This is a genomic window from Paenibacillus lignilyticus (assembly GCF_017942085.1).
Taxonomy (GTDB): domain Bacteria; phylum Bacillota; class Bacilli; order Paenibacillales; family Paenibacillaceae; genus Paenibacillus_Z; species Paenibacillus_Z lignilyticus.
The window spans coordinates 115,343-173,013 of the sequence record NZ_JAGKSP010000004.1 but is presented as its reverse complement, the minus strand read 5'-3'; the positions used below and the strand labels follow the sequence as shown (position 1 = coordinate 173,013).

General features: G+C 51.7%; 50 protein-coding genes, 1 pseudogene and 4 riboswitches (1 of these 55 cut by a window edge). Of the genes and pseudogenes, 10 read left to right on the top strand and 41 right to left on the bottom strand.

The genetic code is table 11. The annotated features are described in order from the left end of the window. The 13 genes from I8J30_RS12840 to I8J30_RS12780 form a co-directional block, all read right to left on the bottom strand. Positions 1-134 carry the start of an extracellular solute-binding protein gene (locus I8J30_RS12840; RefSeq protein ID WP_210655351.1) on the bottom strand. The gene continues 1,309 nt to the left of window position 1, outside the view, so only the first 134 of its 1,443 coding nucleotides appear in the window; it begins with the start codon at positions 132-134; its stop codon lies off the left edge, out of view. Positions 135-230: 96 nt separating this feature from the next. Continuing rightward, positions 231-1,277 carry a LacI family DNA-binding transcriptional regulator gene (locus tag I8J30_RS12835; protein ID WP_240547758.1) on the bottom strand — a complete coding sequence of 349 codons (1,047 nt, stop codon included), beginning with the start codon at positions 1,275-1,277 and terminating at the stop codon, positions 231-233. Positions 1,278-1,625: 348 nt separating this feature from the next. Next, a complete protein-coding gene (gene bglX, locus I8J30_RS12830) occupies positions 1,626-3,767 on the bottom strand; it encodes a beta-glucosidase BglX (protein WP_240547759.1) in 2,142 nt (713 codons plus the stop codon). A 14-nt stretch (positions 3,768-3,781) separates the two neighbouring features. Beyond that, complete coding sequence (locus tag I8J30_RS12825; RefSeq protein WP_210655353.1) at positions 3,782-4,591, bottom strand: sugar phosphate isomerase/epimerase family protein; 810 nt, start codon at positions 4,589-4,591, stop codon at positions 3,782-3,784. A gap of 2 nt (positions 4,592-4,593) precedes the next feature. Next, positions 4,594-5,670 (bottom strand): Gfo/Idh/MocA family protein, encoded by a 1,077-nt coding sequence (locus I8J30_RS12820; protein ID WP_210655355.1) that lies wholly within the window; start codon positions 5,668-5,670, stop codon positions 4,594-4,596. Between the two features lie 19 nt (positions 5,671-5,689). Continuing rightward, the gene (locus I8J30_RS12815) at positions 5,690-6,523 is read right to left on the bottom strand and encodes a phytanoyl-CoA dioxygenase family protein (protein WP_210655357.1); all 834 of its coding nucleotides are present in this window, start codon (positions 6,521-6,523) and stop codon (positions 5,690-5,692) included. 1,099 nt (positions 6,524-7,622) lie between these two features. Beyond that, positions 7,623-8,387, bottom strand: coding sequence for an SDR family NAD(P)-dependent oxidoreductase (locus I8J30_RS12810; protein WP_240547760.1), 765 nt, complete (start codon positions 8,385-8,387; stop codon positions 7,623-7,625). Beyond that, entirely contained in the window at positions 8,384-8,677 is a 294-nt protein-coding gene (locus tag I8J30_RS12805; RefSeq protein ID WP_210655359.1) for a hypothetical protein, read from the bottom strand. The genes I8J30_RS12810 and I8J30_RS12805 overlap by 4 nt, the downstream gene beginning before the upstream one ends. Positions 8,678-8,841: 164 nt before the next feature. Further along, positions 8,842-10,785 carry a DUF8034 domain-containing protein gene (locus tag I8J30_RS12800; RefSeq protein ID WP_210655361.1) on the bottom strand — a complete coding sequence of 648 codons (1,944 nt, stop codon included), beginning with the start codon at positions 10,783-10,785 and terminating at the stop codon, positions 8,842-8,844. A 55-nt stretch (positions 10,786-10,840) separates the two neighbouring features. Next, on the bottom strand, positions 10,841-11,617 hold the full coding sequence (locus tag I8J30_RS12795) for an SDR family NAD(P)-dependent oxidoreductase (protein WP_210655363.1): 777 nt from the start codon (positions 11,615-11,617) through the stop codon (positions 10,841-10,843). A 29-nt stretch (positions 11,618-11,646) separates the two neighbouring features. Then, positions 11,647-12,360 (bottom strand): GntR family transcriptional regulator, encoded by a 714-nt coding sequence (locus I8J30_RS12790; RefSeq protein WP_210655365.1) that lies wholly within the window; start codon positions 12,358-12,360, stop codon positions 11,647-11,649. A 262-nt stretch (positions 12,361-12,622) separates the two neighbouring features. Beyond that, on the bottom strand, positions 12,623-13,663 hold the full coding sequence (locus I8J30_RS12785) for a Gfo/Idh/MocA family protein (protein WP_210655367.1): 1,041 nt from the start codon (positions 13,661-13,663) through the stop codon (positions 12,623-12,625). A gap of 29 nt (positions 13,664-13,692) precedes the next feature. Beyond that, positions 13,693-14,559, bottom strand: a complete 867-nt coding sequence (locus tag I8J30_RS12780; RefSeq protein WP_210655369.1) for a phosphogluconate dehydrogenase C-terminal domain-containing protein — start codon at positions 14,557-14,559, stop codon at positions 13,693-13,695. 159 nt (positions 14,560-14,718) lie between these two features. On the opposite strand from I8J30_RS12780, the gene I8J30_RS12775 reads away from it, so the two are divergent. From I8J30_RS12775 to I8J30_RS12765, 3 genes are all read left to right on the top strand, one after another. Continuing rightward, positions 14,719-15,576, top strand: a complete 858-nt coding sequence (locus tag I8J30_RS12775; protein ID WP_210655370.1) for a sugar phosphate isomerase/epimerase family protein — start codon at positions 14,719-14,721, stop codon at positions 15,574-15,576. Then, positions 15,542-16,177, top strand: a complete 636-nt coding sequence (locus I8J30_RS12770; RefSeq protein WP_210655372.1) for a GntR family transcriptional regulator — start codon at positions 15,542-15,544, stop codon at positions 16,175-16,177. The genes I8J30_RS12775 and I8J30_RS12770 overlap by 35 nt, the downstream gene beginning before the upstream one ends. Before the next feature lie 706 nt (positions 16,178-16,883). Continuing rightward, entirely contained in the window at positions 16,884-17,120 is a 237-nt protein-coding gene (locus I8J30_RS12765; RefSeq protein ID WP_210655374.1) for a hypothetical protein, read from the top strand. A gap of 173 nt (positions 17,121-17,293) precedes the next feature. Here the strand turns inward: I8J30_RS12765 and I8J30_RS12760 are convergent, their stop codons facing one another. The 3 genes from I8J30_RS12760 to I8J30_RS12750 form a co-directional block, all read right to left on the bottom strand. After that, positions 17,294-18,295 (bottom strand): zinc-dependent alcohol dehydrogenase, encoded by a 1,002-nt coding sequence (locus I8J30_RS12760; protein ID WP_210655375.1) that lies wholly within the window; start codon positions 18,293-18,295, stop codon positions 17,294-17,296. After that, on the bottom strand, positions 18,292-19,104 hold the full coding sequence (locus tag I8J30_RS12755; RefSeq protein WP_240547761.1) for a sugar phosphate isomerase/epimerase family protein: 813 nt from the start codon (positions 19,102-19,104) through the stop codon (positions 18,292-18,294). Before I8J30_RS12755 ends, I8J30_RS12760 begins: the two co-directional genes overlap by 4 nt. A 167-nt stretch (positions 19,105-19,271) precedes the next feature. Beyond that, the gene (locus I8J30_RS12750) at positions 19,272-21,260 is read right to left on the bottom strand and encodes a beta-galactosidase trimerization domain-containing protein (protein ID WP_210655379.1); all 1,989 of its coding nucleotides are present in this window, start codon (positions 21,258-21,260) and stop codon (positions 19,272-19,274) included. Positions 21,261-21,384: 124 nt separating this feature from the next. On the opposite strand from I8J30_RS12750, the gene I8J30_RS12745 reads away from it, so the two are divergent. From I8J30_RS12745 to I8J30_RS12735, 3 genes are all read left to right on the top strand, one after another. After that, positions 21,385-22,257, top strand: coding sequence for a helix-turn-helix domain-containing protein (locus I8J30_RS12745; RefSeq protein ID WP_210655381.1), 873 nt, complete (start codon positions 21,385-21,387; stop codon positions 22,255-22,257). A gap of 67 nt (positions 22,258-22,324) precedes the next feature. Further along, the gene (locus tag I8J30_RS12740) at positions 22,325-22,906 is read left to right on the top strand and encodes a DUF1349 domain-containing protein (protein WP_210656073.1); all 582 of its coding nucleotides are present in this window, start codon (positions 22,325-22,327) and stop codon (positions 22,904-22,906) included. A gap of 114 nt (positions 22,907-23,020) precedes the next feature. Further along, positions 23,021-24,154, top strand: a complete 1,134-nt coding sequence (locus I8J30_RS12735) for a sensor histidine kinase (protein ID WP_210655383.1) — start codon at positions 23,021-23,023, stop codon at positions 24,152-24,154. An 85-nt stretch (positions 24,155-24,239) separates the two neighbouring features. On the opposite strand, the gene I8J30_RS12730 is transcribed toward I8J30_RS12735, so the two are convergent. Together I8J30_RS12730 and I8J30_RS12725 are read right to left on the bottom strand one after the other, a co-directional pair. Then, a complete protein-coding gene (locus tag I8J30_RS12730; protein WP_210655385.1) occupies positions 24,240-24,791 on the bottom strand; it encodes a GNAT family N-acetyltransferase in 552 nt (183 codons plus the stop codon). Between the two features lie 127 nt (positions 24,792-24,918). Beyond that, entirely contained in the window at positions 24,919-27,339 is a 2,421-nt protein-coding gene (locus tag I8J30_RS12725) for an alpha-L-rhamnosidase-related protein (RefSeq protein WP_210655387.1), read from the bottom strand. A gap of 311 nt (positions 27,340-27,650) precedes the next feature. Between I8J30_RS12725 and I8J30_RS12720 the strand changes: the two genes are divergently transcribed. Next, the gene (locus I8J30_RS12720; protein ID WP_210655389.1) at positions 27,651-28,706 is read left to right on the top strand and encodes a LacI family DNA-binding transcriptional regulator; all 1,056 of its coding nucleotides are present in this window, start codon (positions 27,651-27,653) and stop codon (positions 28,704-28,706) included. 155 nt (positions 28,707-28,861) lie between these two features. On the opposite strand, the gene I8J30_RS12715 is transcribed toward I8J30_RS12720, so the two are convergent. The 6 genes from I8J30_RS12715 to I8J30_RS33650 all read right to left on the bottom strand — a co-directional run bounded on the left by I8J30_RS12715 (position 28,862) and on the right by I8J30_RS33650 (position 33,298). Then, positions 28,862-29,311 (bottom strand): hypothetical protein, encoded by a 450-nt coding sequence (locus I8J30_RS12715; protein ID WP_210655391.1) that lies wholly within the window; start codon positions 29,309-29,311, stop codon positions 28,862-28,864. Positions 29,312-29,469: 158 nt separating this feature from the next. Continuing rightward, positions 29,470-30,336, bottom strand: a complete 867-nt coding sequence (locus I8J30_RS12710) for a lipoate--protein ligase family protein (RefSeq protein ID WP_210656075.1) — start codon at positions 30,334-30,336, stop codon at positions 29,470-29,472. After that, positions 30,336-31,763: a dihydrolipoyl dehydrogenase gene (gene lpdA, locus I8J30_RS12705; RefSeq protein WP_210655393.1), complete on the bottom strand. Its 1,428-nt coding sequence runs from the start codon at positions 31,761-31,763 to the stop codon at positions 30,336-30,338. The genes I8J30_RS12710 and lpdA overlap by 1 nt, the downstream gene beginning before the upstream one ends. Next, a complete protein-coding gene (gene lipA, locus I8J30_RS12700) occupies positions 31,760-32,665 on the bottom strand; it encodes a lipoyl synthase (RefSeq protein WP_338044812.1) in 906 nt (301 codons plus the stop codon). Before lipA ends, lpdA begins: the two co-directional genes overlap by 4 nt. A gap of 4 nt (positions 32,666-32,669) precedes the next feature. Beyond that, complete coding sequence (gene gcvH / locus I8J30_RS12695; RefSeq protein ID WP_210655397.1) at positions 32,670-33,062, bottom strand: glycine cleavage system protein GcvH; 393 nt, start codon at positions 33,060-33,062, stop codon at positions 32,670-32,672. A gap of 80 nt (positions 33,063-33,142) precedes the next feature. After that, positions 33,143-33,298, bottom strand: a complete 156-nt coding sequence (locus I8J30_RS33650; protein ID WP_420831224.1) for a hypothetical protein — start codon at positions 33,296-33,298, stop codon at positions 33,143-33,145. 3 nt (positions 33,299-33,301) lie between these two features. Further along, positions 33,302-33,380, bottom strand: a riboswitch (glycine riboswitch). Positions 33,381-33,383: 3 nt separating this feature from the next. Continuing rightward, positions 33,384-33,495, bottom strand: a riboswitch (glycine riboswitch). A gap of 147 nt (positions 33,496-33,642) precedes the next feature. Continuing rightward, a riboswitch (glycine riboswitch) is annotated at positions 33,643-33,746 on the top strand. Between the two features lie 3 nt (positions 33,747-33,749). After that, a riboswitch (glycine riboswitch) is annotated at positions 33,750-33,848 on the top strand. 99 nt (positions 33,849-33,947) lie between these two features. Here I8J30_RS33650 and gcvT point away from each other — a divergent pair. Genes gcvT through gcvPB form a run of 3 tightly spaced genes read left to right on the top strand, consistent with a single transcriptional unit; the run spans position 33,948 to position 37,938 of the window. Then, complete coding sequence (gcvT, locus tag I8J30_RS12685; RefSeq protein ID WP_210655399.1) at positions 33,948-35,057, top strand: glycine cleavage system aminomethyltransferase GcvT; 1,110 nt, start codon at positions 33,948-33,950, stop codon at positions 35,055-35,057. Positions 35,058-35,062: 5 nt separating this feature from the next. Further along, positions 35,063-36,418 carry an aminomethyl-transferring glycine dehydrogenase subunit GcvPA gene (gene gcvPA, locus I8J30_RS12680; protein ID WP_210655401.1) on the top strand — a complete coding sequence of 452 codons (1,356 nt, stop codon included), beginning with the start codon at positions 35,063-35,065 and terminating at the stop codon, positions 36,416-36,418. 56 nt (positions 36,419-36,474) lie between these two features. After that, positions 36,475-37,938 carry an aminomethyl-transferring glycine dehydrogenase subunit GcvPB gene (gene gcvPB, locus I8J30_RS12675; protein WP_210656077.1) on the top strand — a complete coding sequence of 488 codons (1,464 nt, stop codon included), beginning with the start codon at positions 36,475-36,477 and terminating at the stop codon, positions 37,936-37,938. A gap of 101 nt (positions 37,939-38,039) precedes the next feature. Here the strand turns inward: gcvPB and I8J30_RS12670 are convergent, their stop codons facing one another. The 17 genes and pseudogenes from I8J30_RS12670 to hutU form a co-directional block, all read right to left on the bottom strand. After that, positions 38,040-38,591, bottom strand: coding sequence for an FTR1 family protein (locus tag I8J30_RS12670; protein WP_338044793.1), 552 nt, complete (start codon positions 38,589-38,591; stop codon positions 38,040-38,042). Continuing rightward, positions 38,548-38,739 (bottom strand): annotated as a pseudogene (locus tag I8J30_RS12665) (iron uptake transporter deferrochelatase/peroxidase subunit); the annotation flags it as partial. The gene I8J30_RS12670 and the pseudogene I8J30_RS12665, both read right to left, overlap by 44 nt. Next, entirely contained in the window at positions 38,675-38,944 is a 270-nt protein-coding gene (locus tag I8J30_RS34210) for an imelysin family protein (protein ID WP_210655409.1), read from the bottom strand. The gene I8J30_RS34210 and the pseudogene I8J30_RS12665, both read right to left, overlap by 65 nt. A 45-nt stretch (positions 38,945-38,989) precedes the next feature. Beyond that, entirely contained in the window at positions 38,990-40,096 is a 1,107-nt protein-coding gene (locus I8J30_RS12655; protein WP_210655411.1) for a Ger(x)C family spore germination protein, read from the bottom strand. Further along, a complete protein-coding gene (locus tag I8J30_RS12650; RefSeq protein WP_210655412.1) occupies positions 40,093-41,178 on the bottom strand; it encodes a GerAB/ArcD/ProY family transporter in 1,086 nt (361 codons plus the stop codon). Before I8J30_RS12650 ends, I8J30_RS12655 begins: the two co-directional genes overlap by 4 nt. After that, on the bottom strand, positions 41,175-42,674 hold the full coding sequence (locus tag I8J30_RS12645; RefSeq protein WP_210655414.1) for a spore germination protein: 1,500 nt from the start codon (positions 42,672-42,674) through the stop codon (positions 41,175-41,177). The genes I8J30_RS12650 and I8J30_RS12645 overlap by 4 nt, the downstream gene beginning before the upstream one ends. Before the next feature lie 128 nt (positions 42,675-42,802). Next, positions 42,803-43,387 carry a TMEM175 family protein gene (locus I8J30_RS12640; protein WP_210655416.1) on the bottom strand — a complete coding sequence of 195 codons (585 nt, stop codon included), beginning with the start codon at positions 43,385-43,387 and terminating at the stop codon, positions 42,803-42,805. 116 nt (positions 43,388-43,503) lie between these two features. Continuing rightward, positions 43,504-44,058, bottom strand: coding sequence for an Hcp family type VI secretion system effector (locus I8J30_RS12635; protein ID WP_210655418.1), 555 nt, complete (start codon positions 44,056-44,058; stop codon positions 43,504-43,506). A gap of 142 nt (positions 44,059-44,200) precedes the next feature. Continuing rightward, positions 44,201-44,635, bottom strand: a complete 435-nt coding sequence (locus I8J30_RS12630) for a protein-tyrosine phosphatase family protein (RefSeq protein ID WP_210655420.1) — start codon at positions 44,633-44,635, stop codon at positions 44,201-44,203. A 486-nt stretch (positions 44,636-45,121) separates the two neighbouring features. After that, on the bottom strand, positions 45,122-47,032 hold the full coding sequence (locus I8J30_RS12625) for an ADP-ribosylglycohydrolase family protein (protein WP_210655422.1): 1,911 nt from the start codon (positions 47,030-47,032) through the stop codon (positions 45,122-45,124). A gap of 11 nt (positions 47,033-47,043) precedes the next feature. After that, complete coding sequence (locus I8J30_RS12620) at positions 47,044-49,785, bottom strand: alpha-mannosidase (protein WP_210655424.1); 2,742 nt, start codon at positions 49,783-49,785, stop codon at positions 47,044-47,046. Positions 49,786-49,849: 64 nt separating this feature from the next. Beyond that, entirely contained in the window at positions 49,850-51,466 is a 1,617-nt protein-coding gene (locus I8J30_RS12615; protein WP_210655426.1) for an ABC transporter substrate-binding protein, read from the bottom strand. Between the two features lie 70 nt (positions 51,467-51,536). Next, positions 51,537-52,424 carry a carbohydrate ABC transporter permease gene (locus tag I8J30_RS12610; RefSeq protein WP_210655428.1) on the bottom strand — a complete coding sequence of 296 codons (888 nt, stop codon included), beginning with the start codon at positions 52,422-52,424 and terminating at the stop codon, positions 51,537-51,539. Between the two features lie 37 nt (positions 52,425-52,461). Continuing rightward, positions 52,462-53,394, bottom strand: coding sequence for an ABC transporter permease (locus I8J30_RS12605; RefSeq protein WP_210655430.1), 933 nt, complete (start codon positions 53,392-53,394; stop codon positions 52,462-52,464). Positions 53,395-53,680: 286 nt separating this feature from the next. Further along, a complete protein-coding gene (hutG, locus tag I8J30_RS12600; RefSeq protein ID WP_210655432.1) occupies positions 53,681-54,649 on the bottom strand; it encodes a formimidoylglutamase in 969 nt (322 codons plus the stop codon). Then, positions 54,646-55,950, bottom strand: coding sequence for an imidazolonepropionase (gene hutI, locus I8J30_RS12595; RefSeq protein WP_338044813.1), 1,305 nt, complete (start codon positions 55,948-55,950; stop codon positions 54,646-54,648). Before hutI ends, hutG begins: the two co-directional genes overlap by 4 nt. 34 nt (positions 55,951-55,984) lie before the next feature. Beyond that, positions 55,985-57,658 carry a urocanate hydratase gene (gene hutU / locus I8J30_RS12590; protein ID WP_210655434.1) on the bottom strand — a complete coding sequence of 558 codons (1,674 nt, stop codon included), beginning with the start codon at positions 57,656-57,658 and terminating at the stop codon, positions 55,985-55,987. Between the last annotated feature and the right edge of the window lie 13 nt (positions 57,659-57,671).

Here is a 57,671-nt window from a genome sequence, read left to right as displayed (position 1 = left end):
TTGGTCTCTGTTGTGTTGCCCGTATTCGTGTTCGTTGCTGTGTTGTTCGCATTGTTGCTGCTGCTGCCGCAGCCGGCAAGTACAAACGATACAGCCAGTACCATTAGAAGCAACATGCTAATTGACTTTTTCATTCCAATTCTCCCCCAGCTCGTGAATGTAGATTTGGTGATTCTTAGTCGACTTCCCCATAAACACAATCAAGCTTGACTTGCTCCTTTACTGCCCGGTTAACCCTGGTTTCGCCTCCCTTCATGGAATATATAGCTTTCTTCGTTCTCATTGTGAGTGCCTTTGAATCCACAGGATTGACGAATGACCAGCTGTGTAGGAAGCAAGATGGAGTTCTCTTCCTTCTGCACATTGAACACGAGCTGTGTGGCAATCGCTCCCATTTCATATTTAGAATGGCCGATTGTCGTTAACGAAGGTCGAACGAACGGTCCAAAACTAATGTTGTCAAAACCTACGACGGCAACATCCTCCGGCACTCGAATGCCTCCTTCGCGAAGCGCTCGCATAGCGCCTATCGCCATTTCATCATTCGCTGCGAAGATGGCGTCCGGCAGTCGTTTGCATGCCATCATGACCTTCACCGTCTGATAGCCGCCGGCTTCCAAGTAACGCCCTTGCAGGCTGATCTTCGGCGGGACATGCAAGCTATGTTCCGTTAGTGCGCGCTTGTAGCCGTCATAGCGTTTGGAATTGTCGTACGCTGCGAGCGGCCCGCTAAGGAATTCAATTCTTCGGCGCCCCAATTTAATGAGATGCGTAACCGCATCATAAGCGCCTTGTTCGTTCGTGATTAGCACGCTGTGTACGTAATCGCTCTTAAGCTCTCGGTCGAGTACGACGATCGGGAATGACTCAGCCGCTACCTGAAGAATTAAACTGTCCGGAATCGCTGTACCCATAATAATGGCGCCATCCACGAACTTTTCTCTCAGAAACCGATTGGCCGAGCTGTTCTCACCGCCATATGTACTGCAAACAATGAGATTGTAATCATGCGAGGCAACAACTTCCTGTACCCCTTCGATGACTTGACTATAGAAAGGTCCGCCCAAATCATTCAGGAACAGTCCGATCGTTTCACTCTTGCGCTTCTTCAAATTTCGTGCCGCGCCGCTTGGCCGATAGCTTAACTCTTCTGCGGCTCGAATGACTTTCTTTCGCGTTTCCTCACTTATCTTCGGTGAGTTATTCAGTGCGTAAGAAACAGTTGATACGGCAACTCCGGCCATTTTTGCAACATCTTTGATCGTAGCAGCCATCATCAATTCCACCTCTGGTTCAGCCTGTTGAAACGTTTCGAAAGAATAAAGTAAAATTCCCCCATATGAAACGCTTACATTACTCATCAGCGCTCAAACTTAAATTCACAGTCATAGAGGGGATATTTATTTAAAGAACTACCCTTTTCACTCGTAGAAACGTTTCACAAACACATAATAGCACAGATTTTTGGAAGTGAAAAGGCTTTCAACAGATAAAATTGATCTTTTTTTTGTTAGGAATTTGTTAGTTCTTGGGTTGGATTCCCAAATTAATATCTAACAGAGTCGAAACGATTCGATAGAAAATGGAAAAACCCCCGAAATATCGGGGGTTTTCCGAAAGATGAATTAAATGACTTCGAATTGCCCTTCCAAACCTTCCGCACTGCTTGGGCCGATCCAGAGCTTAAACTTCCCTGGCTCTACCACGAATTGATGCTCTTGATTAATAAAACCGAGCTCTTCTTTCGCCAGCTGGAACGAAACGGTCGTGCTTTCGCCGGCTTGCAGCGTAATTCTGCGGAAGCCCTTTAGCTCTTTCACAGGTCTAGTCACGCTTGCTGCCTCATCGCATATATACAGCTGTACGATTTCGACACCTTCGCGAGTTCCCGTATTTTGCACCTTAGCAGATACGTTCAGCGTTTGGCCAAGCGGAAGCTCGGCTTGCTCGATCTGCAGCTCTTCATAGCTGAAGCTTGTGTACGTCAGACCATGACCGAACGGGTACAACGGTGTGATATCGGCATCGACATAACGTCTCATATGCGGTCTGCCGGTTTTCTTCGCGTTATAGTAGATTGGCACTTGGCCGGCATGTCTCGGGAACGTGACAGGCAGCTTGCCGCTTGGGCTTGCTGCGCCAAACAGAATGTCGGCGATCGCCGGGCCTGCTTGCACGCCGAGCTGCCAAGCTTCAACGATAGCCGGAATATTCGCATCCGCCCACTCCAGCGTAAGCGGACGTCCGTTAGCAAGAACTACGACAACCGGAACGCCGGTCGCATGAATGGCTTCAAGCAGCTTCTGCTGGCATGCCGGGATATCTAGCGATACGCGGCTGTTGTTCTCGCCGCTCATATCCGCATTCTCGCCTACTACAAGTATGGCGATATCACTGCTGACCGCAGCCGATACCGCTTGCTCGAGCTCTTCAGCGGTGCCGTCCAGCACGCCTGAGCCCCGTGCATACACAACTTCGGTTTGATGCTGATGAGCAAGTGCCCGTATGCCTGCCAATACGGTGATGACATCTTCAGGTCTTCCTTGTCCGCGCCAGCAGCCCAGCTGTGCCTCGCGATCATCGGCAAACGGACCGATAACCGCCAGCTTGCGGACAGACGGCTTGAGCGGAAGCGTGTCGTTCTCGTTCTTAAGCAGCACGATCGATTGACGCGCCATTTCACGCGCGGTTTCCATGTGCTCGGCATGCAGCATAAAGGTGCCTGCCAATTTATTGTCTACATAAGGATGCGTGAACAGGCCAAGCTGATGCTTCACACGCAGAATACGGCGAACGGCATCATCAATCTCGCTCTCGTTAACCTCGCCTTTCTCAATCAACGCAGCCAGATGCTCATGATAGATAAGGGAGTGCATGTCCATGTGCATGCCTGCTTTGATCGCTTGCAGGCCGGCTTGCTCACGGGTTGCGGCATAGCCATGCTGGACAAGCTCATCTACGGATTCCCAGTCGCTGACGACGAAACCTTTAAAGCCCCACTCATCCTGCAGCACGTCCTTGAGCAACCAGCGGTTGCCGGAAGCCGGCACCCCGTTTATTTCATTGAATGCCGCCATAATCGTGCCTGCGCCGGCATCGAGCGCCGCTTGAAACGGCGGGAAATACGTTTCGCGCATCCGCGTCTCCGACACGTCGACCGTGTTGTAGTCGCGGCCGCCTTCCGCAAGTCCGTATGCGGCGAAATGCTTCGGACAAGCCATTACATGCGGCCGATCCGTCCAATCATTTCGCTGAATCCCTCTAACGCGAGCTCTGGCAACGGAAGAAGCCAGGTAGGTATCTTCCCCTGCTCCTTCCGCGATTCTTCCCCATCTTGCGTCGCGGGCGATATCCACCATCGGCGCAAGAATCCAGTTGATGCCGTCCGATGAAGCTTCACGTGCCGCAATCGCTGCCGTTTCTTCCAGCAGCTCCGGATTCCAGCTGGAAACCTCTGCAAGCGGAATCGGGAAAGTCGACCGATAGCCGTGAATGACGTCATCCGCGAACAGCAGCGGAATACCCAGTCTGGACTCTTCAATCGCAATACGCTGCAGCTCATTGACCGTGTCCGCTCCGCGAACGCCAAGAATGGAGCCCACCATGCCTTCTTCAATCAGCTCGCCATCGGACTCTTCGTCAAATGTACCCAGCTGCGTCAGTTGGCCGATTTTCTCCTGCAGCGTCATCTGCTCAAGCAGCGACTCGATAGCGGCTTCCTTCTCCGCATCCAGCCGGAATGGGGTTTTCTTTACGTTGCTATCCATAGTAAGCCGCCTTTCTATTCGATATCCGCGATGCAAGACTTCAGATAGGCAATCGACTTGGCAGTCGCTTCCGCGAGAGTACTCTTCGCGCCCGTGCCTTCCTCATGCACCAGCTCGAATGTCAGCCAGCCTTTATAATCGATGTCGGATACCGCTTGCAGCACCCGTTTCATATCGATGTCACCAACAGTCAAATCCTCGCTGTAGATGCGTCCGTTCTGATTGCGGAAGTGGAAGGCGTAAATCCGATCCGAATACGTCCGAATCATTTCCACAGGGTTCAAACCTGCAACGTGCGCCCAGCCCGTATCAACGCACAGACCTACTTCTTGGCTTGCGTACTCGATAACGGCACGCAGATCGCCTTCCGCATTGTGTTTGTCCGAAGCATGGTTGTGCAAGCTGACTTTAAGACCAAGACCGCTGACAGCTGCCGCGATGCGGGACAAATTGTCGCCGATTTGCTTGAATTCTTCTTCCGTCTTCGCCTGCGGAGCATCCCAGCCGCCCTTCGGATCGGCATTAATGACGAGATCCGTTCCGCCTGCTTCCACTACACGCTTAGCGACAGGTATAACCGTTTCTTCAATGTTCAACGTTTCGAACGGTTCATGCAGCTGCAAACCAACGTATGCACCGGAAATCGCTAAACCGAATTGTTTTGCCAATGCTGCCAGCTCCGGAGTTGGATCCAGCTCAAGCGCATTCATGCCTGCTTCCGCGCAGTTGCGGAAAATTTCTTCCATGGACGGATCTTTGCCATCCTTCCAATATTCACACTGGTAGCCATAGAGCCCCGTGGAGAAGCCTTTATTCGTAATCATGCTTATTTCCTCCTCAGAACAACTGCCTGTTGACTTGCAGCAGCATCATAGATCGATTGTAAACACAAGAAATTGAAGACAGCCTGCTCGTTCACTACCGCTGGCGACTGCTGGCCTTTCACTTTCTGGTAGAAGAAGTGAATCGGGTGGTCCATGTAACCGATCTGACCTTCGTACGGAATCGTATTTTCGTTAGTTATAACTTCACCATTCTTGTCCGATTTAACCAGAACTTGGTCGGTCTCGAAGTACGGCGACCATTTGACTGCGCCATTCGTGCCTTCGATTTCGACCGTGTAATACGGTTCGCCATGCGTACAGGAAGCACGCTCGTATTGGACCCAGACCGATTTGCCGCTGGCTTGCTGGAATTTCAGCATAGCGCCTACGTGACCTTCGATGTCATATACGACATCCTTGGGATCAATGTCGGTTTCCGGCTTCGCTGTCCAAGCAGAAGCAACCTCAACGCTCACCGGCTGCAGCATATCATTCAGAAGCGTGAAATCATAAGGACCCCAGTCCATGACGATGCCGCCGGCGGCTTTGGATTTATCCAAGAACCAACGGCTCTCGGGTTGATGCTCAATACCGGGACGACCGCGTTGACCGCGGAAGACGAATGAAATTTTGTATACATCGCCGAGCTCGCCCGAATTCAAAATGCGTTTCACTTCATCCGTCTTCGGTACCTGCAAGAAACGCACACTGCAGCAGCCGAGCATGCGGTTATTCGCTTTGGCGATTTCAAGCAGCGCTTCTGCTTCTTCGCGATTCATCACTAACGGTTTCTCGCAAAGCGTATGACGTCCGGATTCCAGCGCCATTCGCGACAATGGAAAATGCGTAAATGGAGGCGTGCCGACGATTACGATATCGTCTTCACGCGGCTCCTCGTTCAGCATTTCCTTAGCATCGGTAAATGTTGTAACTTGCGGGAATCGCTCAGCGAAGCTCGCAAGCGCCGCTGGGTTCGGATCCGCAACTTTGATTTCAATGACTTCTTCGCCTTCGATCTTGTAAATCGCTTCAGCGTGGGTCCGGTTAATGACACCGGCCCCAATTAAATAGAATCGCATGATTGAGCGAGTCCCCTTCCTATTCCCAAGGCATTGCTACTGGTTGACCAATGCGGAAGTTACGGTAAACCTCTTTTTCCTTCGCAGTCATCGCATCATAGGTTTCGCGCGGAATTGGAGTATGTGTGCTGGAATTGTACCAGTGACGGTTGAAGATCATAGCCAGGTTCGTACGGCGATCGTCAGAACGGTTCGGCGTGCCGCGGTGCCACATACGAATGTCGCGGATAACGATGGAGCCTGCAGGCATGAACACTTTCTCCGAAAGCATGCCTTCTGCTGCGCGGACGATGTGCAGGTTCGGGTTGATGCTGCCATCAAGTGTATCGTGGTTCGCATTGTCCGGATTCAGGTGCGTACCGCCCGGCCATATTTCAAGCGGACCGTTCACTTCGTTTACATCAACAAGCGGAATGTTCACAACAAGGCTGAACGCCGGAAGCGGAACAGTAAGCTCTGGGAACAACGGCATAATGTCGCAGTGAACAGCTTGATAATCAGAGCCTGGCATAGGTGTATCGGATGCAAAATAAGAACAGTGGAAGCCTCTGCCGAGCACTTTCTCGATAACGCTCATTACAATCGGGTGAGCAATAACTTCACTGTCATTGAACGGCGCCATGAAAGGCAGGAACATTTGCGCACGGTTGGTACCTGTGTTGTAACCGCGTTTGTCGATATACTCGTCGAAGATCGGATCGAATGAGTCACGGATGGTTTTGATTTTCTCGTCGCTCAGCACTTTCTCAAACAAAATATAGCCATTAACTTTCACTTGCTCAGCTGCTGTCTCCAATGTTTCCGGGTTAAGCTGCCCAGTTGCCAATTCTTGCTCTGTCAATTTGATTCTCATAGCAATCGACTCCTTTAGATGTGTTGTATAAGATCAATGGCGGTTAGCCAACGATTCCAATCAGATAAGTACCGGGGCAAAAGCCGGAAGCCATTTTATCCCTCGATTAGCATCGACATCCGAAACTGCAGATATGCGGAACTAACAAGATAGAGCTTCATTTCTTAGACGAAGCAGCAATTCTCACATCGTCATAACCTTCCGAAAATTGACAAGCAGAATGGACCAGCCCAAATCGGACCTACCATGACGCTGTCAGCTCCCTATGAATAATATACATGTTTTTGCCGCTAAGTGAAACGTTTCGACAAATAGAAATTAAGACGGCCATAATTGACCGCAATTAGCAGGTGCGAGGAAGTCGTTTAGAGCGCCGATTTCAGAAACAATTTCACTGATGAGCGACTATCAACTCCTGAAAGCGTTATCTTACTTCACAAGGCAGGATGTTGGCAACTGATGAGATGCAGCGAATGGAGGAGAAAAATGAAGGGTAACGAACCCTACAGCTTATATTTGATGTAAAAACGACCAAAAACCCTCGAATAGTGCCTCTAGGATACGTTACGTTGTAGCATTCCACGATCCCCGCACATACAGAATCCGTGGTCCGCATTCCGCATTCCGCATTCCACACAATTTAGCATCCAACATTTACACTTTCGGTAACTCACATCAATCCGCATCCCACCTTACATGCAGTTTGGCATCCAACATTTACACATTCGGTAACTCATATCTTTCGGTAGTCCACCTTCCACGCACTCAACCTTCCACGTTCCACTTTCAACATGTTTCGAAATTCTAACGAATCGTACAGGTCTTATTTAACCGAAATTCGGGGCTTGGTGATTCTAACGAATCGTACAGGTCTTATTTGGGGAAAATCAGCTCCAATTCACCTAAAAACCCCTAAATAAGGCTTCTACGATTCGTTAGAATTTTTTTGCAGCTATTTTGGTACAAATAAGCCTCGTACGATTCGTTAGAACTTATCCATCATGACCTCAATCCGCCGGTCGGCCGGGAAACAACACCAAAAGACCATCCCTGCTCAGGATGGTCTTCGTCTCGAACATGACTTAGAAGAATTAGTTCTTTAGATTGCTGGCATGACGTTTCCGCCGCAAACGGGAATATAAGCACCGGTAATGAATCCGGCCAGATCGGAAGCCAGGTATGCGACAGTGTTCGCAATATCCTGATCGGTTCCTCTCCGCTTCAATGCTACGCTTTTCTCATAACCTTCATTGCGCTCTGTCCCGTTCGCACGGTCGCGGTCCGAAATCGTCCACCCCGGAGCAACTTGGTTAACCGTAATCTGATGTCTGCCAATCTCCTTGGCCAGAATCCGATAAACGCCGTCCATACCCCGTTTGCCAGCCACATAAGCGGATTGGGTTTCGAAGTTTTGCATCGCACATTCGGTGTTGATGCCGATGAACCGGCCTGCTTGTTTCTCAATCATGGCCGGTGCAAAAGCTTTTGCCAGGTATACGCTTTGCATCACGCAGGATTCAAACTGGCCGCGATAATCCTCAGGCGCCTGCTCCAGAATCGATGTCCAGCCATATTGAATGACGGCATTCGCGACCACGATATCCACATGGCCCAGCTCTGCGTTCACTTTGTCTCTCATGGCAACAATGGCATCCAAATTCGTAATATCTGCTTGGACAATAGCAGCGCGTCTGCCGGTGGCGATGATTTCTTTCTGCAACTCCAGGGCTTGTCCCTCGTTACTGTTATAATGAATCGCAACATCCGCCCCGCAAGCAGCTATTGTGCGAACCATAACTCTGCCTAGTTCTCCGGTTGCCCCGGTTACGAGCGCGGTGCGCCCGGTCAGATCGATTCCAATCATGACTGTGCCTCCTCTTCTTCTTCCGGCAAGGTTGCCGCTGCGGCGTCAATCAGGCTGTCAAACAGATCATCATCCTGTTCGATGGCGGCTTCAACGGCATTGATTTGCTCCTCGGAGCCGGGTTCTTTCGCGAATAACAAGCTGTAATCCCATGTCGTTCCGCGCAGACTGTTCAGCTGAAGCGTAATTTCGTAGGGATGTTTATGGCCTTCGACCTCGAATTGGACGTTTCCTTTGTAGCCATTTTCCTTGTCATGTGTCATCGCTGCGTGAATAATCGTAATGTTCATCGTTCGTTAACCTCCAAAATGGTGGACATGCTTCCGCCGGTGTGCAACTCACTTCTCTTCTACTAATGCCTGCCGGTGGAATGACTTGCCTAAATTATACCATGCCTGCTGCAAATTGCGTAAAAACGGGCAGCATCAGCCGCCCGTTTGCATCAATAGCTTCTTTATTCGGTCCGTCCTGTCAGAAGCGGCTCAACGGATTTCCGCGACCAAGGTCCGTCATAAGTAGGCTCATTCACATAACGAGACATCATAAGGGAGAGGCGAATCGCTGCACCGGGAAGCAATTCTACCTGCAGCCACTTGCTGTTAACCTGTACCGTTTGTCCCGCCTGATCTTCAGTATCCAGCACCGTGGCCGAAATGATGTCATGCTCCCCGAATGTGCCGCCTTGAATGACCACCGTATGCGACTCAAACATCGACGTATTCACCAGATGCAGCGTTGCAGAGTCGTCGCTCAGCTGCTCAACCAATGCTGCCGTGTCTAGCGGGAGCCCCACTCGCTTGCGATCGCCATCGAAATAGCGGAATCTCCCGTGCTGGAAGCCGCCATGCGAAATATGCATCGGTCCGCCGAGCGTCAGCTGCACGAGACTTTCCATGTAGACCGGACACAGTTCCTGCCAGATATGAATACTGGAGAAATCATCATCGTTGTAGGAGCTTGACCATTGCGCCGGATCCCCCATCGGAGAATCCATCCGGTCCAGCTGCTTCGTGATCAGCTTGAAATTCGCATCAAGAATGCGATCCGGATAATCCGGCAGCTCACCGTTCATGTAGCGGAACCAAGGCTCCGTATTGCTTATAAAATGCTTCGTATCCCGTCCGGTCAGCGCATCCTTGCCGGAAACATTCGGAATTACCACTTCATCCCAGTTGTAGCTCTTCGGAATGCGATTAATCCGCTCGAGATCTTCTGCAGCCATCGAAACCGTCCACAGATAGATCGGATACCGAACGCTTGCTTCGCGGAAATCCGCCCAGCCCGCGTCAAAATGCTTGTAAGGCACAACTGTTCGGCCATCCTCCGATTGCTTGCGAAGCGACCAGTTCAAATCGATCTGCCTGCGCGCTAAGCCGAGTTGCTCCATGTCCCCTGTAAGCAAAACCGCGTTCATCGTCGCATTTGTGATCGGCTCGATAACCGTCATGAAACCGTGCGGCCAGCGATAGCCATAGTAGCCGCCCCACCATTTGCCGTCGTTATACTCCCCGATTTCATCATTCAAGCCTACGTTATCAGGGATTAATCCTCCGTTGCGTGCGGCGCGTTCAGACCAAGCCGCCAAGTAGTCCACTACCCATTGTTTATACTTGTCATCGGCTGTGTGCATGAACGCATTTGCGACAAGTCCCGTAGCATTTAAGTTCAGCGGTACGTCACCGCGGTTCATCCGTTCATTCATCATCGATAGCAGATGGGCGTAGATGGTATCGTCACTCCACTTGCATTTGCGCGATGCAAAATCCACACCCGGGATATCTTCATAGGGCGCTAAATAGTTATCCAAAATGCCGCGATGCGTAGACCAATCCTCTGCGGATGCGATAAAACGCGGTCCTTTGCTGCCATTGAGCGGAGATCGAATAAGCTTCTTCTCCTTGTCATAGTTCGGCGCTTCCGCGTCATCGCCGGTATACATGTTAGCGAATCGCACGGCACGCTGCCGATCTTTCAAGAGCGCAGGCCCGGAGAGTCCCAGAAAATAAAAGTATAAATACCCTTCGCCGTGATGCATCCAATCATAATAAGCGTCAAACTCGCGATGAATTTGTCCATATTCCGTCCACTGGAAGGTGATGCCTTCCCAGATTCGGCGGGACGCTTCGTGCAGGAAATCGTCGCCTCCTAAAGCGTGAAGCAGCGCCAAATTCATGAAACCCTCATAGGGATCGTCAGAGCCGTCCATCCCCGGCCAATCATTTCGCCAAATGAGCGTACCGTCCGGCCTTGTATATTTCGCAATGAAACGTTTCGCGGATTCATTCAGGAGGTCGAATAGTTGCCGTTGTTTCACAGCCCAGCCCGGTGCGGTGCCGCGACTCGTTGCCTTCAAACTTGTTTGCAGGGGAAGCGGAAGTTGAAGTGGACTCAAACTCACTTGAAACACATCCTTCTGATGAATTTATGTGATTCGTTCTAAATCGCGGTTCGTTTCAATCCTTCGTGTTCCCTAACGTAAACCCGCCTTCTATCGGGATCAAGGCGCCGTTGACCCAAGATGACTCTTGGCTGACGAGAAATGCGACAGCGCTTGCAATTTGCTCCGGCTTGCCTACGCGGGGATCGTCATAACTCCGATCAGCCGCTTGCTTCGCTGCTTCGGGATCGCCTAGCTTCTGCTGCAGCCACTGCTCTAGGAGCGGTGTTGCGACGCCGGCCGGAAGCAACGCATTAAACCTTACCCCTTCCTTGCGCAGCTCGAAGGCAAGTCCGCGTGTCATATGGTTTAAAGCCGCCTTCATCGTGTCATAGACGAGATTGTCATGCGCATTGATCTGTCCGTTAATCGAGCTTACATTGACGACGGCGCCTTGCGTCTCACGCAAGTAAGGCAGCGCCGCCTGAATCAGAAAGAAACCTGCCTTCACATTGACCGCAAATAACCGGTCCCAATCTTGATGGGTCACTTCGGCAAGCGGCTTGCTGCACACCAGCGCGGCATTATTAACAACGATATCCAGCCGTCCCCATTGTGAAATCGCAGCCTGCACAAGATTGCCCGGCACCGATGGATCGCTTAAATCTGCTTGCACGAACAACGATTCTCCGCCTTGTCGGATAATTTCCGCCGCAACCTTCGATCCTCGTTCCGGATCCCTGCCTGTCACCAACACTTTGGCTCCAAGCTCTGCCAGCTTACATGCCGTTGCTTCGCCGATCCCGCTGGTCGACCCGGTTATAATCGCTGTCTTATTATGTAAGCTCATCATACCTGCGTTTCACCCTGCTTCTCCGGATACTAGATTTCCCCGCCACTGCGAATGATGACATTTAAGATATTTTGCCTGGAGTACGCCAGATGTTTCGTGATCGCTTCCTTCGCTGCTTGAAAGTCTCGCGCCCGCAGCGATTCATAGATCGACAGATGCTGGCGAAAAGCAAGCATCATCATCTCGTCCGTCACATGCGGCTCGCCGAGATTCAAGTAACGATAGTGCATCAGCGATTTGTAAATCTCCACATTTCTACGATTGCCGCTCATCCGGACAAGCTCCAAATGAAACATCAAATCAAAATTGGATTGCAATTCGATGTTGATGCCCGGTCCCTCTGAAATAGAGGCTGCTGCATGCTCGACAAGCGCATCTAAGGCATCGAACTTGGAAGCAAGCAATTCTTCGTCCATGACGCTCAGCTGATCAATGGTCCATAAATCGATCATGAGCCGACTGTTCATAATGTCATTGACGTTATCCTCCATGACGGGATTGACGAAGGTGCCTACCTTGGATACGGTGCGGACGAGCCCTTCCATCTCAAGCCGGTTCAGTGCATCGCGAATCGGAGTACGACTGACGCCGAGCTGTTTAGCCAGCTCAGGAATGAGCAGCTTCTCGTTTGCGCCAAAATGCCGGGCTAGTATTCGCTCCTTAAGCACTTGATAGGTTTGATCCCAAATGTTACTGACAACCAATTTCTCTAACGGCTGCGGTGGAAGCTGACTTGAGGACACGCTGCTAACCTCCTGCTTTCTATATGCGAATCGTCATGTTGTATGTTGTATACAACATTATAGTAATGAAGCTGGATAATTCCGTCAATCCTTTTCTTGGCAATGACAGTACCTTTCAACAGAAAAAGCCCGGGAAGAAGCATGCTGCCTCTCCAGGCTCTCACGATTGCGTGACCGTAACATAAGCGTACTATTCGCTCTCTATCATTTCCCCGGAAATATTCGACTTATTCTTCCGCTTCGAGCTGTCGAATCAGCCGCTCTAAGTGATCGCAATCGTCTTATGCTCTGCTGCGCTCTCATAGACGGAGAAAGCCAAACGAAGCGTAATCAAGTTATCCTCGCCGCTGGTTTGGAACGGTTCGCCGTTAGATAAACAAGCAATAAAATGCGACTGCAGCCGGAAATGGCTTTCTTCGTGATCGAGCGTTGTCTCGTCTTTCACGACTCGCTCCGAAGCTCCGTCTTTCGAAACAACGGTGATTTTGCCGTCCGTGTACATTTTCAAGCTGCCGTTGCTGCCGTCAATGACAAACTGCTCCAAATGCACCGCCTTAACCTGCTCGCCAAGCGGACGGTCCAGCTTCTGCCTGGTTGCCCAGCTCATATCCATGAATCCGTAGAAGCCTTCATGTCCAAGCATGACAATGCCGCTGTCTTCCCCAATAATATGGTTGCTGACCCGCGTCAGCTCTGCCGTTAAGCGCTGCGGTGTCCCGAAGAGAAACCGCCAAGTATCAAACCAATGCACGCCCATTTCGTAGAAAAGCAGCTTGGGCATTGTGCGGAAGAACGGCTGCGGCAGCTCAGCTTCCGGCTCCATGCGCGGGGTGTAATAATCCGTATGAACGTATCTTGCAACATGCAGCTTTCCTAACTCGCCGCTGTCGATAACTTCCTTTATCGTTTGGAACGGCTCCAACCAGCGCCAATTCTCCGTAACCATGAGCCTGACGCCATTTCGCTTCGCGAGCGATACCATCTCTTCCGCTTCTTCCATTGTCGGCGCAAACGGCTTCTGGCACATGATATGCTTGCCCGCCTGCGCTGCTTTTCGAACGAAATCGACATGCGTTTCTGCGCCCGTTACGATATCAATAATGTCTACATCGGCATGCGCAAGCATATCGTCGATATGACTATACAATTGATCGGAAGAAATGTTGTATTTTGAAGCAGCCTTCATTAATTTCTCCGGAGAGCGGTTGCAAAGTGCCGTTATTTGAACACCCGGAATTCGACTCCACGCCTGCAGATGCTTATCCGACCAGAAGCCGGTACCGATTAGGCCAACCTTCCACATGCTTCTATCTCCCTCTCTGTCATGTTGAATTATTTCAGGGCAGGCTTCTCATCCAGATGCAGCATGAGGCGCAGCACTTCATCCAATGATTCCTTCGTAAACACTTGCTTCCAGTCCGGTTTGAAAATCTTATCGTAACCGTAATTGATCGCAATCTTCGCTGCATCGGAGAACGGATTCACATTATTGAACGCGATGGCCAGCGGAATCTGGATATGGCCCAGCATAAACGATCTGGCCGCAGCTTCCGGAACGCCCATGCGGATGACTTCATCCATCGCTTCTTTCATAATACAAGCAGCCGCTGCCGCAACGACTTCCGCCGCTGCCGGCTCCAGCAGCGCCATATGTTCGACTGTAATCCGGTGGCATTGCGTGACCGGCGCAAACATTCGAATGCAAATCTGCTCCGCAATATCGAAGTTTTCCTCGCTGCCTTGCTGAAGCGCTATGACAATATCCTGCTTCGCCGCAATGCCGCCGAACATATCTTTGCGTGCTTCCGGAGTATCCTGCTCTTCAAACAATGCAGGGTGACATGGATGCGTAACGACAAACGTGCAATCATCGCGCAGTGCGACTTGCTTCGCATACGCTGCAGCCGGATCGAGCAAGATGACCGTCGCACCCGGCTTTAACTGCGATACAATCTTCTCACTCAGCGGCCCGATCACGGCATCCGGCACGGCGAGGATGATGTAATCGGCTACAGCAAGCGCTTCGTCGTTAGGCGTAATGGACAATCCGCGCTGCGCGATGCGGGCAATACCATTCTCAGCTTGCTCGCACAGAAGGAGTCGATAATCCGTTTGCTTCAAATTATCCGTGATCCGGCAGCCCATCTTACCTCCGGCACCAAGCACGGCAATTGTGATTTCATTGGGTTGGTTGCTCATTCATCCTGCTCCTTATTAATAGAATAAGTATTATTGAACCTAGCATAACTGATCGACATTCGACATTCAATACAAAATGTATACAATACATATATATTTATTGCCGTCCTCTAAAATAACTGGTATTCTAAGTTCACAAATGCTAGGGAGGAATTCTGTGTGAGACTTGGACTTAGCTCATTCACTGTCACTTGGTCGATCGGCATACCCGGCTATGAGCGCCCGGTTGAACCGCTTACGCATGAAGGACTGATAAAACTTACGCGGAGCTGCGGACTGGATCTCGTGCAAATCGCGGACAATTTGCCGCTCCATCCGCTTTCGTCGGATGAGCTCTTACAGTTGAAGCAAATCGCGGATGAGCAGAACGTCTCCATTGAGGTTGGCACACGGGGAACGGATCCCGCACTGCTGCTGACGTATTTGGATATCGCTCGGACACTGCAATCCCCCATCGTTCGCACGATTATTACAACGCCCGATCTTGCCGCCGCAGAACAACAGCTGCGAGAGGTACTTCCCGCCTTCGAGGAAGAGAACATCGCACTTGCCATCGAAAATCATGGCTTGCATACAACGCTACAACTGGTACAATTATTTGAGAGCTTGAACCATCCGCTTGTAGGCTGCTGCCTCGATACGGTGAATTCTTTTGGCGCGCTGGAGAGTCCGGATGTCGTTATCAAACGGTTAATCCCCTATCTGGTAAACCTGCATATTAAAGATTTCGATATTAAACGGGTTGACCACCAGCTCGGCTTTACGATCCTCGGCGCACCTGCCGGAGCAGGCCGGCTCGATTACGAGCTTCTGCGAGCATCGATTCGGGAGCATGACAAAACGTCAGCCACCGCCATACTTGAGTTATGGACACCGTTCACGGAGTCTGTGGAGCAGACGGCTGCACGCGAACGAAGCTGGATGGAACAATCGATCGCGTATTTGAAATCTATTCATTTTATAGAAGAAAAGGATACTGACTATGGCAACCGTAACGTTGAAAGAGAAAGCGTATGAGCAGCTTCGTGCCTACATATTGGAAGGAACGATTAATTCCAACGACCAGCTGACGGAGAAATATTTGGTGGAGCTGCTCCAGATGAGCCGCACGCCGATCCGATCCGCTCTTGAGAAGCTGGCTGCCGAAGGGCTGCTTAACATTGCGCCTAATAAAGGGCTGAGTCTTCCCGAATTGTCACTGCAGCGGGTCGCGGATTTCTTCGATTTCCGGATTGCGCTGGAAGGTCATATCGTGAAGAAGCTGGCAAATCGTAAGCTCCCACAGGATGAGATCGCTTGGTTCCGTGCTAATTTGCTGATTCAGGAGCAAACTGCCGCGCAGCATGACTATCTGGCATTCACGCATGCGGATTCCGAATTTCATCGTCGCCTGGCACTCGTTTACGAGAACACCGAAATGGTGCAGATGATGGATAATTTGCAGGATCGGCTGTTCCAGATGGCACTCAAGGTGCTTCGCAAGGACTCGAACCGGATCGGGATGTCCTACCGCGATCATTTGGAAATTTTCGAGCTCATTCTCGAAGGCAACGCCGAGGAGGCGAGCCGTCGAATGGTCGAGCATCTGGCGTACGGAGCGCGGATATTAGTACTGTAGTAATATAATGAGTTGCTGAGAGGCTGTTTCTGTCATCGCTTCGATGACGAAGCAGCCTTTTCTATCGGATACGTTAGACGTGCGGTATCTCGTACCGCACAGCGGTGAAAATGGTCCGAATCGAGGTCATGAACGGTTTGGGTACCGCTCATTGGGGAGAAATGTTAGGTTTAGGCTTAAGAGAGGTACTAGATACCTCTCTTGGGCGGTAAAGCAGCTCATCGTGGAATCTACATCGGCGGGAATTCACGGAATTGCGAGCATGTAGCTCACCTAGAGATCTACATCTGCGGAAATCCACGGAAATGAGAGAAAGCAACTCACCTCGGGATCTACATAGGTCAAAACTCGGAGCTGCAATCCCTCGTCACTGTGACTCGAAAGACAAGCAGCTCGCCTAGAGATCTACGTCGGCGGATTTTCACGAAATTGCGAGAATGTAGCACACCCGGAGATCTACATCAGCGAGAATACGTGAAAATGCAAGGATGTAGCTCATCCAGAGATCTACTTCGGCGGAATTCGACGGAATTGCGAGAATATAGGTCATCTAAAGATCTACGTGATCCAAGTCAGGCTGAACGTCATCTTCATTGACGTTTAGCCTGACTTAATTATGTTGCTTACCACGGACACGCGCCAATACGGGCAGGCTGTATGGTTCATAACATAGACCAGCAGTATGTCAGAAGGAGGCATCGCGTCCATGTTCTGCTGGATCGGAAAAGTCATCATCGTGAAGAACAACGGCACTGTCCTGTTCGGCGATGCCAATATTTTACCGGAGTTTGGTGAAAATCCAGAAGCTGAGGAAGAAGTAGACGAAGAGTTGGACGGAGAAGATGTCCTCGTCGATGAAGAAGTTACCGCAAACCGACGGAAGTCGAAGAAAGGCAAAAAGGCCGCTTCTCCCGTTGGCAAGAAAAAATCCAAGAAACGCTGAATGATGTTCAACGCATACTTGCAGTTTGCGATTCGTGGTTTGCGGTCTGCGGTTCACGCTTCGCGGTTTGCGGTTTGTAGTTCGCAGTCGCGCTTCTCAGCTAACTCCCTGCAAATCGCTTATCGGTTGGTCCCTTGTCCCGCGAATTCTAGGCTTGTCCTAGCGTGCCCTCTTTAAACAAGCGACCAATCAAATACAAAACCAAGCGAATGGTTACGCTGTTCGGCTAAATCCTCATACACGGCAGCCGCTTCCTTAGGCGAAACGACCTCGTACAAGCCGTCTACCTTCACTTTTCCGGCAGCCAGCCATTGCAGCGCCCCTGCCAGATTCGTGAAAATTCCCGGCTCCGCCGCGCTTACGGCATGGGTCGGGATATCCCATTCCCAGCCGCTGCGCAGCACCACATAGTTATAGAAAACATGCTGCAGCAGCTCATGCGCATACGCTTCCGTCTGCCTTCCCCATGGCACGCCGACCATAACGACCTCGCCGTTCTTGCCAACCATGCGGCAGCCGTCGAGTACCGCCTGCTCATGTCCCGAGCATTCCACAACAAGCGCGAATTTCCCTCTCTGAGCAGGATCATCCACCGGCGGCAGATTGGATACCGTCGCACCGCTGCCTGCTCCTGCATCTGATCCACGAGCAGCAGCTTCACGCTTCCACGCAACCGGATCGTAAGCCGTAACGGAATAACCGCTCGCCGCGAATAGCTGCGCCGCCATATTGCCCACCAAACCCAGCCCGCTTACCATCACCCGCTGCGGAGGCCTCGCCTTTGTCGTCGATAACGTCGACATGCTGACGCTCATCATTCTCGCGAAGACTGCCACTGCCGGGGACAAGCCCTCCGGAAGCAGCAGCGCTTCCGTCTCCCTTACACGCTGCACGGAGCGATGCGGTCCCATGCAGAAAGCCAAGTCTCCGGGCTTGAAGGCTTGCACTTCACTGCCAACCTCTTGGACCCGAAAAACCGCGGCATAGCCCGGAATGCTCGTAAAATCAGCCCGCCCAAGATACAACGCGAGCTCGGTACCTGTACTGATTAGCGTAAACAACGTTTCACCTATGATTTCGTTCGACTGCAACAGCTCAGCTCCGCGATCCATCGCTTGAAGTTCGATTTGGCGAATGCCTGCCAGGACAAGTCCTGCATCCTTCCGATGCGTCATCCCAGCAACACCCCGATCGAATCCGCTGTTGCCCGAATATAGTCCGCGGCCATTCGGTATTCGGAATCGCTGTCCAGATGCTCCAGCATGAGCGGCACGTCACGGTCCAGCTTCGCTAATTGACGCAAATATTGCGCATAATCCAGCTTGCCCAGCCCCGGACGCGTTTCGTCCAAATGAACGACCATCGACGATCCGAGCACGATATCCTTGGCATGGCAGCTGCGAATATACGGACCCAGCTTCTCGAAACATTCCTCGATCAAAGCACCGTTGCGGTAAAAGAGCTGCGGACTGGTCACAATGTTGACGGGGTCCAAATGAACGGCAAAGGCTTCCCGATCGATCGCCTTAATGAGCTGCAAGTAGCTGTCCACGGTGTCGGGATACATCCACGGCATCATTTCCAGCGTATAATACGTGCGCTCGGGTTTCACATGATCAATGATTCCGCGGACCGTTTCTACAATCAGCTCGAAGGTGTCCGCAGTCAAATTCGCCGGGTCGTGACCATCCCACTGCTCGCCTAACGAACCGGCAATGTTGACGCAGCAGCGCGCCCCTGCCAGCTCTGCCGTCACGAGCTTCTTCTTGCAGTAGCGGATTGCCTGCTCCCGCACCTCCGGGTCTTGGCTTAGCGGGTTGCTCCACGCCCCCGCTTCTGCAATGACGATGTCCGCCTTAGCCGCAGCGCGAACATAATCCTCGATTCGCGCCGCATCATCCACATCCGGAAAATAAGCAGCCGTATAACCGCGTTCGACGTGCGCGGCAATCCAGCGTTCCGGATCAAGCGTTTGCCTGGCCAATATCGGGCCTCCGAGCCTCATGAGGGATCAATCCTCTCTGTATTATTTTTCCTACTGCAAGTATTCCGTCATTACAGCCCGAAATCCTGCCCCGAGCGGCGCCATTACCAGCAAAAAAACAGCAGAAACGGTCTACGATCCCCGCTCCTGCTGCTTCTTACTTAAATCTACTTCGCGACATCAATCACGACCATTTGATGGCATTCGATTCGATCTACGGTATACGTCAGCTTCCCGTCTTCCTGCACGAACGACAAAGCGGCTTGCTGCGGTGCCAAGTAGACGTTCTTAACCTCTTCCTGCAATTGCAAGGATACCTTCGTAGCATAAACCGGTAAAATATCCTCAATAATCTCAATCCCATTGCCGCGTTTCACCGGTGTCGCATACAGCAAGTGGTTGATGTATCGGCTTTCTGCCGGCTGCCGCTGAAGGGTCACTATGCCTTGCGCCGGCAAGGAGGTATCGATCGTTTTGTTGCCGCCCAGCAATTTATTCAGGGCATAGATCACCGTTTCCCTCAAGATCAAGCTGCCTTTCGTCCCGTAATCCTCGAAGACATTCCAGGCGATATAGATGCCGTCCGGCCCTTCCACCATGCCGGGTCCACCGTCGCGGCGCGAGCTTGGCGTATGCTGATGCGAGCAGAAGGCGAAGACATCCCGGTTAAAATACGGATCCTCCCGCCGACCAAGCACAGCTCCGCCTGCTCCATCTTCAAGTTCAACGCGTTGACCTTTGCCATAGAATATAAATGCGGCCCGGCCGAGATCCTGTACCTCAAACGCCGGACGGAAATAATCCGGCTGAAAGCCGTTCTCGCCCAGCCATCGAGCGCCAAATGAAAGGCCGAACCCGCTTCCGTCTTCCTTTAAACCCGACCGTCCTGTTGCCAGCACCTTGCCGCCATCATTCAGATAACGCCTAAGGCTGGCGGTTAACCGATTGCCGAGCAGCACTTCGTCAGGCAAAATAATAACTTTGTAGCCGGAGAAATCCGCATCCATATCGATTACGTCAAACAGAATTTTGCCTTCCAGCAGCATCCTTACCGCACCCGCATCGGAATGCCCCGTGAAATCCACTTGCCCCGACGTCTTGTGAACCCCGACAGCCTCAAGAGAGAGCAAGGCAACATCGGCCACATTCACGGTATCCGTGCACCAGGCTTCTTTCTGCTCCACCTCGCGGTAGGCGCGGCCAATCAGTTCATAGGTCGCCTCATCCATGACGCCGTCCGGATGGAGCTGGTCGCCGATTGAGCAGCGAGCCCCGTTCGCGATGCTAAGCGCGGTCTCGTAGCGCAGTGCGTTCGGATGTTTATAGCCGCCGAATTCCCCCCATGACGTATGGAACTTGCCGGTCATGCCCAGATATGGCATGCCAAGCGTCTGCGAATAACGCGCCGACAATGGGAAGTGATCATACCCCCAGCCGCCGGTAGGCAATGATTCCAGCTCCAGATGCGTGTTCAGCTCGGCCAAGTCGCGTCGGCCTCGGCGAATATGCCCGCCATTTTGGAAGATAGGCATGCCCGGCTTTAAGCCATGGATCAGCTCCTTCACCGCTTTCCCATAATGGGCATAAGTGCGTTCGCCCAGCGCCAGCACATCTTCCGCATTGCGCGGGTCTTTGCCTTCGCGTCGCAGATCCGCCACGCAATAGTGGCAGTAGCATTGACGGACGCCAACGATATCAAGGAAGATCCCATCCGCATCATAGCCTCGAACAACCTCTTCGATCTGCTTCAGCAGCATCTCCAGGTAAGGAGTGTTCATGCAGAACTCATGATAACCCGGCTGCATGAAATTTTTGACCCAGCTCGTTCTCTCTTCCTGATCGCGGAACAGCCATTCCGGATGGCGTCTGGCCATCTTCTCATCCAGCCCCGCGGAAATATAGACAGGCGTCTTAACGCCGATTTCATGCGCCGCTTCAATCATTGCGCCAAGCAAATCAAACCCCAATCCGGGATGGCGCTCATTGGCTTCGCTCGGGTGGTAAGCCCAGCCATGATGGCATTTGGAGAACACCGTAATGGAATCAACATGGCCTTTGCGCAGCATCTCTTGGAACTGCTCCTTGGAGAACTGACTGCCAATGCCCGGAATGGCCTCTGAGGTATGAAAATCAAGATGAACCTGTCTAAACCGCATACGCTTCGCCCCTATCCTCGTAGTCAATCTTTCTTCACTATTACATAGTCGTTGCACGGGAGGATAGAGATGGAATAGACTTGTTATAGCACAAAATCGACCTATTAGGAGAGGACCCTCTACGATGGAATGTTTACAGCTTCCTATCCCTCCGCTTCCGCAATTCGTAACCGTCGGCCATTCCATATGGCGGCCGGGCAACCAGCATTTCAAGCGGAATTTTCCCATGTATGACATGCTGCTCGTGATCAAAGGTACCATTTATATGACGGAAGATGAGCGGCCTTATGCGGTTGGTGCAGGTGATCTGCTTCTTCTCGAGCCCGGTCATACCCATGTCGGTCATCGGCCCTGCGACGAAGATACCGAGATCTATTGGATTCATTTCTATCACCCACTACCTGCCGTCTCTCTGAGCAGCCACCAAATCTCCTGGTCCTCCATTCTTGAACCGGGCACAGATGCCGATTTCCTTCCGCGCAGACAATCGTTGTTTCTGCCGAAATGGGCGAATATCGACCCGAAGCCGCTGCTGCCAATACTTCGTGAAATGCTGACGATTCAGCAGAAGCTGAATTTGGAGAATGCGGCGCGTCTGCATGGATTGCTCGTTCGATTGCTGGAGCAGCTGCAGCAGCTAACGATAGAATCGACGAAGCCGTCGCGCTCGCTTACACTAAGCCGCCGGCTGGAAGAGTTTTTACCCCGCTTCATCAAGGAGCCGTTTCACTCGGCTTCGCTGGAGGAACAGTTTCATTTTAATGCCGAATACCTGTCTCGTTGTTTAAAGAAACATACCGGCAAAACGCCTGTCCAATACATCCGTTATTTAAAGATCGAAGAGGCCAAGCGGCTTCTCGCAGCAGGCGAGCTGCCCGTTCCCGTCATAGCCGAAGCCATCGGCGTTGAGGACTATAATTATTTCATCCGGATGTTCAGGGAAACGACCGGTCAGACGCCGGGAGATTACCGCAGTTCGCGACAAGGATTAAGTTGAGGGCAGGACATTTCGTTTGCGAAGAGAATGTTATGTAAGAGTGAGAATTTCAGTGAAATGAGGGATGATGGTGGAAGCGAATTTATTGCTCAATCTGCAGCCGGAACGGACGATGCAGTGGATGAACGAACCGAGTCATTCGGAGCGCGGCGAGAACGGTGAACTAATCATTGAAGCTCCGGCGAATGCTGACTTCTATCAGGATCCGGCAGGCAAACACGTTGTCAGCTCCGCACCATTCCTGTATAGGCCGGTTACGGGGTCTTTCGTACTGACTACCAGATTAAGCGCCTCCATGACGCACAAATATGACTCGGGCTGTCTGATGCTGATGGTAGACGACCGAAATTGGGCGAAGCTATGTTTCGAATATGACGGCGAATGCCCTACCATCGTGTCTGTTGTCACGAAAGATGGCAGCTCAGACGACTGCAATTCCGAGCGCGTCGAGGTAGAGAAGCCGTATTTGCGCATAACGCGAGACGATAATTGTATCTCCTTCCATTATTCAGCGGATGGTGAGCTGTGGCGGCAAATCCGATATTTCGGCATGAATCTCCCTTCCACTTGCTTAACGGGCGTAGTTGCGCAATCGCCTCAAGGGACGGGCTGCCTCGTGAAGATAGATGAACTGACTTTAACCGCTTAGCCCCTTCCTAACCGACAGCTGCGATCCACTGACTCCGACCAGTTCTTCCATCCATACCGTCTGCGCCTATTGACGTGCCTATTCCGAAAATGAATCCCTGGAGTGAGCGAATTCATGAATGAGAAGATGAATGAAATCAATCGGTTCTTCGACATGTATCAGAAAGAAATTATACATAACTGGATCATGCGGCTGGAACAGAACTATCCGAATCAATATGACACCGCTACGCTTCAAGAACAAGGCGAACGCTACATCATTCTAATATCGGATATCCAGATCCCAATTGAGGAGCATCCCATATTTGCCGAGTATAAAGAGTGGTGCGACCTGCTGTTTAATAAAGGGATCCCCATTGATCATATTTTAAAAAGCTCATTGTTTTTCCGGGAAGCGTTTCTCGAGAAAATAGCTGTCATTGAGGTCGAAGTTTCTCAGCTTGCCGCTATTATTTCAACCATCATCACCAGAATCGATGCCTTCCAAGCGACAATCTACACTTACTTCTTCGATCATACCCGCGGCAAGATGGAGCTGCAGGATAAATTGATCGAGGATATTCATGCGGATAAACTCAACTTAATCGGCAAAATGGCGTCCAGCATGGCACACGAGATTCGCAATCCTCTGACATCCATCAAAGGTTTTCTCGTATTAATTCGTAAGTCTCTGCCACTGGATTCGCTTGGCAGCATCGAGAAATATCTGGACATCATCGACAATGAATTCCGTAATATCGAAATGCAAGTCACCGGATTTCTCAGTTTCTCCCGAAAGCCGATCGCGGATGAGCAGCGCATCCTCATGCCGCTGCATGAGGTCATTGAGAAAACGCTCCTCCTCGTCAACCCGCTGCTGTTGAATGAGAATATCGAGCTTTCCTTGCGGCTGCAGGATGATCTGCAGGTGGAGGTTCAGAACCTTGCCATTATTCAGGTGTTCTCGAATCTGCTGAATAACGCCATTGACGCGCTGCGCGAAACGGACATCCATCATCGCAAAATTACGGTGCTTACCTTCGCTGACGGAGCCCATATCTACATTCGTTTCATCAATACCGGACCGGAAATTCCGGCAGACATTCAATCGACCTTATTTGATCCGTTCGTCACGGGCAAATCGGACGGTACCGGCCTTGGACTCGCAATTTGCAAGCAAATCGTGGAACGCAATAACGGCACCATCACGTTCGAAACGAACCGCAAGGAAACCACGTTTACGCTGCGGTTTCCGGCACTTGCCGATTAGCTGCCGGTCAGCAAGAAGCCTCCTGCACGCAACCGAAGAGGTGCGCTCAGGAGGCTTTATTTGTAATCAGATTGAGATTTCCGCTTCAAGTTATGGATGGTTTCCATTCCGACTTCAGCAAACCGTAGACCAGATGATCGTGATACTCTCCCTTGTTATACTCCGCTTCTCTGATGATTCCTTCTTGCACAAATCCAAGCCGCAGCGGGATGGCTTTACTCCTCGCATTATCCACTCTTACTCGAATTTCGATCCGGTTCAGCTCTAATTCCTGAAAGATATACGCAATCATCTTCCTGCAAGCCTCTGTCATGAATCCCTTCCCTTGATGCTCCGCACTCAGCCAATAGCCGATTGACGTCTTTCTGTGTTTCCAGTTAATATCATGGACGCTAATATTGCCTATGTAACGATCCTGATAGAAAATACCGCAGGAGACACCGTTGTTGCCGGTGAATCTCTTCAGCTCATATTCAATATAGAGTTTCACTTCATCCACGCTTGCCGTCGTAAGCGCCCAAGGCAAGAACTCCCCAAGATACTCTCGATTCTTCTTGATCGCGGCATAGATGTCATCGGCATGATTGATCTGCAAAATTTGCAATTTCAAGTCCGCGTTTATCGTGTAACTGAACAAAGACTCACGCTCCTTCGAAATCGAGATGCGGTAGACCTAGCTTCATTTAGTATAACAGGAACTGGAAATTGAGGGATATCAAAAAGAAGATCGAAATGTCCAAACCGACATTTCGATCTCTCGCAGGCTACTGGCTGTTGGCAACAGCGTTGAATGTGTAATCGCACTCGATTTCCAATTCCCGCGCTTCAGCGAAGGACCTTTGCTCGCCGCTCGGCAGTGTGAGCGTAACCGGAATGCCGGCCGGTCCATTCACTTGAATGGCGAAACGGCTGCCGTCCAGCTGCCAGGCTACTTCAACAAGGCCATGAGGCGTTGATGCGCTACCTTTCGCCCAGTTGAGCGGACCGACGACCGGTGAAATACCGATCTGGGCAAAACCGGGTGCCAGCGGTTTGATGCCGAGAATTTCGGAAGGAAATTCATAGAGCGGCAAGGCGCCCCAGGCGTGGCAATCGCTGCGCTCCGACACCGGGTCTTCCACCCAAGCCGTCAGGTGCAGATCGACTTGTCTGCGCCATGAATCCCACAGCTGGAACGTTTGCTCGTACATGCCCGTCATCGCCAGTGCACGGAACAGATAGTACGACATTGCCGTCGAGATTTGTGCCAGATCAGCTCCATCTCCGTCTCCATCCAGCATCCGTGCCGTCAGCGACTTCGCTTCATCCCCTTTGACCGTTCCCGTGAGTACGGCCCACACCTGCGCATGCTGGCTGTAGGCTTCAACCGCCGGCCCGTCACGGAACAGCTGGCGCGATTCCGACCAGCAATGAAGGCGAACAGCTTCGCGTACGGATGCTGCCCGCTCGCGGTATTCCGCGCCGGTCTCGTTTCGTCCGGTCCACTCATTCATCTCCGCCGCTTTGACCAGCGCATCCGCATACATGAGATTGTAGACCGTAAGCGGCCCGCGGCGTGCCGCATGCGGAGCGCCGGCATTGTCCTTCCATGCCATCGTCCAATCCACGAACGACCAATACGCGGTCGGCATTTGCCCGACAAGCCCGCTCTCCTCGCGGCGATTCTCGAACCAGCCGAGCACCGCATCCATCGTCGGACGATACGCTTTCACAAGGGCAGCATCGCCGTAATGTTTGTAGTGATCGTATACCATCATGAGCCAGAACAAGGCAAAGCCCGGTATGACCTGTCTGTCGACGGATGGATAGCGGCTTTGCAGGATGCCGCTTGGCAGCAAGGAGCTGTGGAAGTCGCGAATCGTCTTGCGGCCGAGCTTGTCATCCCCGCTTACGGAATAGGTGAACAACGCTTGCAGACGGCTGTCCAGTTCATATTGCATTTGCTCATAGAACGGGGTGTCTTCATACGTTTCATGCATACAGCCGCGCAGCGTATTTAAGCTGATTTCCCATAACGGCGCTAATGTAGGATCCGATCCGTCAAACGCCGCCAATTCCTCCAGCGGATATCCGCTTTGACGATAATCGATCCCTGCCAGCGTCACGGGTTCATCTGCGGCTTGAAGCGTCAGACGAATAAACCGAAACCCTCTGCGGTGGATAGGCTCGTACACTTCACTTACAGCCGTGCTCGAATCGCCGACACCGGCAATAGAATAGTAATCCTCGAAGCCATACAGCGACTTGCCTTCTTTATCATCGCGAACCCCTTTATGGCGAGTTCCGTCTCCCTCCGGCGGAAGCTCATAGGATTCTGCATAAAGCACGGAAGCTTGCGCACCTCTGCCTCCATAGAACTGAACGCGCGGATATCCGCTGGTCATCCGGGAAGCATCCAGCTCTACAATCAGCTTCTCTCCCGGAGCCAGCACCACGCCAAACAGTTGCTCCGGCGAAATGCCTTCGTTCCATGTCCGCTCCCCGCTCGACGCCTGCATAACGCGAGTAAAAGAACGTACTGTCTCTCGCATGAACGGAATCGACCGTTCGGTTAACTGCCAACGCGTCAATTGACCATACATCCCGTCCATAATCTCGCTGACGGCAACTGCATTCGTCCATTTGCTATCATCATAATCGACATTCGTGAATCCGATCGGCAGGTCGCCGCCCTTCACACGTTCCCCGCCGCCGATAAACAATGTAAACGCTTCCCTTTCGAACGTGAACGCACCGGCTCCAAGACGCATTGCCTGCCAGCGCGAATCCGTGCTGACATCCTCCAAGACGTTGCCCGCTCCATCCGCCAATTGACCATCCAGCAGGAAAGCGCCCATATCCGATCGCCATACAGAGGCAGGTCCGGTTCTCCCCGCATAATAGATCACTTGAGCCGCCCAAACATTCTCCCCGTCAAGGAGCTTGTCCGTCACGTCGATCACTTCATAGTAATGGGTGTTCATGTCCCCTTTAAGCGGACCGCTTACAAGCGATTCTCCGTTTAGCCAGAGCCGATAACGGCTGTCTGCAGAAACGCGTACAGTCAAACGAACATCCGACTTATCTGAAACGTGAAAGCTGCGGCGAAAATAAGCCAGCTGCGGCTCTCTATCACCTGCAACCTGATCGAGGCCGTTCCGATTCGGCCAAATCCATTTTGCCTGCCAATTGAGGTTCTCTTCCATGCTTGCTTTCCAACTCCTTCTCATCGCTCAAGTTCGCCAATCCTCCAAGTGAGTTGCCATCAGGCTGTCATCTTTCATTATAATGAAATTCGCGGTTTCCATCAGCAACAATCTCTCTACACCGCGTTCAAGAATAAATTAGCCGGATTAGCCAATAAATGGATAGGTAGATGCGACTCTCGCACCTATTATTCGTGTATACTCATTCACACGTTGCAGAATCCAATGGTATAATGATCAATAAATATTACGAAATTGTTAACCTTCTTTTATTCGTTTATCTAAAATTCGTACTCGACCGGGAGGATAACATGTCAGCTACAATCAAGGATGTAGCGAAGATGGCGGGCGTTGCTGTTTCGACCGTCTCCTACGCACTGAACAACTCGCCTAAGATCAGTGAAGAGACGCGCCGCAAAGTCGTTCGGGCCGCAGAGGCGCTGAATTTCCGTCCAAGCGGGGCTGCCCGCAATTTGAAGAAACGCAAGAGTGAGACGATCGGACTATTCCTGAACGATCTTGGCGGTCCTTTCTACAGCCAAGTCATTGAAGGCGTCCAAGAGATTGTAGCCTCGCATGATTACAATTTGATCGTCTGCAGTACCTATGGCGGCGAGAATAGCTCCGCGCATCGTTTCTTAAGAGAGAAGTTCGTAGATGGGGCTATCATCATGGGAACAGCCATCAGCGACAGCCTCATTCTTCAAGTGGCTTCGGAATCCTTCCCTATTGTCGTGCTCGATCGAGAGCTTAGAGGCGATTATGTACATAACGTCCTCATCACCAATGAACAAGGCGGCTATGATGCAGTCGCTCATCTCATTAAGCTGGGGCGGCGCAATATTGAATTTCTGAGCGGACCGTCGGCAGCCTTCGATAACACGCAGCGATACGAGGGCTACAAACGCGCTCTGCTCGAACACGACCTGCCCGTCCCTAAGCGGATTGCGATGCACGGACGATTCCTCGAAGCCGGCGGTTATCAAGCGGTCAAGCTTCTCCTAGCAAGCAAACGGCTGCCGGACGCTATATTCGCAGCCAATGACGAGATGGCAATCGGCGCCATCCGCGCTCTGCACGAAGCAGGCCTGCGCGTGCCCGAGGATATTGCCATTGTCGGCTTCGACAACATTAACCTGGCCCCGCTAATCAGGCCGGCATTGTCGACGATCGGCCATTCCAAATTTGAGGTTGGCGCCATTGCCACCCAGCTCGTCTTCAATGCACGCAAGGAAGAGGACGTCATCATTCTTCCTACGCAGCTCATCGCCAGGCAGTCCTGCGGGTTCTCCGGCGGCGTAAGTGAACAGGATCATGACAACTTAGTCGCTTCCATCCTCCATGTCGGGGGACGAACGAAACATTAAACTCGATTTCGCGTGATTCAAAGTACGGGTTTGCCAGGTACGGGACTTGATAGTTAAAGCATTCAAATGCGAATGAAGCCCGCGGATTCCGCGGGCTTCATTCGTAAAATACGCTTGTCAATCCAAATCGGCTCCCTCACCCTCTGTTCTGCTTATTACCAAGCACGAACCCAGCTAATTTTGGATATCAATATGAAACAGACAGCAAGCAGACAGAACGCGCAGCCGTTAACCAGCCGCATGAGTCCGATATGAAAGCTTCCCCATTGCACAATCGCGAATAGCGCCGAGATTGCGAAGCCGATGGCAAGGCCTAATAGCCGCGAACTGACCATTTTATGCTTAAATCCGTCAGGGAGCCCTTGCAGCTGAACCTCGGCCTTCTCGGAAGACACGCCAAGATTCACCACCGCAAAGCCAAAGCCTGCGCAGGACACCGCAAAGGTGATGACGGATGAGTCGCTGCCGCTCCAAGATAATAGACAAACCGACGCGAACATGCATAGCAACAATCCAATAGGGATGGAAGACCAAGCTGATCGAGCGAGCATATTATCCGGAATGTAGGCTCCAACGCATAGCATGATGCCGGTAATGAGGTTCAATCTAAGCCCTCCGATAGCGCATACCCGGCAGAAACAAATTGTACCGTACAGAAGAAATGGGAGGCGAAAAGCGCGATTAGAAGCCGGCGATGCCGCGGACCATGCAGATTATTAATAGCTGAATGCCGTCGTATAGGCTTCATCTGAACATCCTCCGTTTATCTTCGAAGATTCCAACCGTCAGCGCCATATTTATCTATCGCAAGCTGGTTGGCCAATTCCGTTTCGAACTCCGTTAAGCTGCCGTTGATGAGTTCGGATTCCAGCCCTTGAGCAAATCCGATGCGAAAAGCTTCCTCCACATCCGTAATCGTTAGCGGCAGTTCCCCTTTCCGCCGCAGACAGGTATTTATCGCGACTGCTTTGCGCTCGAATAATTTTCTCATCAGCCTTTTTTCCGTCTCGTCGTCGAAACGCAAAACACCGTATAACAGATCCGCATCCAGTTCAATAAGGATGGAGCCGTGCTGGAGAATGACTCCTTTGGTTCGCATTTGAGCGCTTCCCGCGATTTTCTTGCCTTCAACGACAAGCTCATACTTGGAAGGAGCATCGAAACAGGCAGCCGACATCAGCTTTCCTCCCGAAGCACTGCACGCGGATTGATCCGCCAATACATCAGCCTCCATGTCTTCCATACCCGACATGTTCGCGGCTAAACCTAACTTGCGAAAGCCAAACAGCAGTCCCATGCTGAGAACGCGATAGGCTTCAACTACGCTGCTCGGAATGCCGGGATAATTCTCGGAGACGATGAGGCTGTAGGTGAGCTCTTGATCGTGAAGCACCGCACGTCCGCCGGTTGCCCGCCGGACGAAGCCGAGGCCATGCTTGTGCAGCGCATCAAAGTCGACCTCGGCAGCCTTCTGAAAACAGCCAATGGACAATGTCGCAGGACTCCAGCCGTAGAATCGAACGGTCGGCGGAACAAGTCCCCGTTCATGAGCAACGACGATCGCTTCATCGATGGCCATGTTCTCTGCCGGCGTCCGATTCCCCGTGTGTACGAACCTCCACATCGCAATCACATCCCCAGAGCCAGGTTGTCGGCCTCGAGCATGGCTTCGCCGATAATTTCGGAGAGCGTCGGATGCGGATGAATCATTCGGCCGATATGCATCGAGGTTGCCTTCACAAGCTGCGCAAGCGATGCTTCGCCGATGAAGTCCGTCACATGCGGTCCGATCATGTGAACGCCAAGGACATCCCCGGTCTTCTCGTCCGCAACCACTTTAACGAAGCCGTCAGAGTCACCTAAAACCAGCGCTTTGCCAATCGCCTTGAACGAAAACTTGCCTATTTTGACCGAATGCCCGCTTTCCACCGCAGCCTGCTCAGATAGTCCGACACTGGCAAGCTCGGGACGGCTGTAGATGCATTTCGGAACGGAAACAGCCTCTGGCGAATGAGCGTCGAGTCCGCAGATGCTCTCTGCCGCCACCACCCCTTCATGACTGGCAACATGGGCGAGCTGCAGACCGCCGACGACATCGCCGATTGCATAGACATGTGGATCGTTCGTCCGCATGGATCGGTCTACCGCGATGACCCCCTGCTCGATCCGCGCCGCCGTTCGTTCGAGTCCGAAGCCTTCAATATTCGCCGCTCGTCCAACAGAAACAAGCATACGATCTGCCATCAGCGTCTCGATCTTGCTTCCCCGCGAGACCTGCAAGACCACGCCTCCATCGTCCGCCAAAACGCTGCCGGGAAGCAGCATTGCGCCTGTCAACGTTTTGATCCTGCGTTTCGTGAACAGACGCGCCAGTTCGCGGGACAAGTCCTCATCTTCCGTTGGCACGATCCGATCTGCCGCTTCGACGATTGTTACTTGCGCGCCGAAATCGTTCAACATCGAAGCCCATTCAACGCCAATGACGCCCCCTCCGACGATTACAACAGAAGCCGGGACGGATTCCATGGCAAGCGCTTCATCACTGCTCATAATCCGCTCGTTTACCGGCAACCCGGGGATACGACGGGGACGTGATCCCGTAGCCACAATGAGATCACGATAGCCGATGCTTATTGGTGGTTCACCTTCCGCAATGCCGCTGCTCTTTACTTCAATAACGCCATTGCGATCACTCGTAATGGCAGTATTCGCAATCATACCCATGCCTTCATAGACATCGATCTTATTCTTCTTCATAAGGAAGCGTACGCCGCTCTCGAGCCGCTCAACGATAGCATCCTTTCGGGCAAGCACATTACTATAATCAAGTTCGATCCCGTGCACGCGGATTCCGAAGCTTGAGCTGCGCTTCATGGTCTCGTAGAGCTCCGCGCTGCGCAGCAGCGTTTTGCTGGGAATGCATCCCTTATGCAGACAAGTGCCGCCCAGCTTCTCTTTCTCGACCAGCGCAATGCGTTTGCCCAACTGGGCAGCTCGGATGGCGGCTACGTAACCGCCGGGGCCGCCGCCCAAAATAACGATATCATAGTCGTTCATAGTAACACTCCCCCTACAGCACTGGCTGCCTTCGCGCGCTCGGCTTGCTCGCGGGCGTGATAGGAGCTTCGGACGAGCGGTCCTGCCTCGACATGGGCGAAACCAAGCGCAAGTCCCTCCTGCTTGAGTACTTCGAATTCCGTTGGATGATAATAGCGAACGACATCCATATGCTTGGACGTAGGCTGCAAATACTGCCCAATCGTCAGAATATCGCAGCCGGCTTCCCGCAAATCGCGCATGGCTTCAATAAGCTCTTCCTTCTCCTCCCCCAGCCCGACCATCAAGCCGGATTTCGTCGTCTGACTTGGACGAAGTTCCTTGGCCATGCGGAGCACAGACAGTGAACGGACATATTTGGCCTTTGCGCGCACTTTGTCCGAAAGCCGGCTCACCGTCTCGAGATTGTGGTTCAGCACATCCGGCTTCGCTTCCAGCACGACAGCGAGCCGATTCTTGTCACCGCCCAAATCCGGGATTAGCACCTCGATGCTCGTTAGCGGGTTTTCCAAGCGCACAGCCACAATGGTCGCAGCAAACATCGTTGCACCGTGATCAATCAGATCGTCACGGGCGACGGAAGTGATGACGACATGCGCAAGTCCCATCTCGTTGACGGATTGCGCCACATGCCGGGGCTCCTCCAGATCGAGCTCTGTCGGCTGGCCCGAGTTCACGGCGCAGAACCGACAGGCGCGCGTGCAAATTCTCCCCAAAATCATGAATGTTGCCGTACGCCGACTCCAACACTCGAATATATTCGGGCATTTCGCCTCCTCGCACACCGTATGCAGCTGGCGGCCGCGCATCATCGATTTGATCTCTTGGTATCCGTTTCCTGCATGAAGCGATATTTTGAGCCACTCCGGCTTGCGTACCCTTGGCTTCGGCATCTTGCGCACCTCCTTATTTGGATGCAACGAACGCCCCGTATCGCTCAGCGCTCCAGAGCGCGGCCACCACTTCCGCCGCTTCGCCTTCCACCTCGACCTCGATAATCCAGCCTTCTCCATACGGGTCTTCGTTCACTTTTTGCGGTTCGTCCAGCAATTCCTCGTTCACTTTCACGACCGTTCCGCTAACAGGGCTGAACAGATCGGATACGGTTTTTACCGACTCGATCGTACCCATCGGATAGTTCGCCTCAAGCGTTGCCCCCACTTCCGGGAATTCCACGAACACAATGTCGCCTAACTGACATTGCGCAAAATCGGAAATCCCGATTCGAATGACGGCTCCTCGCGCCTCAGCCCATTCATGCTCCTCTGTATAGCCCAATCCTGCTCTCACTTCACTCATGTTCAACTTCCTTTCCGTTATAGGGTAGTTAACTGCGGTTGTCCGACTCTGCCACCCAACATCTGCAAAACCGGCGGCATCTAGGCGCTATTGAGGACCATCGCTGCATATACTTTAAGAGAAGGATTTAGTTCCTCGCCGAAGCATACGGCCTTACCCGCGATGATATGCATAAGCGGTTCTCCTTGCATGCCGGGGAAGCAATAAAAAGAGACAGAGAACCGGCTATGCGCCAAGTTCTCTGTCCCGGGTACCTGAGAGTTTAAACGGTCCAAGATCCGCTCTTACCCCTTTGGTGGCTATTCGCTCTCTCCAGAGTTGCGTCGAATGGCGGTACGTTTACCTGAGAGATTAATCTTCGGCCGGCCGTCGACTTGCTCCTTCGGTGCCTCCGGAACGGTTCGCTCCTTCAGTCTCTCCCTGCCATCGTCATCCGCTTATTCGGTTGTTGATGGGTTTAGCTTAAAACAGAATTATAATTTATGTCAATATACCTAACATATTATTAACATTTTTTTATTTTTGTTGACACAACCTGTTATTTGCATGTAAGAATAGAGGATAACAACTAAATAAGCGGATGATGATAAAGGGAGAGATCGCCAACAAGCAAGATTTCGGCGGCGCCGAAGGAGTAAACCTTACATAGGTGAATCTCTCAGGCAAAAGGACCTTTATCGGACGCACCTCTGGAGAGCATCCCGTTCGCGGGATCACCCACGGGGAAACTTATGTTCCATCTTTTTCAACCGGACATAGGGTAACTCTCAGGTACAAAGGACAGAGCAAAAAGGAAACGCAGTCAGCTTCGGCTGAGAATGCGCTCCCTTTTTGTTGCTGTCCTTCTTTGCGTTACGATCACGAATTCGAGGAGGAGAGTCAAGAATGGCCGATTTGAAAAGAACCCCGTTGTACCCGCTCTATGCCGCTCATCCGGAGGTCCGCTGCATCGACTTCGGCGGCTGGGAGCTGCCCGTCCAGTTCTCCGGCATTCAGAAAGAACACGACGCTGTTCGGCAGCGCGCCGGTCTGTTCGATGTCTCCCATATGGGAGAATTCAAGGTGACCGGCCTATTCGCAGAGCGCTTCTTGCAGCTGTTGACGACCAATGACGTCACGAAGCTCGCCGACGGCCAAGCGCAATACTCACTGATGTGTTATCCGGATGGAGGCGTCGTCGACGACTTGCTTGTCTATCGAATCACGGCCGATCAGTTCATGGTCGTCGTGAACGCTTCGAACATCGATAAGGATTACGAATGGATGCGCAGTCATTTAATCGGGGATGTCCTACTCGAGAATATCTCTGATCAGCTTGCCCTACTCGCCTTGCAGGGACCGTCAGCCGCTGCCGTCATGGCTGCCGCCGGCGCCGGTACCGACGTCCTCGAACTCCCTCCTTTCCGATTCGCACCAAGCACCTCACTCGCGGGAGTGGATGCGTTAGTTTCGCGAACCGGCTACACGGGCGAGGATGGCTTCGAAATCTATGTTCAGGCAGACCGAGCCGGCGACGTCTGGAAAAGGCTGCTCACAGCCGGCGAACCGCTCGGCTTAATCCCTTCCGGACTCGGCGCTCGTGACACCTTGCGCTTTGAGGCGCGATTGCCGCTATACGGTCAAGAGCTCTCGAACACCATCACGCCTCTGGAAGCCGGAGTCAGCTTCTTCGTCAAGCTCGACAAAGAGGTCTTTATCGGCCGAGAAGCGCTGGTCAAGCAGAAGGAAGATGGGCTGTCACGCAAGCTTGTCGGCATCGAGCTGATTGACCGCGGCATCCCCCGCTCGCATTACCCTGTCTATGCAAACGGCACATTAATCGGAACCGTCACGACAGGCACACAATCACCGACGCTGAAGCGCAACCTCGGTCTCGCTTTGATCGATGCGAACTTTGCCGCTCTCGGCACCGAACTGACAGTTGAAATTCGCGGCAAACAGTTAAAGGCCAAAGTCATCAAGACCCCATTTTATAAAAGACTTCCTAAGGAGTGAAATGCATGGCTAATATACACCGCTACATCCCCATAACCGATCAAGACCAAGCCGATATGCTCGCAACGATCGGCGCGGCATCGATCGAAGAGCTGTTCCGAGACATTCCGGAATCCATCCGTTACCGCGGTACGATGCCGATGTCCTCCGCGCTTGACGAATTCTCCCTGCTCGAGCATATGAAGGAGCTTGCCGGACGCAACGCCGACACCGACCGTTACAAAAGCTTTCTTGGTGCGGGAATCTATGATCACCACTTGCCTGTCGTTATCAATCACATGATCTCTCGCTCTGAATTCTATACGGCATATACGCCTTACCAGCCGGAGATCAGCCAAGGCGAGCTTCAAGCCATCTTCGAGTTCCAATCGTACATTTGCGAGCTGACTGGCATGGCTGTCGCAAACGCGAGTATGTATGACGGCGTTACCGCTTTGGCCGAAGCAGGCGCCTTGGCCGCAGGAGCGACGAAGCGAAACCGGATCGTCATCTCGCGTACCGTCCATCCGGAAGCCCGTGAGATGGTCCGCACGATGGCTCGCGGCCTAAACCTGGACATCGTCGAAGTAGGCTTTACGAACGGCGTTACGGATCTGGACGCCCTACAGGCAGCCGTAGACACCAAGACCGCCGCCGTGCTCGTGCAATCGCCGAATTTCTTCGGCGCGGTCGAGGATCTAGCCGCCATCGAGCCAATCATTCACCATGTTAAAGGACTGCTTGTTGTCAGCAGCAATCCCTTGTCGCTCGGTTTGCTGGAGACACCGGGCAAGCTCGGAAGCGACATTGTCGTCGGCGATGCGCAGCCGCTTGGCATCTCGCAATCGCTCGGAGGACCGACCTGCGGGTTCTTCGCCGTCACCGAGCCGCTGATGCGGCGGATGCCGGGCAGGATTGTCGGCCAGACCACGGATATCGACGGAAAGCGCGGCTTTGTTCTGACGCTGCAAGCTCGGGAGCAGCATATAAGGCGGGAGAAAGCGACTTCCAACATCTGCTCGAATCAAGCATTGCTTGCTCTATGTGCTTCGATCTACTTGTCGACGATGGGCAAAGAGGGCTTGCGCGAGGCCGCTAACTTGAATTTACAGAAAGCCCATTACGCAGCCGATCAGTTTGCAAAGCGCGGCTTCGAACTCCCCTTCTCCGCTCCGTTCTTTAATGAATTTGTCGTGAAGCTGCCGACCAGCGTTTCCGTAAAGGAAGCGAATCTGAAGCTGCTTGCCGCCGGCTTCCTCGGTGGCTGCGACCTTGAGTTTGCCTACCCGGAGCTGCAAGGTCATATGTTAATTGCCGTGACGGAGAAACGTACGCGCGCGGAAATCGATCACTTTGTCGCGAGACTGGAGGAAATGGCATGACAACACATTTTAATGAGGGCGATTCTACCATTGCTCTACAGAACGATAAGAGGAACATGTCATTGAAACCGGCCAAATCGCTGATATTCGAGCTCAGCAAACCAGGACGCGTCGCTTATTCCCTCCCGCCTTGCGATGTACCCGAATCGGATCCTTCTGCCTTCATTCCTGCCGAAATGCTAAGACAAACGCCTGCACAGCTTCCCGAGGTTTACGAGGTCGACGTAATCCGTCACTACACCGAGCTGTCCCGGCGCAATTTCGGCGTCGATAACGGCTTCTACCCGCTCGGCTCCTGTACGATGAAGTATAATCCGAAAATCAACGAAGATACCGCTCGTTTCGCGGGCTTCGCCAAGATTCACCCCTATCAGCCGGAAGAGAGCATCCAAGGCGCACTCGAGCTGATGTATGTGCTTCAGAACGACCTGGCTGCACTGACCGGCATGGATCAGGTTACGCTTCAGCCGGCTGCAGGCGCCCATGGCGAATGGACCGGGCTGATGATGATTCGCGCTTACCATGAAAGCCGCGGCGATGTACGCACCAAAGTGATTGTTCCGGACTCCTCGCACGGAACAAATCCTGCCAGTGCCACCGTCGCAGGCTTCGAAACCATCACCATCAAATCGAATGAGCACGGCATGGTCGACCTAGGCGCGCTGCGCGCAGCTGTCGGCAAGGATACCGCAGCGCTCATGCTCACAAATCCGAGTACCCTCGGCCTGTTCGAGGAACAGATCGTTGAGATCGCAGAGATCATCCATGAGGCTGGCGGCCTGCTCTATTACGACGGAGCGAATTCGAATGCGATCATGGGCATCACCAGACCCGGCGACATGGGGTTTGACGTTGTCCACCTTAATTTGCACAAGACGATGAGCACGCCGCACGGCGGCGGCGGCCCGGGAGCCGGCCCTGTCGGCGTGAAAAGCACGCTCATACCGTTTCTGCCCAAACCTCTTGCCGCCAGACGCGATGACGGCACCTATTACTTTGACTACGACCGTCCTGAGTCAATCGGCCGGGTCAAAGCGTTCTACGGCAACTTCGGCATTCTTGTACGGGCATATACGTATATTCGGACCTATGGACCGGAAGGACTGCGCCGCGTCTCGGAATGTGCGGTTCTCAATGCCAACTACATGATGCACCGGCTCGCTCCTCATTTCGAGCTTCCTTACCCCGGCGTCTGTAAGCATGAGTTCGTGATGTCGGGTCGCGGCCTGAAGGAGCACGGCGTCCGCACGTTAGACGTAGCCAAGCGGCTGCTCGACTTCGGTTACCATCCGCCAACCATCTATTTCCCGCTCAACGTCGAGGAATGTATCATGATCGAACCGACCGAAACAGAGAGTAAAGAGACACTCGACGGGTTTATTGATACAATGATCCGAATTGCCGAAGAAGCACGCACGAATCCAGCCATTATACTGGGCGCACCTTATGATACCGTCGTACGCCGACTGGACGAGACGACAGCCGCCCGCAAACCGGTCCTCAACTGTGCGTGCAGCTAATCAGTCGCGCATAGGACAAATCCGATGAATGTAAAGCTAAGCCAATAACGAAAAAAAGCTTAATCCGATCTCCTCTGCGAGATCGGATTAAGCTTTCATTTCTATTTCAAGCTGGTTTTTGCCGTTCCTTCTCGAGGCGCGCCGATAATGAAGACCGAACGATATCGAATGAGCAAATATACAAGCAGAGCGGCTTGCGGAATAACCGTTTCAAGCGTCGGGTAAATGCCAAGGACATTCACGGAGATGCTTCTCGAAATGGAATGCGCCGGTACCCAGGTGGCCACTTGAAGCGAATGAATGCTTTCGCCGATGAAACGGAACACCAGCAAGTAGATGAATGCCGAGGACGTCAGGAAGAACGGACGAAGCGGCAGCTTCACGCTGTACTTGATCATCAATAAGGCAAGAATCCCAAGCAGCACCGCAGCGATCCCGAGCAGCATCTGCATCGGATCAATGGACGGGGACATGCCGACATAGAATATAGCCGTTTCTGCGCCTTCGCGGAAGATGGAGAGCCCCGATACGACAAACAAGGACCATAAGCTGCCTCTTGCCAAGGCTCCTCCCACCTGCTTATCAATGAAGGCATTCCAAGCGCGAAAATCCCTTCCCGTCCTTCGCTGCAAGATCGACCTTATCCCGCTCATTCTGACTTCCAATCGGTGCTCCGCTGTGCCGATGACGGCCGAAGGTGTCTTCTTGATCCTTAAGCGTAGAGCGATCCCACACTTCAACGCGAATCCGAATCCGCCTGACAACCATATAGCTTCCCCCAGCCATCCAAGGAGCACCATCGGTTTGCTCCGGCCCAAAATACTTCAACGGTTTCCATCAATGCGCGAAGTGCCTTGACATCACTAAGAAGTCGATCCGCGTACTCTGTCATGCCGTCCGTGGTGTTATCGACCCACAACGCTTTCTCAATGCGATGGAATCCGCGCCATTCCGCATCAGCTACATCGCCTTCGTGTGCATGAAATTTACATAAAATCTTACTCATTCCGGCATCGACAAAAAAGAGCCCGCGCTTGCGCGCTGGCTCCCTTTACTTAATAATGCCTGTACTTTTAATATGGACTTGGACTTCCGGCCTTATCTTCACTTCCTTGTATGCTTTCTTCCAGTCGATAGTTTTCCACAGCTTGGAATGATGGGCCTTAAGCCTTCTTCCGATGCCAAACGCATCGCAATTCGCCTGCTGCAACTTGCTTGTTACGCCCATGGCGCGTTTATTTAAGTATTCAGTAATTTCCTTCTTCACTTGCTCCCGATCGATTTCTTGGCCTAGATGGTTCGGAAAACTGCTAATAACGCCATAGAGATCTACCTTTACGACAAACTCGATCTCTGACGTTTTTTTATTAACAGCTAAACGGACAGCTCGCTTCATTTTTCTCGTTTGTAAGGTAAGCAAGCTATCGTCTATGGGAATGTCCAAGTTGGCAAATGTGTTCAATTTGCCGAGCAGGAGCAATAATAATATGCTGTTATCATTAGACAAAGAGACGCCTGAATATTTATCGCCATCGAATAGTCCGACACTGTCAACGACTAGCGCTTTATTACCTAATTTATAGATGATAGGCAGAATCATGTCTTCTCCCGGATCAAACAGTTGACTCCAGATCGAATACAGCGTTTGATCCGGAGCGACTGTCGAACGGACTGCTCCGTGAATCAACTGCATAATGCCAAAGGCGATAGGGCTATTGTCAATCTTTTTGAACGATAAAACTTCAGCCCCGACCCCCTTACTTATAAGAATATTCGAATTCAGATATCCTTTCGGATTGCGGTAAAAATATTCCAAAGGTGCTAATAAACCTTGTTTGGCGAGTTCTTCTCCAACGATGATAATATGTGTTTTGGTGGCTTCGACGGTACCGGGAAGCATGCTGTCAATTTTCCTTCCTACACTATATGTCGATTCCCCGGTTGCTTGCATCTCTTGATCTTTTACATCGAATTGGCCGCCGCCTTTACTCTTCAGCTGGATGGCTCTGATTGTCATCATTAAGGAGTTGTCTTTGGCAATATCAAGGCTAAGTCCGTTTACCATTTTTTTAGTGGATAAATATTGGCTGTCCCAACATCCTGTAAGGATCATCGAGCATAATAAGATCCAAACCGTTAGCAATACTCCTCTTCTCATGTTGAACCGACCTCTGCATTATTTTTAACAAGGAAGGATCCCAGCCACAACAACACCGGCACTGCTGCAATCATAACTAAGTATCCATATTCCAGCCATTTACTAAAGGAATCGACATTTTCAATTGTCGATAAATACCACGCTGCAGTGAATACGATGCCCCCGCTGAACCAAACCAGTTTTCGATAGGAGCTTTCTTTGGCGGTTATGGTCTTTCCGGCGACACATAAATAAGAAACAATCGTGGCGGTCATCGGAATAATCCAAATTGTTAAGAAAATAAGGTCTAATCGATCAAACAGCTGATAGGACAACCCTTTTAAAATAAACAAGACCGGTTCATTCACCGAATCTAACGCCTTTGGAGTAATTCCGATCAGGCAGATGAAAACAAAGTAGGTATAAAAAAACGTAACAAAGCAATTGGCTAATGAAATTAAGGTAAACATGCCTTTCTTATTATCTTGTACATGGGAAAAGAAAAATAGTGTCACCTCAAACCCAAGCATGGAGAAGAACGTTTTGTCGCTTCCCCTAAACATTTGCAGCATACCTGAATGGCCTATAGGCAATATATTCGTAATATGCACACTATTCTTAAAGTTTAAAATGCTGATTAGAAGCAACACAAGGAACAGCATGGAAGCTAAGACAAAAAACCTAGCGATAACACGTAAATTATCATGGGCCAAATAAACGCTCGTCCCGACGATAAGCACAAGCAGCACCCACCCGGGAGTTAAGGGCAGCATCCAAGTATGGATCAGCTCTACGTAGAGTGAACATGCATACGCCGCGATGAATACGAAGAAACCAAAATAGACGAGATTGATCACTTTTCCCACATATCGCCCAAGCAGGCGATTTGTAATTTCGCTCAAGGTTTCATTCGGAAATTTCTTGAGCAGCCGCCAATAGACGAATAGCAAAATCTGGATAATTGCTCCGGCCAAAAGAACCGAAATCCAAGAATCTCCATTCGCAATGCTCTGAATTTCAGAGGGCAAGGATAATAAGCCTATTCCAATCTGCGTTTTGATAATCAAAAAAAACAATTGGGTTTTGCTTATGCTCATTTTCATGGACGCTTCCACCTCCCTAATATCGTCTGTTTAATGAGGCCGAATTCCGCTTTTCGCGAGCTTTTATTAACCATCCACAGTGGTAGTCTGAGCAACACATCTTTAAAATTCTCTTTTCCTTGAAACGGACCGAACGGCGCAAAATACGGGATTCCCAATGTTTCGATTTTGCAGAGATGAATAAAGATCAGCATCAGCATTATGGAAATGCCGAAAAAACCGAACAAAGATGCAGCTATCATCATGGGAAATCCCAATACCCGAAGACTGGTTCCAAATTCGTTGACTGGGTTGCCGAAAGACGCAATTGCCGTCAGCCCAATAACAACGATCATCGTGTTCGAAACCAATTGAGCTTCCACCACAGCGGTACCAATGACTAAGCCTCCGACAATACCGATCGTTTGAGAAATAGGTGAAGGCAGCCTAATCGCGGCCTCCTTCAGCAGCTCCAAAATGATTTGCATGACAAGCGCTTCTAAAATAGGCGGTAGAGGAACGTACGTTAACGCCACCTTTACCGAATAAAGAATGCCGATCGGCAGCACTTCAGAATGATACGATACGGTAGCAATATAGATAGCTGGCAAGCAGATAGCTAATAGAAAGCTGACTAAACGAAGCAACCGGTAAAAGGACCCGATAATCCAGCGCCTGTTGTAATCATCCGGTGTCTGAAAAAAGGAGAAGAACGTAATAGGCAGTATCAAAGCAACAGGACTTCCATCGACGATAATTGAGATTTTGCCTTCCAATAAATAAGCTACAGTCCGATCCGGCCTCTCGGTCTGCAGGGCTTGGGGAAATGGCGAAAGCGGATGTTCTTCAAGCATCTCATCAATGTTTTCTGTGGAATACAGATATTCCAGATCGATTGCGGAAAGTCTTTTCTCGCATTCTGCAACGACTTTGGGATCCGCAAAGCCATCCATGTAAATCATCGCGACTTTTGTATTTGTCACACGGCCCAGCGTAAGGTACTTCACTTTTAATTTTGGATTCGTCATGCGAGTGCGAAGCAAATATAGATTGGTACTCAAGCTTTCGATAAATCCATCATGTGCTCCCTTGATGATCTGCTCGCCTTTGGGTTCCTGTATGGCTCGGTCTTGCGATTTTGCTACGGGTATCGCGATTGCGGTCGAGTCGCTTTCCGTTACAATGACGCAATGTCCTTCAAGCATATATTTTCCGATTAGGATTAGATCGGATGACTTTTTGACTTCAACTGCAGTTAACTTCTGCTCGATATCATCGGGACTGGGTTCCAGCAATGCATCGATGACAAGCGTTTGAATGGAAGCCGATTGTACGAGTGACTCCAGATAAATCAAAGCGCAGGTTTGATCTGCCCAAGTGAGCATCTGAAGCTTCAGATCTTCCGTTTGTGCGAAATAGTTCTGAATCTGTGAAATCTTCTTATTGAGATCTCCGGATTCTAATTCAACGGATTGTGGTTTACCGGATTTCCGAATTGTTTTCTTGAAGCGAAACATGCCATCACCACCTGCCGACAGTTAATTATTTCCTTATTGTTTGCAGTAGAGCTTAGAATTATGAAAACTCGGCCTCAACGCAAAAAAAGCCAGTCCGATCGGCGCTCTGATCGAACTGGCTTTCCCTTCTAATTTGCCTTTCTCAGCAATACGCGTTCAATCCGTTTGTCGGGCACAAACCAGAGCACCGCAACAAGCGCGAAGAAGAAGCAAGATACCCATGCGTTAAGATAGGCCGTCACGATGGCTAATAGATAGATCAAAGGCGATATCTTACCTTTGAAATCTTTACCCATCGCCGCCAGAATCGCAGAGTCAGATGGATGCTGGCCCAGAATCGCGCGCTGCAATAACCAATATGAAACGGAGGCTAGCAGCAGCACGATGCCATACAGCGCTGTCGGCGTGGGAGCAAAGTGACTCTCTCCGATCCAAGCCGTAGAGAAAGGCACGAGCGATAACCAGAATAGCAATAGCATATTAAGCCACATCAGCTTGCCGTTCATCGTATGAACGGCGTGAAGAAGATGATGATGATTATTCCAGTAAATCCCCACGTAGATAAAGCTGAACAAATAACTGAGCAGCTTCGGCGCCAAACTTACCAGCGAATGCCACTCGTGTCCCTCCGGCACTTTCAATTCCAGCACCATGATCGTAATAATGATGGCTAATACGCCATCGCTGAACGCTTCCATTCGATTTGCTTTCAACGCGCACACACTCTCCATTTCTAGATGTATGTCTGGTTGTTTCGACGCCTAGGATTGAAAACCTCCTTCACGCACAACAAAAATAGGCAGCCGATGCGGCTGCCTTCTAGTATTCATTAAGCGGCGGGTACATTTTTCTTAACATCCCAGCCGCCTGTGACAGGTTTACGTATCCCTTTCGCATCCGTAATCCAGTACGTCCACTTCACTTTACCGTAAACCAGCTCCACGGTCTCTTCAGTATCATCGAAGTTGTAGTTGCTTATAAAAATATCTTCAAGCTCGATCATCAAGTAAGGGAGTGGATTCCCCTCTCCACCTTGACGCGTATAAACTAGCTTGCCTTTCGGAATATGTACGCCTTTCATGGCAGTCAACATGAGCGGTATAGACGCAGCATCGGTTGATTTGGAAATGGTGAGCGATGACAGACTTACTTTAGAAGCCCCTGAACCTGAACCTGCGGCAACGGCGCCTTGACTGGTTATGGAGAACGAAGCACCTGCAATTGCAATCCACTTCTCATACCCTTTCATGGTCGATTCGCCGGAAATGCCATCCAGCTGCAGCAATATGCTGCCGTTACTCGGTGCTGCCGCGCTTGCAGGTACAATGCTGAGCGTAGCTAACCATAAACAAGCAATCAAGACGGACGATAGCAGCTTCTTCAAGAGTGATCACTCCTCCTTTATTATAGATACATTATGTATCAATAAATGACTTATGACAATTACCGTTCGCAGCAAACCTTCAAATCCCGAACAAACATCGTCAACCAAAAAACCCACCGGCACATGTCGGTGGGCAATTCCGTTATATCCGGTATAGCTTGTCCAGCGCTTCTCGCTGAGGCGGCTTTATATTGATTTTGGCACGAATATCGATTGCCTTCGCTTCCGCTTCTTCAATACCGGCCGCTTGAGAAAGCTCTATCAGTGTTCCGACTGCAACGACACCTGTTCGGCCGCCGCCCCCGGCGCAATGGAAAGCTACTTTCTTGCCGCTCTTGTACGCGCCGACAACTTCATCAATCGCTTTCTTAAATAATAGATGGTCATCCGCCTTATTGTCTCCAAGAGGAATTTGAATCCACTCCACATCCGCGCCTTCATAGGCACAACCGGCAGCCTCGGCACGCAAGTCGATGACGACATCGACCTCTTCGTTCTTGATCATATCCTCTACATCCGCTGCTCCGCCCATGAAGATTCGATCTTTGATTAAAGCTTGATAGTTATTCTGCGACATGTATCATGGCTCCTTCTCGATTCATTTTGGGTTTTAAACATTCCGGGGGTATTTCATAACCGCCGTCGGCTCAAGCAAGCCTGCCATATCCCGAACTTCTCGTTTCCCTTCCACCAGTTCGCGAATATCCCGACCCACCCGATCCGATAGACTGATAGCTATGATCTCGTAGTTTAATATGTATTATACATGATGGATTCGTGTTTCTATAATAGGGTTCGAAGATCCAATAACCTCTACGGGGACGACAACCTCTTTAATATCTACCTTTCATGAACAAAACTTTAACGGTTGTCAGCGAGGCTATGATATGAAAATAAACCTTTTTGAAATTCTAATGGTTGTCACAGACGTTATTTGCAGCAGATGGGTCGATTTCTAGTGGAAAACGTTCAAATATGCTCGATGGCAACCGTTAGAAGATTGAAAGAACGTAGGTTGCTCGACGAACGGAGAGGACTGCCGCTGCGGCAGTCCTCTCTGACGTTATTTATGGTCGATCCACGAGCCAAGATCCGTGATGTGATGCGGGAACGATTGACCCAGCTCGGTGAAGATCAAGCTGTAATCCGCATGACGGCCGCGCCGAATCGCCTGCAGCACGATTTTGTTCCTTCCCTGACGCAGCTTCACCTCAGAGTGATGCCGATTCTCCGCGGTCCACCAATCATGATGATCCGTCTCGCTTATTAATTGATCGTTAATCCATAGCCGATAAGCTTCGGTATGCCCGAAAATAATGTTGACCTCGCGATCCTCCGGCAGCTCGATCTCCCGCTCCGCGTATACGACGCAGGGTCCTTGGAAGCCGATCAGATCCGAAACCGAGAACAAATCCTCGGTCACATTCACGAACCGGTAATCCTGCGGATCGACCAGACTCCTATAATCTTTGGTCGCATCGGCCTTCGTATTGAGATGAAATTGCCGCGTCAAATCCGCGATTTCGTCCCTCGTGCCTTTGAATGCTCCGTAATACCACTCACCAAGCTCCGTGCGAGGAAGCTCAATATGATTTTCCCAGAACGGCCCGAATACTTTCCACACCTGCGCTCCGTTCAGTCCGAAGATAAAGGTTGCCCCGCCGAATGCAGCAGTGAGCAAGTTTTTCTCCGAGAGGTAGCTAACCTGCTCCGGTACGCTTACCGTGAGCGTAACCGATTTGATTTCCCCCGGCTGCAGAACGATGTGCTGCGAAGTCCAATCACTCTGCCAGCCATCAGGCAAGTCGACCGTCAATTGATCCACAGCGACAAACTCCGTCTCGTTCGACAGTCCGATGGCGATCGTCTTGCTCTCCGACCATCCAACAACGGGTATTCCCTGATAATCAACGGAGAGCACAATGGAAGGCTCCGGTTTGTTCGCGGGAATGGAGCCAAGCTCAGACGGCTGGCCTGTAATCTCGATCGCCCCATTAAGCTCTCTCATGATGGTCAACCCCGCTGCGCAAGTATCCTCGGCCAAGTCCGACAGTTGATTGGATCGGCGAGCGACTTTCACGTCCAGCTTGTAGCTGGTGTCGTAGAAGGCATGCTTCTCGATTAAGCGGTCTGCCCCATATATAATCCCGAGAAGAGCGCCTGCTGTCGCGCAGCTGCAATCCGTATCGAAGCCGCAATTCAGCGCGATCATCGTCGTCTCCAGGAAATCCCCTTTGCCGTAAAACAAACATACCAGTGTGAATCCAATATTCTGATACAGGTTCGTGCAGTCCGGGTGACCGTAATCGCGAATAATCCGAGAGCGAACCTGCTGCCAGGTCAAATCCTGCGAGGACCATGCCATCGTATCCTCCACAAGCCGGCGAATTCTCGTTCCCTCGGGCAAATAGACCATGCCGTCTCGCAGCAGCTTCATGAGATCATCTTCGACGAAGGCCATCGCTTCGACGGCCGCCAGATACTGCTCCGCGTAAATGGAATCGCCCTCATGGTCCAGCATGCCGTCTCGTCCCGCAAATTCTGCCGCGAGCTCGGGATTGCCCGGCGCAACGCAGGCCCATATCTCGGAGCGAATGGGACAGCCCATTCCATTGACGTAATACCGATTATTGAATGCACCCGATACAGGCGGATAAATACCTCGGTTATAATTTTTCTTGAACCAGGCATATTCGCCCGGCACGAACGGATACCGCTCGTAGAACGCGTCAGCCAAATCCATCGAAGTGAAGTAGACGCCTTTCTGCTCAAGCACATGCAGCCATAACACCTGAAGATCCAAGTCGTCGTTCGGCAGCATTTCCTTTATGGCCCGCGGGTCATATTCGTAATCGAAGAGTTCTTTCCTGCCTTCGAATGGAGCGCCAATCGTACCGGCAATACTCTTGCCCAGCCATGCGCCGTACACTTTATCCAAATAGTTCTCATAGGTCAACCGGTATTTTGCCATCATCGCTCTCCCTCTTATCCTTGATTGCGCCGCTCCTGAACCTTAATCGTGACCAGCTCCCCGGCTTGCATCGCTATGCCTGCTGCTGCTGCGTCATCTGCCTTTTCCTTCAGACGCTCATCCAAAAAGGCGGAGCAGACGTCCAATTCCCCGGCGAGGAGCTCACCATCTACTTGCAGATATCCTGACGGCCCAGGATTCCACAGACGGGCTATCCAACCATCGCCATCCTCGGCTTGTTTCAAACAGCTCATGAATGGATCGCTGTCCGCTGTCGATTGGATCGACATCAGGGAGCCCTGCGATGGCCAATTCCCATCATGCTGCAACGAGGCTTCCGCTAACAGCGGTGCGCGAAAATCCGAAGCTTTTCCCAAACATTGTCCTTGCCGCCAATCCCCTTCATGGGGAATTAACGCATATTCGAACCGATGCGGTCCTTGGCACTGTCCGCCCGGAGCCGGATAGTTGGCGCCGGCGGCTTGCCCGATGCTGCCAGCCGACCTGACCAAGGTAAGCTGCACGGAGGTTCCTCTATCGCCGCTGCCGCGAACAGCTTCATAAGCCGGTAAACCTTTTGTCGATAAGCACAGTCCTTCCCGCCCATCGGAAACATCAATAAATTCCTGGAACGGCTCATCTCTCCATTCCCCGCCGCCTTCTCTCACACGCCGGTCCACCACTTGAAAATGATCATAGGCCGAAACCGTTCCCGTATGCAGTCCCGTATCGAACACGACGCGCAGCATATGGTCCTTGCACGTATTATCGATTTCGAGGGCTAGGTCCAGCCTCTCCACATTCGCATAAAGCGTGGCCGTCATCGTGATCGGAAGGCTGGCTACTGCCGATGAGCGTTTCCCGTCTTGAATCGCTTTGGGCAGCTCCCAGGTCAATTCGGCCCTGAAGACAATGCGATCCTCGACATGCTCCTGCAGCCGCCATCCCGTTCCGGTCCCAGCGCTGCATGCTCTGGAATCGCGTTCATCATACGCCGCAAATTCATGATGATCGTACGAATCACCCGTTTCTTCCCGATCGAGCAAATAATTAAGCTCCCGATACTCCTTCCCCGTACGCTTATAGAGAAGGTCAAACGTCCCATCCTCGTGGAAACGAACGCGAATCGCATCGTTTTCCATGCCACTCTCGCATAAGGAAACTACCGGACGAGCTGCTAATGCTAATGCTTCCACAGATACCGCTTCATTGTTCGTCGTGCCGGGCTTGATCCAATAGCATCGGTAACCGATAGCCGGAACACTCTCCGCGATAAAATCAATCTCCAGTACCGTAAACACCTGATTGGCTGCGCGAGTATCCTCACTCGTCTTCGAAATCAATACCGCCAGCATGTCGGCGGTCATATATTCGCTCTCCAAGTCTTTATTTTTATCCACGACATGGCGTATTCTCGCAGGAATGGTCTGCCCCTTCTCGTCGAGAAGCGTATAGACGTCATGCTTGAATCGCTTCGGAACGCGCACATAACGCTTCACCGGCCCCGTATGTAAGCGACCAAGCGGATTCACCACTACAACTGCAATCGCAGTTTCTTCTTGAGAAGCCGTGTTTATGGCAGTAAGCAATTGATGAAGTCCGTCCTTGATCAGATAGGCGCCCGTGTGCTCGATTTCCTCGAAGCGATTCCGCATATCCTTGTGAACCTGATCCAGGCTGCAGCCGCAGATCGAATCATGCGGATGATTGGCAAGCAGCAGCTTCCATAGGTTCTGAATGAGCCCCTTCGGATAGGCAACGCCGCTCGCAATTGAAGCCATGACCCATAACGGCTCTATTAATCGCTGCAATAGCATTTCGCTGGCATCGTTCTGCTGCTTCAGGCTCATATGAGAGGATAACGTCCCTACCAAATCCATCGGAAGGTCGCCCGATCCTCTCATCTCTCCGGCATAAGAGGACAATCCATCTGCCGCTGCTGCAACAGCAGCAAGATAATCTTCGGGCATTGCGTACCGAATCTCATAATCTTCTTGATGCTGATTGATATAATCAACAATCCCGGGTAATGAAGGCCGGGGTTCCATATGGTCAATCCCAACGGACATGTACAGATTGGATGTCGAGGCTTTATCGAGCTGCTTCTGCGCTTCATCAAGGAAGCTGCCAAGCGTCAGCTGCGCGTCGGGCTCTAGCGATGAAGGCTGGCTGATGTCGCTCCAAATATCCGGATAGCTCAGGAATACCCCATGGCTATATCCGTGGTTGGCCGCCAAAACCTTCGAACCCGCAGGACCCTCCCACCAGAATTCATACTCGGCAAGTTCTTTATCCCAGCTAGGCCGTCCACGTCCAAACGTAGCATATTGAATGCCAAAACCATTCAATATCATCGGCAGGCTCGCAATACTCCCGAAGGAATCCGGTACATAACCGAGCATCATGGGCCTGCCGCGCATTTGCCGAATCAAATCCATGCCGATCAGCAAATTCCGAATCGTGGACTCTCCATTCTCCAGAAATTGATCGGCGAGCACATACCAAGGTCCGGTAACCAGCCGGCCGGACGCCATCAGAGCGGCTATCCGTTCCCTTTGCTCCGGTTTGATAGCTAAGTAATCTTCAAGTACAATGGCTTGCCCATCGAGCAGAAACCTGTAGGTCGGATGATCGTCCATGATGCGCAGCAGCCGATCGATCAAATGAACCAAACGAACCTGAAATTGCCCTTTCGTCATGACCCATTCGCGGTCCCAATGCGTGGTTGGTGTAAGGAACATGGTTTTCTTATCCATTTGAACCTCCGTTTGTTCAAAAAAAGGGCTGCTACCTTCCGGGAGCAGCCCTCTTCCGTTATGATTACTGCGCTTGCTTGGATGCAACGAATGCCGCTGCCTGCTTCTTCACTTCCTCGATTACTTTCTCGGCGCCGGCTTTTTTGTATCTTTCGATCAGGTCGGCTACTGCGGCGTCTACGTCTTTCACCAGACCCATTTGGATCGGTGCAGAGTATTGCTTGTCGATGTTCACGATATTGGCGAGTTCTGTTTTAATGTTTGTCGTATCGATATTAAAGCCGTTAAGCAAGTATGGTGCGGCTTTCTCAAGCAGCGCTTTCTTCGTGTCGATGTATTGCTGCGTATAGCTCTCAAGCGGCGGCCATTGGTCGCGGTTGTTAGACCACCAGCCTGCACCGTACATCGGGTACGGATTCGGATCGGCCTGAGCGACAACCAGCTTGCCATCGCCATTAAGCGTGTAGTTTTTGCCTTCGATTCCGAATGCGAGCAGCATGTTATAAGCTTTGTCTTGGTGCAGCAGGTCGATCGCCATGAGCGCTCTTTCGTAGTTCTTCGTTTTCGGAGAGAATGCGAAACCGTTGCCTGTAGCGGGACGAGTCATGACGACGCCGCTGTCTGTCAGGTTGTTGACCGCGCCAAGCTCCCAGCCTTTAGCGATCATGTCGGAGCTGTATTGGGCATAGTTCTCGAAAGCGTTCGCCCAGTAGCCGGATTTGCCTTCTTTGGCAAGGTCGGACGCAGCCGTCTTCTGTGCAAATGCGTTCTTAGGCAGCAACCCTTTGTCCGCCCAATCCTTCATCGTTTTGGCAGCATCGATAAACTTCGCTTTGAAGGCATCGTCGAACAAGCCGGTAATCGTGTATGACGGATCGTCCGGGAAGAATCCCGTAACATAGTTCGCTTCTTTAAGTACATAGTTCTTCATCAAGCCGCCGAAGATACCTTGAATATCGGAGGCGGAGCCGTCAACAGGAAGCATGCCTTTCTCATTGTCTTTCAGCGCTTGAAAGTAAGGTCCCAAGTCTTTGAACGTTTTGATTTCAGGTACGTTGTACTTCTTACGAAGATCTTCACGGTAGAAACCTGTACCCACGTCCAATTCCTTGAACGTTTGCGGAATCATGTAGATTTTGCCGTTTACGCGGGCATCCGTCCATTGGCCTTCGGACGTAGCTGATGCCGTCAATGGCATAAACTTGTTTACGTCGTCTATCGTAATTTCGTGATAACCGCCTTTGGAAGCGTTGGAGCCGTAGTTGACGTTACCGAAGATGACGTCCCAATCCTGCGGGGAAGCCAGTACGAGCGGATACTTCGTATTAATGTCGGCGAACGGAATATAAGTCAATTCAATGGTCGCGTTAATGTCGGCTTCGAGCTTCTTGTTGACTTCAGCCATGACCGCTTCGTTATCCTTCGGAGCTTCGCCGAGAAGAACGAATTTCAACGTCACTTTATCCAATTGCGGTTTCTCTGTGTTGTCGGCTGCAGTGTTGTCGGCTGCAGCGCTGTTGTCCGTGTTGCTGGCCGCTGCGTTGTTCTTCGTCTCATTGGCAGGCGTGTTGTTAGCTGTGTCTTTGTTGCCATTGTCATTCTTGGAACAAGCGGACAAGATTAACGTCAAGCAGAGCATTAGCGATAAACCAAGACTTAGTGCTTTTGATTTCTTGCTCATCTTTGTTTAACCTCCCAATTATTGAATGAACTATGTTAAACCGCCGCGTAGCGGAATTAACCAAACCCACCTATCCTTTGACTGACCCGATCGTAAGACCGGCAACGAAATACTTCTGAACGAACGGGTAAGCGAAAACGATCGGCCCCGTCGCGACGACTGTCAGCGCGAGTTTAACCGTTTGCTGAGGCAATTCAATGGCGGATGCAGCTCCGTTATTCTGCAGCATCTGTTTCGCGAAGGTCGTTGAGCTCAGAATTCTGTATAGCGTGTACTGAAGCGGAAACAGGTTGTCTTTGGTAATGAACAGCGTCGCCGTATACCAATCGTTCCAATACCCGAGGGCGATGAATAGCCCGATCGATGCGAGCGCCGGCTTGAGCAGCGGGAACACGACTCTGATAAAGATGGAGAAGTCATTTGCCCCGTCGATCTTCGCCGATTCGGAGATGGAATCCGGAATGCTGTTCGCGATATAAGTTCTCAGAATCAGGATGTAGATGACGTTAAACATCCCGTTCAAGAGCAGAATCATCATCGTATTTCGTAGATGCAGATAGTTGGACATCAGCAGATAGTAAGGCACCAAGCCCCCGCTGAACAAGGTCGTGAAGAAGAGGTAGAAGGCCATCCCGTTGCGGTATTTCACATCTTTTCTGGCAAGCACGTAAGCAGTCATCGAGGAGAAGAAGACGGATATTCCGGTACCTGCTATCGTAAGAAATATCGTGACCAGATAACTGTGGAAGATCTTCTCGGGCTCCATAAAAATGAATTTATAAGCGCCAAGGTCAAAGGTCCGCGGAAGAAGCGAGTATCCATACTGCAGGATCGAACTCTCGGATTGGAAGGATCCCACAAGCAGCATGACGAATGGCAATATCGTGGCGATGCCGATGAAACCTACGACGATGAATGCGATGATATTAAAGGTGATGACGTCTTTTCCCATTTTCATAGACTTGAACCGCCTTCCCTGCTCGAACCGAGAGTCACTAATAGAGCGCATAATCGCTGTTCCATTTCTTAACGCCCCAGTTTACCGCGTAGATAATGAAGAAGCTAAGCACGGATTGGTACACGCCGCCGGCGGAAGCCATGCCGAAGTCGTTCGCGAATATAAGGGATCGGAAGACAAACGTATCGATAATGTCCGTCGTGTCGGCCAAGAGTCCGTTGTCGCCGATAAGTTGGTAGAACATATCGAATTCTCCGCGCATGATTCTGGATAGTCCGAGCAGAACCAGCGTAATGATGGTCGGCTTTAGCATCGGAATGGTAATGTACCAGATCCGTTGGTACAAATTCGCGCCGTCGATCTTGGCGGATTCGTAGCTCTCATGATCGATTCCCATAATCGCCGATAGGTACAGCACGCTGGAGAAGCCGATTCCCTTCCATACATAGAACAGAGGCAGAAGGATGAGCCACATACTCGGATTCGAGTAGATGTCGATCGGCTCTGCGCCGAGCGACTTCAGCCACGTGTTGAGCGCGCCGTAATCATAGTTGAAGATATTGTAGAAGAACGCCGACACGGTAACCCAGGAGATGAAGTACGGCAGGAACATGAACGTCTGCGCCGTCTTCTTGAAGTACTTGCCGACCATTTCCGCAATCAGAATCGCGACGATAACCGATAGAATCGTACTAACCGTCAGAAACACGAGATTGTAAAGCACCGTGTTCTTCGTAACGAGCCACAGCTTGCCGGATTCGAAGAAATATTTGAAGTTTTCGATTCCATTCCATTTGCTTCCGAAAATGCCGCCGTCGTAGGAATACTCCTTGAACGCAATGACGATACCCGGCATCGGAAGATAAGCCAGCACGAGGAAGTAGATCCCGACGGGCAAAAACATCAGATAGAGAATACGGTTTTTCATAATCTCGTACAGGAATCCTTTTTTCTTCAGAGCCCTTTGCATTCATCCACCTCTTACCGAATGTCGTTTGTTGGTTACGCTTTCATAATAAAGCGTTTTCATAATCCGTGCTACGAGATAAAATTACGATCCCTTTGCAATCTTACGCAACTTTACCAAGCGAAATTTGTCGACTATACGGCCCATCTTATCATAGGGTGCCGAACAATTGTACAATCCAAGAGTCCTACACGAGAAGAAAGCTTACCGGAATTCCCCCTCCGAGCATGGCTGCTCTTGCGGAAATTCAAGTAAGCTCAGGTTCCTTCTATAGTCACTGATTAGCGGATTATCCGTTTCGATTTGCCATTCCTGCCAAGAAGCTAAGCATAAACTGTACGGCAAGGCGAGAAGTCACGTTGCGCACGTCCACGGCTGGGTCAATGCAAACAAAATCGATCCCCTTCACCTGGGGTAAAGCTCCGAGTCGATACAAGGCGTCAAGCGCGTCCCATGGATTCAGCCCCCCTGTCCCGATAGCCGGACAGCCCGGCGCATAAGCCTGATCGATGACGTCTACGTCGAAGCTGACATAGATCGCTTCCGTTCCGTCGCCGACAAGCGCGAGCGCTTGATCGATGACCGGATCGATGCCCGTGCGACGCACATCGCGCGAGGAGAATACATGCACGCCATGGCTCTTCACATAATCGTGATACGGCTTTGCGTTCATAAATCCTCGGATACCGATTTGCACGATATTCCGTCCATCGACGACACCGGACTCCAAGACCCCTCGGAAAGGGGTCCCATTGGTAACGCCGCCGTCTTCGAAATTACGCACGTCATGATGCGCGTCGAAATGAATAATGCCCACTTTCTTGCCCGGATAACGCCGGGAGAATGCTTTAATAGAGGGGCAGCTTGTCGAATGATCCCCGCCCAATAGGATCGGAACGATAGAAGGCTGAGCCCTGTAGATCGCGTTCATGCTTTCCTCGATGCGGCGGTGGCATTCCGCGATATCCGTAACATGCATCTGAATGTCGCCGAGGTCGCGGACGGCCATGTCCTGCAGATCAACGTCATATTCAAGCGAGTAGGTCGTAAACGACTTGAATGCCGTACGAATCGCCGCAGGCGTCGTCGAGGCGCTGGATATCGAGATGGAAGGCTTAGAGAGCGGTACTCCGATGATCCCCGCCAGCAATTGTTCCTTGCCATCCCACTCTCGGATCCAATGCGCGACCTTTGTCTCCAGATGATCTCGAAACACGGCCTGATCCGGTCTTTTCAGAAAAGGGATCTCCTGGCTCATGGAAGCGTCCCCTCCTTCTTGGCTTGCAACGTGACGATTTGCCGATCCCAAACGGCGACATTCCCGTTCTTGATCACGCCGTACGCGTGGTTGATGCCGAAATGATAGGGCAAATAGGCAAGATTCGGCGCGTCGAATAGCGTGATATCTGCGCGCTTCCCTACCTCAATCGAACCAATCTGATCACCTCGGCCAATCGCGTTTGCCGCATTGATCGTGCAGGCCGTCAGAATCTCCTCCGGCGTCATCTTCAAGTTGAGCGAGGCGAGCATGATGACGAGTTGAATGGATTCGGTCGGACAGGATCCCGGATTATAATCGGTTGACAGGGACACCGGAAGGTTGAACCGATCGATCATGTCCCGCGCCCTTGCATGCTTGTTAAGTCCAAGGTTGAACGAAGTGCCTGGCAACAGCACCGGGATGACGCCGTTTGCCGCAAGCATCCGCAAGCCTTCGTCGGACGCCGCCAGCAGATGCTCCGCGGAAATCGCGCCGACTTCCCCCGCTAATTCGGTTCCGCCGAGCGATTCGATTTCATCGGCATGAATTTTGGAAAGCAGTCCGAGTCCCCGCCCTTCGAGCAATATACGACGAGATTGTTCTACTGTAAACACTCCATGTTCGCAAAATACGTCGCAAAACTCCGCCAGGCCATGTTGCGCCACTTCGGCAAGCATGTCGCAGACGAGGTCTACGTAATCGTGAGCCCTGCCTTTATACTCGGGCGGCACTGCATGGGCGCCCATGAACGTTGAAACGACGTCAATCGGATGCATTTCGTTTAGCCGTTTCGCCGTACGCAGCTGTTTAAGCTCATCCTCTAAGGTAAGGCCATACCCGCTCTTCGCTTCCACCGTCGTTACGCCTTGCAAGAGCATAATATCGAGGCTTCGATACGCCTTGTCATATAATTGCTGCTCGCTTGAAGCACGGGTAGCTTGAACGGTGCTTAAGATGCCGCCGCCTTGAGCCAGAATATCCAAATAAGGGACGCCGGAACGCTTAAGCGCGAGTTCATGCTCCCTCGAGCCGCCATGTACGAGATGCGTATGCGGATCAACGAGACCAGGCGTAACCAGATAACCGCGAGCATCCAGCGTCTGAGCAATTTCTACGCCTTGCAGCCGGTTTGTCACGTCTTCTTCGGAACCGACGAGCGCAATTCGTCCGCCTTGTATCGCGACCGCGGCATTTGTAATCTCCCGTAGCTCCTTCATCTCTCCTCCGTAACGAGGTACGTTCCCGATAGGGGTTACCAAACGGCCGATGCCTGTAAGCAGTAAGTCTATCCGTTCTATGATCGTCACGCTCCTTAAGGTTATAGGTTATCTCCTAATCGCGCATCGGAATGCGGATTCCATGTTTCTCCGCGCTGTCGATGGCTTCCTCGTAACCGGCATCCGCGTGACGGACGATGCCCATTCCCGGGTCCGACGTCAACACGCAGCGCAGGCGTTCAGCTGCTTCGTCGGTACCATCGGCAACGACAACCATGCCTGCATGCAAGGAGTAACCCATACCGACGCCTCCTCCATGGTGGACGGATACCCAGGAAGCGCCTGCCGATGTGTTGATGAGCGCGTTCAGAATCGCCCAGTCGCCAACCGCATCCGACCCGTCCTTCATCGCTTCCGTCTCCCGGTTCGGCGATGCCACGGAGCCGCAGTCCAGATGGTCGCGGCCGATCACGACCGGTGCTTTCAACTCGCCGCTCTTCACCATCTCGTTGAGCGCGAGACCGAACTTTTCCCGTTCTCCGTAACCGAGCCAGCAGATGCGTGCCGGAAGACCTTGAAACGCTACGCGTTCGCGCGCCATCTCAATCCAGCGGCGAAGATGATCGTTCCCCGGGAACATGCGGAGAACAAGCTCATCCGTTTTGCGAATGTCCTCCGGGTCGCCGGAGAGCGCTGCCCAGCGGAATGGCCCTTTGCCTTCGCAGAACAGAGGACGGATATAAGCAGGCACGAAGCCGGGAAAGTCGAAGGCATTGGCAACCCCTTCATCGAACGCGACTTGACGAATGTTGTTCCCATAATCGAACACGACCGATCCGAGCCGCTGCAAGTCGAGCATCGCCTGAACATGGATTGCCATGCTTGCCTTGGACAGCTTCATGTATTGCTCCGGATCACTCGCTCGCAGTGCCGCCGCTTCATCCAAGGAATAACCGGCCGGAATGTAACCAACAAGCGGATCATGCGCGGACGTTTGATCCGTCACGAAATCCGGCTTGATGCCGCGGCGCACGAATTCGGGATAAATATCCGCCGCGTTCCCCAGTAGGCCAATGGCGAGCGCTCCCCCTTCTGAAATGGCTTTGTTCGCCAATGCCAAGGCTTCATCCAGCGTTTCCGCGAGAACATCGCAGTACCTCGTTTGAATGCGCCGTTCGATACGCGCACGATCGACTTCGACGGCGATGACGACGCCTTCGTTCATCGTGACGGCCAGCGGCTGCGCGCCGCCCATGCCGCCTAGCCCCGCCGTCAATGTCAGCGTGCCTTTGAGCGTACCTCCTGCATGTTGACGGGCGGCTTCGGCGAAGGTTTCGTACGTCCCTTGCAAAATTCCCTGGGTCCCAATATAAATCCAGCTGCCGGCAGTCATTTGACCGTACATCATCAGCCCCTTCTGCTCCAGCTCGCGGAAGTGCTCCCAAGTTGCCCATTTCGGCACGAGTACGGAATTGGACAACAGGACGCGGGGAGCGCGTTCATGGGTTCTGAAGACGCCGACCGGCTTACCGGATTGGACCAGCAGCGTTTCGTCGTTCTCTAATCGCTGCAGCTCACGCACGATGGCGTCATAGGATGGCCAGTTGCGTGCTGCTTTGCCGATGCCGCCATAAACGACCAGTTCTTCCGGACGCTCCGCAACCTCAGGGTCGAGATTATTCATCAGCATTCGGAGTGCCGCTTCCTGCACCCAGCCTTTGCACGACAATTCCGTGCCGCGCGGAGCTCGGATTACACGTTTTGGTTCCGGTTGATTATTCGTAGTCATATCGGATCCTCCC

Coding starts and splice junctions, on each gene's coding strand:
- I8J30_RS12760 (WP_210655375.1), bottom strand. CDS start 18,295: ATGACGCATCGGAAGGATGCAGGACTTGTCCTGGCAGGCATTCGCCAA.
- gcvH (WP_210655397.1), bottom strand. CDS start 33,062: ATGAGTGAAGTGAGAGCAGGATTGGGCTATACAGAGGAGCATGAATGG.
- I8J30_RS12630 (WP_210655420.1), bottom strand. CDS start 44,635: ATGTCGCAGAATAACTATCAAGCTTTAATCAAAGATCGAATCTTCATG.
- gcvT (WP_210655399.1), top strand. CDS start 33,948: ATGGCCGATTTGAAAAGAACCCCGTTGTACCCGCTCTATGCCGCTCAT.
- I8J30_RS12820 (WP_210655355.1), bottom strand. CDS start 5,670: ATGCGATTCTATTTAATTGGGGCCGGTGTCATTAACCGGACCCACGCT.
- hutU (WP_210655434.1), bottom strand. CDS start 57,658: ATGACTACGAATAATCAACCGGAACCAAAACGTGTAATCCGAGCTCCG.
- I8J30_RS12650 (WP_210655412.1), bottom strand. CDS start 41,178: ATGAAAATGAGCATAAGCAAAACCCAATTGTTTTTTTTGATTATCAAA.
- I8J30_RS12765 (WP_210655374.1), top strand. CDS start 16,884: ATGTTCTGCTGGATCGGAAAAGTCATCATCGTGAAGAACAACGGCACT.
- I8J30_RS12740 (WP_210656073.1), top strand. CDS start 22,325: ATGGTGGAAGCGAATTTATTGCTCAATCTGCAGCCGGAACGGACGATG.
- I8J30_RS12655 (WP_210655411.1), bottom strand. CDS start 40,096: ATGAGAAGAGGAGTATTGCTAACGGTTTGGATCTTATTATGCTCGATG.
- I8J30_RS12780 (WP_210655369.1), bottom strand. CDS start 14,559: ATGAGCAACCAACCCAATGAAATCACAATTGCCGTGCTTGGTGCCGGA.
- I8J30_RS12825 (WP_210655353.1), bottom strand. CDS start 4,591: ATGATTACGAATAAAGGCTTCTCCACGGGGCTCTATGGCTACCAGTGT.
- lpdA (WP_210655393.1), bottom strand. CDS start 31,763: ATGAACGACTATGATATCGTTATTTTGGGCGGCGGCCCCGGCGGTTAC.
- I8J30_RS12645 (WP_210655414.1), bottom strand. CDS start 42,674: ATGTTTCGCTTCAAGAAAACAATTCGGAAATCCGGTAAACCACAATCC.
- bglX (WP_240547759.1), bottom strand. CDS start 3,767: ATGGATAGCAACGTAAAGAAAACCCCATTCCGGCTGGATGCGGAGAAG.
- I8J30_RS12610 (WP_210655428.1), bottom strand. CDS start 52,424: ATGAAAATGGGAAAAGACGTCATCACCTTTAATATCATCGCATTCATC.
- I8J30_RS12795 (WP_210655363.1), bottom strand. CDS start 11,617: ATGATGAGCTTACATAATAAGACAGCGATTATAACCGGGTCGACCAGC.
- I8J30_RS12745 (WP_210655381.1), top strand. CDS start 21,385: ATGGAATGTTTACAGCTTCCTATCCCTCCGCTTCCGCAATTCGTAACC.
- I8J30_RS12720 (WP_210655389.1), top strand. CDS start 27,651: ATGTCAGCTACAATCAAGGATGTAGCGAAGATGGCGGGCGTTGCTGTT.
- I8J30_RS12750 (WP_210655379.1), bottom strand. CDS start 21,260: ATGCGGTTTAGACAGGTTCATCTTGATTTTCATACCTCAGAGGCCATT.
- I8J30_RS12805 (WP_210655359.1), bottom strand. CDS start 8,677: ATGAACATTACGATTATTCACGCAGCGATGACACATGACAAGGAAAAT.
- I8J30_RS12770 (WP_210655372.1), top strand. CDS start 15,542: ATGGCAACCGTAACGTTGAAAGAGAAAGCGTATGAGCAGCTTCGTGCC.
- I8J30_RS12815 (WP_210655357.1), bottom strand. CDS start 6,523: ATGAGAATCAAATTGACAGAGCAAGAATTGGCAACTGGGCAGCTTAAC.
- hutG (WP_210655432.1), bottom strand. CDS start 54,649: ATGAGCCAGGAGATCCCTTTTCTGAAAAGACCGGATCAGGCCGTGTTT.
- I8J30_RS12670 (WP_338044793.1), bottom strand. CDS start 38,591: ATGAGCGGGATAAGGTCGATCTTGCAGCGAAGGACGGGAAGGGATTTT.
- I8J30_RS12615 (WP_210655426.1), bottom strand. CDS start 51,466: ATGAGCAAGAAATCAAAAGCACTAAGTCTTGGTTTATCGCTAATGCTC.
- I8J30_RS12735 (WP_210655383.1), top strand. CDS start 23,021: ATGAATGAGAAGATGAATGAAATCAATCGGTTCTTCGACATGTATCAG.
- I8J30_RS12835 (WP_240547758.1), bottom strand. CDS start 1,277: ATGATGGCTGCTACGATCAAAGATGTTGCAAAAATGGCCGGAGTTGCC.
- I8J30_RS12625 (WP_210655422.1), bottom strand. CDS start 47,032: ATGATGGCAAAATACCGGTTGACCTATGAGAACTATTTGGATAAAGTG.
- I8J30_RS12785 (WP_210655367.1), bottom strand. CDS start 13,663: ATGTGGAAGGTTGGCCTAATCGGTACCGGCTTCTGGTCGGATAAGCAT.
- I8J30_RS12725 (WP_210655387.1), bottom strand. CDS start 27,339: ATGGAAGAGAACCTCAATTGGCAGGCAAAATGGATTTGGCCGAATCGG.
- I8J30_RS34210 (WP_210655409.1), bottom strand. CDS start 38,944: ATGAGTAAGATTTTATGTAAATTTCATGCACACGAAGGCGATGTAGCT.
- I8J30_RS12810 (WP_240547760.1), bottom strand. CDS start 8,387: ATGATTGGAATCGATCTGACCGGGCGCACCGCGCTCGTAACCGGGGCA.
- gcvPB (WP_210656077.1), top strand. CDS start 36,475: ATGTCATTGAAACCGGCCAAATCGCTGATATTCGAGCTCAGCAAACCA.
- I8J30_RS12620 (WP_210655424.1), bottom strand. CDS start 49,785: ATGGATAAGAAAACCATGTTCCTTACACCAACCACGCATTGGGACCGC.
- I8J30_RS12605 (WP_210655430.1), bottom strand. CDS start 53,394: ATGCAAAGGGCTCTGAAGAAAAAAGGATTCCTGTACGAGATTATGAAA.
- gcvPA (WP_210655401.1), top strand. CDS start 35,063: ATGGCTAATATACACCGCTACATCCCCATAACCGATCAAGACCAAGCC.